The sequence below is a fragment of the Ureibacillus sp. MALMAid1270 genome, from assembly GCF_049202975.1.
In the GTDB taxonomy this organism is placed as follows: Bacteria; Bacillota; Bacilli; order Bacillales_A; family Planococcaceae; genus Ureibacillus.
This window is the reverse complement of record NZ_JBMIRP010000078.1, coordinates 1-57,671: the sequence shown is the minus strand read 5'-3', so window position 1 is coordinate 57,671 and position 57,671 is coordinate 1. Positions and strand designations below refer to the sequence as shown.

The 57,671-nt window shown below is 33.2% G+C and carries 48 protein-coding genes, 1 pseudogene and 1 riboswitch (1 of these 50 running past the window's edge); of the genes and pseudogenes, 12 read left to right on the top strand and 37 right to left on the bottom strand.

Annotated elements, in window-relative coordinates; translation table 11 throughout:
- Positions 1-1,279, bottom strand: partial view of a DNA topoisomerase IV subunit A gene (gene parC, locus ACOQFO_RS10185; RefSeq protein WP_421689559.1) — the 5' portion only. The gene continues 1,154 nt to the left of window position 1, outside the view; only the first 1,279 of its 2,433 coding nucleotides appear in the window; it begins with the start codon at positions 1,277-1,279; the stop codon falls past the left edge of the window.
- Positions 1,276-3,252, bottom strand: coding sequence for a DNA topoisomerase IV subunit B (parE, locus tag ACOQFO_RS10180; RefSeq protein WP_421689558.1), 1,977 nt, complete (start codon positions 3,250-3,252; stop codon positions 1,276-1,278). The genes parC and parE overlap by 4 nt, the downstream gene beginning before the upstream one ends.
- Before the next feature lie 457 nt (positions 3,253-3,709).
- Here parE and plsY point away from each other — a divergent pair, with 457 nt between their 5' ends.
- Positions 3,710-4,312 carry a glycerol-3-phosphate 1-O-acyltransferase PlsY gene (gene plsY, locus ACOQFO_RS10175; RefSeq protein ID WP_421689557.1) on the top strand — a complete coding sequence of 201 codons (603 nt, stop codon included), beginning with the start codon at positions 3,710-3,712 and terminating at the stop codon, positions 4,310-4,312.
- Positions 4,313-4,337: 25 nt separating this feature from the next.
- Entirely contained in the window at positions 4,338-4,634 is a 297-nt protein-coding gene (locus ACOQFO_RS10170; RefSeq protein ID WP_421689556.1) for a HesB/YadR/YfhF family protein, read from the top strand.
- Positions 4,635-4,690: 56 nt separating this feature from the next.
- Here the strand turns inward: ACOQFO_RS10170 and ACOQFO_RS10165 are convergent, their stop codons facing one another.
- The gene (locus tag ACOQFO_RS10165; RefSeq protein WP_421689555.1) at positions 4,691-5,071 is read right to left on the bottom strand and encodes a hypothetical protein; all 381 of its coding nucleotides are present in this window, start codon (positions 5,069-5,071) and stop codon (positions 4,691-4,693) included.
- A 311-nt stretch (positions 5,072-5,382) separates the two neighbouring features.
- Between ACOQFO_RS10165 and ACOQFO_RS10160 the strand changes: the two genes are divergently transcribed.
- Positions 5,383-6,303: an SDR family NAD(P)-dependent oxidoreductase gene (locus tag ACOQFO_RS10160; protein WP_421689554.1), complete on the top strand. Its 921-nt coding sequence runs from the start codon at positions 5,383-5,385 to the stop codon at positions 6,301-6,303.
- Between the two features lie 62 nt (positions 6,304-6,365).
- On the opposite strand, the gene ACOQFO_RS10155 is transcribed toward ACOQFO_RS10160, so the two are convergent.
- The 19 genes and pseudogenes from ACOQFO_RS10155 to ACOQFO_RS10065 form a co-directional block, all read right to left on the bottom strand.
- Positions 6,366-7,946 carry an amidohydrolase gene (locus tag ACOQFO_RS10155; protein ID WP_421689553.1) on the bottom strand — a complete coding sequence of 527 codons (1,581 nt, stop codon included), beginning with the start codon at positions 7,944-7,946 and terminating at the stop codon, positions 6,366-6,368.
- A gap of 191 nt (positions 7,947-8,137) precedes the next feature.
- The gene (locus ACOQFO_RS10150) at positions 8,138-10,144 is read right to left on the bottom strand and encodes a methyl-accepting chemotaxis protein (protein WP_421689552.1); all 2,007 of its coding nucleotides are present in this window, start codon (positions 10,142-10,144) and stop codon (positions 8,138-8,140) included.
- Positions 10,145-10,363: 219 nt separating this feature from the next.
- Complete coding sequence (locus ACOQFO_RS10145) at positions 10,364-11,308, bottom strand: VanW family protein (protein WP_421689551.1); 945 nt, start codon at positions 11,306-11,308, stop codon at positions 10,364-10,366.
- Positions 11,309-11,477: 169 nt separating this feature from the next.
- Positions 11,478-12,599, bottom strand: coding sequence for a Ger(x)C family spore germination protein (locus ACOQFO_RS10140; RefSeq protein ID WP_421689550.1), 1,122 nt, complete (start codon positions 12,597-12,599; stop codon positions 11,478-11,480).
- Positions 12,596-13,711: a GerAB/ArcD/ProY family transporter gene (locus ACOQFO_RS10135; protein ID WP_421689549.1), complete on the bottom strand. Its 1,116-nt coding sequence runs from the start codon at positions 13,709-13,711 to the stop codon at positions 12,596-12,598. Before ACOQFO_RS10135 ends, ACOQFO_RS10140 begins: the two co-directional genes overlap by 4 nt.
- The gene (locus tag ACOQFO_RS10130) at positions 13,708-15,261 is read right to left on the bottom strand and encodes a spore germination protein (RefSeq protein ID WP_421689548.1); all 1,554 of its coding nucleotides are present in this window, start codon (positions 15,259-15,261) and stop codon (positions 13,708-13,710) included. The genes ACOQFO_RS10135 and ACOQFO_RS10130 overlap by 4 nt, the downstream gene beginning before the upstream one ends.
- Positions 15,262-15,389: 128 nt before the next feature.
- Positions 15,390-16,233: pseudogene (locus tag ACOQFO_RS10125) on the bottom strand (CheR family methyltransferase).
- A gap of 25 nt (positions 16,234-16,258) precedes the next feature.
- The gene (locus tag ACOQFO_RS10120) at positions 16,259-17,275 is read right to left on the bottom strand and encodes a response regulator (protein WP_421689547.1); all 1,017 of its coding nucleotides are present in this window, start codon (positions 17,273-17,275) and stop codon (positions 16,259-16,261) included.
- A gap of 263 nt (positions 17,276-17,538) precedes the next feature.
- Entirely contained in the window at positions 17,539-20,328 is a 2,790-nt protein-coding gene (locus ACOQFO_RS10115) for a PAS domain S-box protein (RefSeq protein WP_421689546.1), read from the bottom strand.
- Between the two features lie 359 nt (positions 20,329-20,687).
- A complete protein-coding gene (locus ACOQFO_RS10110; RefSeq protein WP_421689545.1) occupies positions 20,688-21,581 on the bottom strand; it encodes an alpha/beta hydrolase fold domain-containing protein in 894 nt (297 codons plus the stop codon).
- Positions 21,582-21,687: 106 nt separating this feature from the next.
- Positions 21,688-21,873, bottom strand: a complete 186-nt coding sequence (locus tag ACOQFO_RS10105; protein ID WP_421689544.1) for a gamma-type small acid-soluble spore protein — start codon at positions 21,871-21,873, stop codon at positions 21,688-21,690.
- Positions 21,874-22,044: 171 nt separating this feature from the next.
- The gene (locus tag ACOQFO_RS10100) at positions 22,045-23,055 is read right to left on the bottom strand and encodes a CapA family protein (RefSeq protein WP_421689608.1); all 1,011 of its coding nucleotides are present in this window, start codon (positions 23,053-23,055) and stop codon (positions 22,045-22,047) included.
- Between the two features lie 456 nt (positions 23,056-23,511).
- Positions 23,512-24,288, bottom strand: coding sequence for a sulfite exporter TauE/SafE family protein (locus ACOQFO_RS10095; RefSeq protein ID WP_421689543.1), 777 nt, complete (start codon positions 24,286-24,288; stop codon positions 23,512-23,514).
- Between the two features lie 170 nt (positions 24,289-24,458).
- A complete protein-coding gene (locus ACOQFO_RS10090; protein ID WP_421689607.1) occupies positions 24,459-25,571 on the bottom strand; it encodes an MBL fold metallo-hydrolase in 1,113 nt (370 codons plus the stop codon).
- Positions 25,572-25,663: 92 nt separating this feature from the next.
- The gene (locus tag ACOQFO_RS10085; protein ID WP_421689542.1) at positions 25,664-26,059 is read right to left on the bottom strand and encodes a DsrE/DsrF/DrsH-like family protein; all 396 of its coding nucleotides are present in this window, start codon (positions 26,057-26,059) and stop codon (positions 25,664-25,666) included.
- A 20-nt stretch (positions 26,060-26,079) separates the two neighbouring features.
- A complete protein-coding gene (locus ACOQFO_RS10080) occupies positions 26,080-26,646 on the bottom strand; it encodes a sulfurtransferase TusA family protein (RefSeq protein ID WP_421689541.1) in 567 nt (188 codons plus the stop codon).
- Between the two features lie 51 nt (positions 26,647-26,697).
- Positions 26,698-26,994, bottom strand: a complete 297-nt coding sequence (locus tag ACOQFO_RS10075) for a rhodanese-like domain-containing protein (RefSeq protein ID WP_421689540.1) — start codon at positions 26,992-26,994, stop codon at positions 26,698-26,700.
- Between the two features lie 22 nt (positions 26,995-27,016).
- On the bottom strand, positions 27,017-27,364 hold the full coding sequence (locus tag ACOQFO_RS10070; RefSeq protein WP_421689539.1) for a rhodanese-like domain-containing protein: 348 nt from the start codon (positions 27,362-27,364) through the stop codon (positions 27,017-27,019).
- Positions 27,365-27,424: 60 nt separating this feature from the next.
- Entirely contained in the window at positions 27,425-27,703 is a 279-nt protein-coding gene (locus tag ACOQFO_RS10065; RefSeq protein ID WP_421689538.1) for a metal-sensitive transcriptional regulator, read from the bottom strand.
- Positions 27,704-27,906: 203 nt separating this feature from the next.
- Here ACOQFO_RS10065 and ACOQFO_RS10060 point away from each other — a divergent pair, with 203 nt between their 5' ends.
- On the top strand, positions 27,907-29,295 hold the full coding sequence (locus tag ACOQFO_RS10060; RefSeq protein ID WP_421689537.1) for a hypothetical protein: 1,389 nt from the start codon (positions 27,907-27,909) through the stop codon (positions 29,293-29,295).
- A gap of 46 nt (positions 29,296-29,341) precedes the next feature.
- Here ACOQFO_RS10060 and ACOQFO_RS10055 read toward each other — a convergent pair whose 3' ends face one another.
- From ACOQFO_RS10055 to ACOQFO_RS10035, 5 genes are all read right to left on the bottom strand, one after another.
- Entirely contained in the window at positions 29,342-30,076 is a 735-nt protein-coding gene (locus tag ACOQFO_RS10055; protein WP_421689536.1) for an RNA polymerase sigma factor, read from the bottom strand.
- Positions 30,077-30,247: 171 nt separating this feature from the next.
- Positions 30,248-31,426: a thiolase family protein gene (locus tag ACOQFO_RS10050; RefSeq protein ID WP_421689535.1), complete on the bottom strand. Its 1,179-nt coding sequence runs from the start codon at positions 31,424-31,426 to the stop codon at positions 30,248-30,250.
- Between the two features lie 145 nt (positions 31,427-31,571).
- Complete coding sequence (locus ACOQFO_RS10045) at positions 31,572-32,411, bottom strand: MBL fold metallo-hydrolase (protein WP_421689534.1); 840 nt, start codon at positions 32,409-32,411, stop codon at positions 31,572-31,574.
- 129 nt (positions 32,412-32,540) lie between these two features.
- Positions 32,541-33,824, bottom strand: a complete 1,284-nt coding sequence (locus ACOQFO_RS10040) for a DUF4179 domain-containing protein (protein WP_421689533.1) — start codon at positions 33,822-33,824, stop codon at positions 32,541-32,543.
- A gap of 2 nt (positions 33,825-33,826) precedes the next feature.
- Entirely contained in the window at positions 33,827-34,330 is a 504-nt protein-coding gene (locus tag ACOQFO_RS10035) for a sigma-70 family RNA polymerase sigma factor (protein ID WP_421689532.1), read from the bottom strand.
- 159 nt (positions 34,331-34,489) lie between these two features.
- On the opposite strand from ACOQFO_RS10035, the gene ACOQFO_RS10030 reads away from it, so the two are divergent.
- On the top strand, positions 34,490-34,669 hold the full coding sequence (locus tag ACOQFO_RS10030) for a hypothetical protein (RefSeq protein ID WP_421689531.1): 180 nt from the start codon (positions 34,490-34,492) through the stop codon (positions 34,667-34,669).
- Positions 34,670-34,713: 44 nt separating this feature from the next.
- Here the strand turns inward: ACOQFO_RS10030 and metA are convergent, their stop codons facing one another.
- The 4 genes from metA to ACOQFO_RS10010 form a co-directional block, all read right to left on the bottom strand.
- A complete protein-coding gene (gene metA, locus ACOQFO_RS10025) occupies positions 34,714-35,664 on the bottom strand; it encodes a homoserine O-acetyltransferase MetA (protein ID WP_421689530.1) in 951 nt (316 codons plus the stop codon).
- A 118-nt stretch (positions 35,665-35,782) separates the two neighbouring features.
- Positions 35,783-35,890, bottom strand: a riboswitch (SAM riboswitch).
- A 55-nt stretch (positions 35,891-35,945) separates the two neighbouring features.
- Entirely contained in the window at positions 35,946-36,716 is a 771-nt protein-coding gene (locus ACOQFO_RS10020; RefSeq protein WP_421689529.1) for a hypothetical protein, read from the bottom strand.
- An 18-nt stretch (positions 36,717-36,734) separates the two neighbouring features.
- Positions 36,735-40,499 (bottom strand): AAA domain-containing protein, encoded by a 3,765-nt coding sequence (locus tag ACOQFO_RS10015; RefSeq protein ID WP_421689528.1) that lies wholly within the window; start codon positions 40,497-40,499, stop codon positions 36,735-36,737.
- Between the two features lie 114 nt (positions 40,500-40,613).
- Positions 40,614-41,036: an acyl-CoA thioesterase gene (locus ACOQFO_RS10010; protein WP_421689527.1), complete on the bottom strand. Its 423-nt coding sequence runs from the start codon at positions 41,034-41,036 to the stop codon at positions 40,614-40,616.
- Between the two features lie 181 nt (positions 41,037-41,217).
- Between ACOQFO_RS10010 and ACOQFO_RS10005 the strand changes: the two genes are divergently transcribed.
- From ACOQFO_RS10005 to ACOQFO_RS09995, 3 genes are all read left to right on the top strand, one after another.
- A complete protein-coding gene (locus ACOQFO_RS10005; protein WP_421689526.1) occupies positions 41,218-41,592 on the top strand; it encodes a nucleotide excision repair endonuclease in 375 nt (124 codons plus the stop codon).
- Positions 41,593-41,825: 233 nt separating this feature from the next.
- Entirely contained in the window at positions 41,826-42,290 is a 465-nt protein-coding gene (locus ACOQFO_RS10000; RefSeq protein ID WP_421689525.1) for a hypothetical protein, read from the top strand.
- The gene (locus tag ACOQFO_RS09995) at positions 42,278-42,571 is read left to right on the top strand and encodes a DUF2653 family protein (protein WP_421689524.1); all 294 of its coding nucleotides are present in this window, start codon (positions 42,278-42,280) and stop codon (positions 42,569-42,571) included. Before ACOQFO_RS10000 ends, ACOQFO_RS09995 begins: the two co-directional genes overlap by 13 nt.
- Before the next feature lie 39 nt (positions 42,572-42,610).
- Here the strand turns inward: ACOQFO_RS09995 and ACOQFO_RS09990 are convergent, their stop codons facing one another.
- From ACOQFO_RS09990 to ACOQFO_RS09970, 5 genes are all read right to left on the bottom strand, one after another.
- The gene (locus tag ACOQFO_RS09990; RefSeq protein WP_421689523.1) at positions 42,611-42,883 is read right to left on the bottom strand and encodes a hypothetical protein; all 273 of its coding nucleotides are present in this window, start codon (positions 42,881-42,883) and stop codon (positions 42,611-42,613) included.
- Positions 42,884-43,083: 200 nt separating this feature from the next.
- Complete coding sequence (locus ACOQFO_RS09985; RefSeq protein WP_421689522.1) at positions 43,084-45,291, bottom strand: 5'-nucleotidase C-terminal domain-containing protein; 2,208 nt, start codon at positions 45,289-45,291, stop codon at positions 43,084-43,086.
- A gap of 212 nt (positions 45,292-45,503) precedes the next feature.
- Positions 45,504-48,206: an aconitate hydratase AcnA gene (gene acnA / locus ACOQFO_RS09980; protein WP_421689521.1), complete on the bottom strand. Its 2,703-nt coding sequence runs from the start codon at positions 48,204-48,206 to the stop codon at positions 45,504-45,506.
- 189 nt (positions 48,207-48,395) lie between these two features.
- Positions 48,396-48,950: a hypothetical protein gene (locus ACOQFO_RS09975; protein WP_421689520.1), complete on the bottom strand. Its 555-nt coding sequence runs from the start codon at positions 48,948-48,950 to the stop codon at positions 48,396-48,398.
- Between the two features lie 26 nt (positions 48,951-48,976).
- Positions 48,977-49,807, bottom strand: a complete 831-nt coding sequence (locus tag ACOQFO_RS09970; RefSeq protein ID WP_421689519.1) for a DUF2785 domain-containing protein — start codon at positions 49,805-49,807, stop codon at positions 48,977-48,979.
- A gap of 372 nt (positions 49,808-50,179) precedes the next feature.
- On the opposite strand from ACOQFO_RS09970, the gene ACOQFO_RS09965 reads away from it, so the two are divergent.
- The 3 genes from ACOQFO_RS09965 (at position 50,180) to ACOQFO_RS09955 (ending at position 54,719) form a co-directional block, all read left to right on the top strand.
- Positions 50,180-52,114, top strand: coding sequence for a right-handed parallel beta-helix repeat-containing protein (locus ACOQFO_RS09965; RefSeq protein ID WP_421689518.1), 1,935 nt, complete (start codon positions 50,180-50,182; stop codon positions 52,112-52,114).
- Positions 52,115-52,378: 264 nt separating this feature from the next.
- Positions 52,379-53,488 carry a radical SAM/CxCxxxxC motif protein YfkAB gene (gene yfkAB, locus ACOQFO_RS09960; protein ID WP_421689517.1) on the top strand — a complete coding sequence of 370 codons (1,110 nt, stop codon included), beginning with the start codon at positions 52,379-52,381 and terminating at the stop codon, positions 53,486-53,488.
- A gap of 271 nt (positions 53,489-53,759) precedes the next feature.
- Positions 53,760-54,719 carry a C39 family peptidase gene (locus ACOQFO_RS09955; protein WP_421689516.1) on the top strand — a complete coding sequence of 320 codons (960 nt, stop codon included), beginning with the start codon at positions 53,760-53,762 and terminating at the stop codon, positions 54,717-54,719.
- A 57-nt stretch (positions 54,720-54,776) separates the two neighbouring features.
- Here the strand turns inward: ACOQFO_RS09955 and ACOQFO_RS09950 are convergent, their stop codons facing one another.
- Positions 54,777-56,033, bottom strand: a complete 1,257-nt coding sequence (locus tag ACOQFO_RS09950; protein WP_421689515.1) for a helix-turn-helix domain-containing protein — start codon at positions 56,031-56,033, stop codon at positions 54,777-54,779.
- A gap of 206 nt (positions 56,034-56,239) precedes the next feature.
- Between ACOQFO_RS09950 and ACOQFO_RS09945 the strand changes: the two genes are divergently transcribed.
- On the top strand, positions 56,240-57,535 hold the full coding sequence (locus ACOQFO_RS09945) for an MFS transporter (RefSeq protein WP_421689514.1): 1,296 nt from the start codon (positions 56,240-56,242) through the stop codon (positions 57,533-57,535).
- The last annotated feature ends 136 nt before the right edge of the window (positions 57,536-57,671 follow it).

The following is a 57,671-nucleotide window of genomic DNA, read 5'->3' as shown; positions in this document are numbered from 1 at the left end:
ATTGTAAGCTTACAATTGCTTCAGCTTGAACTTCTGTAAAAGCAAATTGTGAGATTAAATTGTCTTTTGCATCTCTTTTATCTTTAGAAGCACGGATCGTTTTAATAACTTCATCTAAAATCGATAGAGCCTTCATTAAACCGTCGACAATATGTAATCGATCTTTCGCTCTTTGTAAATCAAACTCAGATCGCTTCGTGACAACTTCTTTTTGGTGAGAGATATAAGCATCTAACATTAAAGGTAAAGTCATCATTGTAGGACGGCGATTATGGATCGCAATCATATTAAAGTTGTAATTGATTTGTAGTTCACTATTTTTATATAAGTAATTAAGAATACCTTGCCCATCCACATCTTTCTTCAGTTCAACAACGATTCGTAACCCTGTTCTGTCGGACTCATCACGAATATCTGCAATGCCCTCTAGCTTTTTATCTACACGCATTTCGTCAATTTTCTTTACTAGATGTGCTTTATTTACATCATAGGGAAGTTCAGTAATGACGATTTGTTCTTTTCCACCTTTAATAGGCTCGATAATTGCTTTAGATCGAACAATGATTTTACCTTTTCCTGTTTCGTATGCTTTTCTAATACCATCTAATCCTTGGATGATTCCGCCTGTTGGGAAGTCAGGGCCTTTAATAACGGTCATTAAGTCGTCAATCGTACAGTTAGGATTCTCTAAGCGCATTAATGCCGCATCAATAGCTTCAGCTAAATTATGAGGCGGTATATCTGTTGCATAACCAGCTGATATACCAGTTGCTCCATTCACTAATAGATTTGGGAAACGCGCAGGTAAAACAGTCGGTTCCATGTCTTGATCATCAAAGTTCGGTACAAATTCAACCGTTCTTTTCGTAATATCACGTAACATTTCAGCTGCAATTGCAGATAGTCTAGCTTCTGTATAACGCATTGCTGCTGGCGGGTCACCATCAACTGAACCATTGTTACCGTGCATTTCTATTAACATATGGCGAGCTTTCCAATCTTGACTTAGACGAACCATCGCATCATATACAGAGGAATCTCCATGTGGATGGAAATTACCAATAACATGTCCAACTGTTTTAGCTGATTTTCTAAATGGTTTATCATTTGTATTTCCAGCTTCAAACATTGCATAAAGAATACGACGTTGAACTGGTTTTAGACCGTCTCTCGCATCGGGAATGGCACGATCTTGAATAATATATTTACTGTAACGACCAAAGCGATCGCCCATCACTTCTTCTAAAGGTAATTCTTGAAATCGTTCGGCAGTGGTCATACTTCATTTCCCTCCTCATGATGGATGAAGTCACTTACCAATGTAGTTGTTTCTTCTTCCATACCAAAATCAACATTTGCCTCGATCCATTTTCGACGTGGCTCTACTTTATCACCCATTAATGTTGTTACTCGACGTTCTGCTCTTGCTCCGTCTTCAATCGTAACGCGAATAAGTGTTCTTGTTTCAGGGTTCATTGTAGTATCCCATAATTGGTCAGCATTCATCTCACCGAGACCTTTATAGCGTTGAAGTATATAACCTTTTCCAACTTTTTTGATGGCTGATTGTAATTCTTTTTCTGTCCATGCATACTCTACAACTTCTTTTTTACCGAAACCTTTAGAGATTTTGTAGAGTGGTGGCATAGCTATATATACTTTGCCCGCGTCAATTAATGGTCGCATATATTTGTAGAAGAATGTTAGTAATAAAACTTGAATATGTGCACCATCTGTATCGGCATCGGTCATAATGATGATTTTATCATAAGCTGCATCTTCAATTGCAAAGTCTGGTCCAACACCTGCGCCAATTGTATGGATTATTGTTGCAATTTCTTCGTTTTTCATAATATCAGAAAGCTTTGCTTTTTCTGTATTAATAACTTTACCGCGCAATGGTAAAATTGCTTGGAACGTACGATCACGCCCTTGCTTAGCAGAACCACCAGCGGAGTCACCTTCCACCAGATATAACTCATTTTTAGCTGCATTACGTGATTGTGCAGGTGTTAGTTTACCTGATAACAACGTACTCGCTTTCTTTTTCTTACCATTTCGAGCATCTTCTCGTGCTTTTCTAGCTGCTTCCCTCGCTTGTTGTGCACGAATCGCTTTACGAACAAGAGAAGAAGACAGTTCTGCATTTTCTTCTAATACGTAAAGAAGTTGTTCAGAAACTACAGATTCAACTGCAGAACGTGCTTCAGTAGTTCCTAACTTACTTTTTGTTTGACCTTCAAATTGCAGTAAGCTTTCTGGTATACGTACAGAAACAACAGCTGATAAACCTTCGCGAATATCTGAACCTTCTAAGTTTTTATCTTTTTCTTTAAGTAGACCTGTTCTACGTGCGTATTCATTAAAGACACGAGTTAAAGCTGATTTTGCCCCTGTTTCATGGGTACCACCATCTCGGGTACGAACATTGTTAACGAAAGATAAAATCGTTTCCGTATAACCATCATTAAATTGAAAGGCGAATTCAACTTCAATTTCTTCTTTTGCCCCTTCAACATATTTCACTGGGTGTAATACATCTTTTTCTTCATTTAAATATTGAACAAAGGCTTCAATTCCGTTTTCATAATGGAAAACTTCATGTTGACCTTCACCACGTTCGTCAATAATTTCAATTTTTAACCCTTTTAACAAGAAAGCAGATTCACGTAATCTTTCTGCAAGCACTTCGTAATTATATTTTGTTGCAGAAAAGATTGTATGATCTGGAAGAAAGTGAACAAGTGTTCCTGTCTCTTTTGTTGTACCAATTACTTCAAGCGTTGTAACAGGTTTTCCTCCATTTTCAAAACGTTGACGGAAAATTTGTCCGTCACGATAAATGGTTACTTCTAAAAATTCCGATAAAGCGTTTACAACAGAAGAACCAACACCGTGTAAACCACCACTTGTTTTATAGCCACCTTGTCCAAATTTACCTCCTGCATGAAGGATGGTAAAGATAATTTCAGGAGTTGGTTTTCCAAGTTTATGCATACCTGTTGGCATACCGCGACCATAGTCACGAACACTAATTGAATTGTTTTCATGAATTTTAACGATGATATGTGATCCAAATCCAGCAAGAGCTTCATCCACCGCATTATCTACTATTTCATAAACTAGGTGATGAAGGCCTCGGCTATCTGTAGATCCAATATACATCCCTGGTCTTTTACGAACAGCTTCTAAACCTTCTAGTACTTGTATTGCATCGTCATCATATGCGATTCCTGGCTGATTAACTGCCAAATCAAATCCCCTCCAAAAACAAACATCCGTTCTATATAATCGTATTGACTTTTAAATTCACTGTCAATAATTAGTATGTAAGAGCAATTATAATTGTAGCAAATATTAATTATAATGCACAAACAGAACTTTATTCTAAGCTTTAATTGTAACGGATAATACAAAATAGTAAACATGAATATTGGATATAAAGAAATTCTGTTAAATAATCAATATTTCCTTCACGAGAATTGCAATAAATAATAATAAGATTTTACTTAATGATTCTATACTACATTCAAAGATAATTTTAACTTTTACCTCCTAGTTCATTCATTAATTGTTAAGAGATAAGTGTCTATAATATTAAGTTAATAAATCTATGTAAATGCACTTCCTTAGGTGAAAAAAAAAGTGTAAAATAGTTATTGCTACATACTAGTACCAACTAATAAATAAATCATGAGAGGAAATAACTATGGTTACTGCAATTATTATAATTTGTGCTTATTTACTAGGGTCAATCCCATCCGGTTTATGGATAGGAAAGATTTTTTATAAAAAAGATATAAGAGAACATGGTAGTGGAAATTTAGGTGGTACAAATTCATTTCGTGTTTTAGGTAAAAAAGCAGGTATTATTGTTACTTTAATTGATATTTTAAAAGGAACAGCTGCTGTACAATTGCCACTAATCCCATATTTTTCAGATTCAACGATTCATCCATTAATCCTAGGAGGAATTGCTGTTATCGGACATATGTTCCCGATTTTTGCAGGATTCCGAGGTGGAAAAGCTGTTGCCACTTCTGGTGGTGTATTATTAGGATATACATGGCCATTCTTTATTGTGTTAATTGTCGGTTTCTTAATTTCGTTAAAAGTAACAAAAATGGTGAGCTTATCTTCAATGGTAGCTGCAGTAATAGGACTTATATATAGTTCTGTTTACTGGATTGTAACAGGAGATTATGCATTATTTATAGTAGTATTGATATTAGCAACGTTTATTTTCTATCGTCACCGCGCTAATATTAAACGTATAAGAGAAGGTACTGAACCGAAAGTTAAATGGATTTAGTTCTCTCTTGAAAGGAATGGACTAGATGAATATAGTTGTTACAGACGAAGCATTTAATTGGTTTAAAAAAGAAATGGAAGTCGAGCCTGGAGATTTTATACGTTTTTACGCAAGATATGGTGGGTCATCACCATTTCATGAAGGATTCTCACTTGGAATGAATCGTGAAACGCCACATGATATCGGAGTAGAATCAATCGTTAATGGTGTCCATTTTTATATTGAAAAAGACGATGAATGGTTTTTCAATCAACATGACTTACACGTCGTAGTGAATAAAAAAATTGATGAAATTGCCTATGAATATAAAATAGCTGAATAGAAAATCATCATTAAAGGGTTGTCTAAATACTAGGCAACCCCTTTTCATTGTTTTATTTAGAATCGTTTTGGATTTACAATTTCTTTATCATAACCTAGTGCAATTACCATTTCATTATAAGCGGTTAATACTTCTTCATATAAATCTTGTACACGATCTTCATCGACTTCACCATCTAAATCAAATCGAGCAGCATTAAACTCTTTAGAGAACAATCCGATTTTTTCTTTAAATGTTTGAACTTCTGAACTTTGTTTTACATCTTCATTTGAATAGGTATATACGTTGAATGAATGCGCATTGGCTGTAAATCGTGTAATTAATGCACCACGATCCTTCCCCTTTTTACCTGCAACCCATTTTAAGTCCTTCATCGTTGTTAAAATATTTCGCGCTTGGCTAACAAGCATTTCATGAAAACTATTGGTACTTAACATAAAAACACCCTTTCAATAAAGCTACTAATATAAAGAGATTTTTTATCCATCTGTATTTTATCACGAATTTAAAATGATTACATAAAGCGAAACTTTCTTCATGAATTTAGGAGACAGCATTTCAAAATCTGTAACTTTAATAACGTGATTGTTTCTTAAAATCGCGGTTTTACAACAATTTACTTAGCAATTTTACAAAAAAATTGGTTTTTCTATAATTCTTCGCTTTTCGACGCATATAGTTTAAGTGAGAAAGATGTTTGTTAATTGTAGCGATTAAGTTTAACTACAGATGAAAAGGAGTGCATAGATTGGCTTGGACTAAAGATGACATCCAACAACAATCCGGTAAGAATGTAATTATTACAGGTGTTTATAAAGGGGTTGGTTTTGATACAGCGATAGCATTTGCTGAAAAAGAGGCAACGGTTATTTTAGCAGTTTCAGATTTACATAAAGGATCATCCGTGAAAGAAAGGATTTTAACAAAGATTCCAAATGCAAAAGTTGAAGTCATGTACTTAGATTTAAATGAACTCCCTTCCATTCATGAATTTGCTAAAACATTTAAGAACCGATTCACAAATCTTTCTGTATTAATATTAAATGAAACTATTCAATCACCAATTTTACGCACGACAAAAGATGGTTTTGAATCGCAATTTGGTGTAAATTATCTTGGTCATTTTGCATTAACTGGCCTTTTACTCGATTTGCTTAAAAAGACACCGAACTCTAGAGTGATCACATTGGGCAATAAATTTTCAAATAAAACGAAGTTATCATTTGGCCATTTCCAAGGTTCAAAGCAATATAAAGGTGATAAATTTTACACACAAAGTAAGCTTGCAAATATGCTATTTGCAAAACATCTTGATGAAAAGTTCAAGAAGCATAATATCCAAACATTAAGTATTTGTTGCCAGGAGTTTACGGAAAATAATAACGAAGAATCAAAAAAGAAAAGTATCAATGTACGAAGAGTACCAAAAATTTTAGCTAGGAAAAAGCCAGAAGATGACCACAATGTTGGGAAAAATGTCGGTTCGTTACCTATCTTGTTTGCAGCAACAAATAGCACCTTATCTGGAGGAGAAATGATTGGTCTTTCTAGGAATAAAAAGCATTCACCGACAGAGCTACAAACGTTAAATCAACTATATGATGAAAATGTTGCTCACAATCTATGGGAAATTTCAGAGAAGTTATGTGGAGTGAGCTATACATTTTAATAATTGAATGAAATGTTAAGAGAGCCCTAGGAAGTATGGTGACTTCTCAGGGCTCTTATTATTTACTCGTTACTATAGACAACATTACCTGCAACTACTGTTTTGACGACCTTAGCGTTTAACATATCTTCTGATGTACCGTCAAATAAATCCCGATCAACAATAGTGAAATCAGCGTCATATCCTGGTTTAATGAGACCTCTTTCATCCTCTTTACAAATAGCTTTTGCACTTCCAAAAGTATATAGTTGCACAGCTTCAAATCGAGTTAATTTTTCGCTTGGTAAATAACCTTCATGATCTTCACCTGGTTTTTTACGTTCGACAGCAGCATAGATCGTTTTAATAGGGTCTACATCTTCAATTGGGGTATCAGTTCCATTTGCACAGATTAAACCGTTGTCCATTAGTTTACGCCATGCATATGCCCATTCTAATCTTTTTTCTCCTAGACGTTCCATTACCCATGGAAAATCAGAGGTAACGAAAGCGGGTTGTATATCTAGTATTACTGGAAGCTTCTTTAAACGATTTACTAAATCTTCTCTTAGTACACATGCATGAATGAGACGGTCTCTTTGTCCTTCTGGTACTGGATACTTTTCTATTGCTTGGATCATTTGTTCTGCTGCAGCATCTCCAATTGTATGTATTGCAACAGCCGACTGATATTTCCGCGCAAGTTGAACAAAATCTTCTAGTTGCTGATCTGTATAACTAAACATCCCTTTATTATTTTGGTTATCTGAATACGGTTCTGACAATGCAGCAGTCGAACCGCCTAATGCCCCATCAGCAAACATTTTCATTGCACCAGGTTCGATAAATGGCTCGTCGAAAACAACACCATCATTCATCATTTCCTCGAACACCTTCACATGACGTAATAAATTTGCGCGGAAGTGACGTTTCTTTCCGATAACACGACGATATGCAGTTAAAGGATTTGTATAATGGCCGAAATAACTCATATCCTCAGAGTGCCCTCCGGTTAAGCCTTTTGAGTGCATATCTTGAATGGCTAGGTCCATAGCATTTTCCAAATAATCAATATAGGCTTCTCCCTCTTTTGGAATAGATGTATCTAACAATTCCTTTGCCTTTTCAAAAAGTCTTCCATTTAGTTTACCAATTTGGTCTTTACCAATTTTACCGCCAAATGGATCTTCAGTTTGTTCTGTAATACCCGCATGCTCTAAAGCACTACTGTTCACTAGTGATTGGTGTAGACAAACTCTATTTAAAACAATCGGTTCTTTCCTGATTGCATCTAATTCTTGAATGGTTGGTATTCTACGATCTGGGAAGTTGTTTTCATTCCAACCTTCGCCGAAAAGCCATTGGTCACAAGGTGTTCGCTTGGCTGCCTCTTTCACCATTTCAAGCATTTCCTCACAAGAGGTTGCTTTTGATAAATCTAAACGTATAAGCTTTTCTCCATGCCAAATGATATGAAGATGGCTATCTACAAAACCAGGGTACATTGTAGCACCATGTAAATTCACTTTTTCATCAGCTTGGCTTTCAAGCTCTTGTATATCTCCAACAGCAATTATCTTATCGTCTTGAACTAGGACGGATTCTACTGTTTCATTTTCTTTTTCCATAGTGTAAATTTTTCCACCATACCATAATTGCTTCATGTCAACCATTTCCCCCTTTTTTTCTATTATATAGAAAGATCATCCAAGTTCACTAACTTTTGTTGTAATAAAAAAACTATAACAAACCAATTATTACTTGGTTTGTTATAGTCGAAAAGGTGTATATGAATTTATTTCCTACACTGAATTCTATTTCAAATAATTTAATAGGAATTTAGGCTGCCATTTAACTATAGTTTGAAAGCTTGCGCGGCTTGTTTTAGTTCGTCTGCCATTAATGCTAATGTATTTGCAGATGCTGCGATTTCTTCCATTGTTCCTATTTGTTCTGCAGAAGCATAAGCAATTTCTTGAGTATTACGTTTTGCTTCATTTGTGATATTGGTGATGTAGGACATATCATCAACCATTTTAATGGAATGATCATTGATTTTCTTGCTTTCTTCTAATATATTATGAGTTTGAATGGATACATTGCTAATGGCATTAGCAATTTTTTCAAATTCAATGCCTGCCTTTTCAACGAATGCTTTTCCATCATTTACTGCAAAGCTTCCTTCATTGATAGCATTGATTGAAGCATCTATTTCAGATTGGATTTCATTAATCAATTCTCTAATTTGGCCAGAAGCTTGGCTAGATTGTTCTGCAAGCTTTCTTACTTCTTCAGCTACGACAGCAAATCCCTTACCATACTCTCCTGCACGTGCTGCTTCAATAGCAGCATTTAAAGCTAATAAGTTTGTTTGATCTGCAATGTTTGTAATGACTGAAATGATATCACCGATTTCAGTTGATTTCTTCCCTAACGCATGAATTGTATTCGATGCTTTAGATGTTTTTTCGTCTACGAATTTCATCTGGTTAATAGAGTTATCAATTACTAGTGAACCGTTTTTTGCAGCAATTACAGCTTCTTCAGCTATCGAATTTGTTTCTTGAATGTTAGAAGATATTCTTGCAATCCCTTGTGAAATTTCAGTTACTACTTGTTTAGTATCTTCTGTAATATTTGCCTGTGATTCTGTGTTAGAAGCAATCGATTGAATTGAAGCTGAAACTTGCTCTGTTGACTGAGCGGTTTCTTCTGAACTTGCTGTTAATTGTTCTGATGAACTAGCAACTTGTTCTGAAGCTGTTCTTATTTCAGTAACAAGATGTTTTATGTTTTCAACCATTATATTAAAATTATTCGATAACTCTCCTAATTCGTCTCGTGACTTGATTGCTAACGGTTCAATCGACAAATCACCACTTGCAACCACATTCATACGGTCTGTTACTGTAAGAATAGGTTTTGTTATAGAACGAACGACGACAAATGAAATAATAACAATTAAAATTGCTGTAATTGCTATGATCAAATAAGTTGTAAATTGAATCGAATTCGTTTCCGAAAGAATAACACTTTCAGGAACTTGGACACTTAATCCAAACCCGACAGATGCTATAGGTGTGGAAGCTATTAAATAATTATCTTGTTTTTCTTTAACATGATAGATCCCACTTTGTTGATTACTATTATTTAAAATCGTTGCAAATTGTTCATTCATTTCTGATTCATTTACGTTGACCCCAATCAGCTCATCATTTGCTGAAACTTGAATGGTACCTTGCCCATCTATTAATGTTAACTGAAGATCACTTTTACTCTCATCCGTTAATAAAGAATCAACTAAAATCTCAAAGTTCGCAGATCCTGCGAGAACTCCGATGATCTTACCATTTTCATCTTCAATTGGAGTAGCAGCAACAACGATTCGGTTTCCGGTTGCTTTCGAAACAAGTACATCTGAATAATTAGAAACACCATCTAATGCAATTGGAACATAATTTCGGTCGCTATAGTCTGATCCAATACTTTCAGGTTTGGAGTGCGCAATAACTGTTCCTTTTGTATTAATTGCAAACATCGTTTCAAAAACATCTGAACGTTCTTCTAACATTTGTAAATATGGAACAATTTTTTCTACATCCAATGATTTTACAATGTCACTTTTAGAAGCAACTTCCATCTCAGACAACTGTGCATTAAACCATTGATCGACTGATTTTGCTTTCGAGTCTATATAACTTTGCATGGAAAGTTCTTCTTTTTCAACGATAATGTCACTATTAATCTTTTGAATGACAAAAGCGACTATTAGGATGGGTATAATCGAAACTATTAGAAACCAACTAGTTAATCGCGTTCGAATACTATTTTTTCTTTTTCTATCTTTAGATTTTTTTACCATTATGTAATCCCCCTGTGTTCGCGCAGATTTTGTCGAAAATTTGCAGAATATGTTAATAATATAGCATAGGGAACTTACTTGTGATAGAAGGTCTATAGAAATATTTTAATAAATTAAAAAATAGGATTTTTCGAAAAAGTCGTCAAAAAATCCTATTTTTTAAATTTTATTTTGTAGAATTTCAAGAATTCCTAGAAATTTTATTAATCATGTCATCATTCAATCTTCTAAGTTTCTCAACATATATTCATTTTCTTTGGATGTTCTTATTTGGACCGTAATAGAGCCATACATACTGTAATAGGCTTTGATCAATACTGGGATTCCAAGGGTATTTTGAAAGGAAAAATCTAAACCACCAAAGGAAACTGTGGCATCTCTACCCTTTGGTACATAACCAATATCCCTTGTGTGTCTATGTCTTTCCAATATTTTAACCTCTAATTGATCAATTGCATTGAAAAGTGTTGAGGAAGTCTGACAAATCCCACCCCCTATGCCAACTACAATCTTCCCTTGTAAGAACTCAGGAGCTTCTTGATAGCCTGCAGCAATATCACGTGGTCCAACAGTATCGTTAAATGAAAAAATGTCACCACTTCCTACAATGACGTTATTAATCGAGGAAGCTGAGAGTTCTATATTTTTACTTCTACCTATCCGATTGGGGTTAAAGCGTGTCGTATACGAAGCCAATACGACTTCACTTAATGAGGCTGCCTCTTTTTCGTCATATCCACTTTTGGTTAGTTTAATGGGTAGATTTACTTTCCCTCCTGTGAAGGAAAGTTCCATTATTTTTCCGACTAACACTTTTTCATCTAATATCATTTTTGGTCTACCTTTAATAATGTTACCTGTTGTTGGATCTATTCGATCTAATATCATTTTTTGAGAGTAACCACTTTTTGTAGCAGAGCCCTTTGCAATTTTTTTGACGATTAGTTCTACCTGACTTTTATAATAGGGTAAATCGAGCTCTAAATGATATGGTTGTGGAATAATTGTCGTGATAACTTTATTATCATTAGGATCAATGATATGTACTGCATTTACATTATTTTCACTCGTTTCATCTGCATTAGCCACAATAAAATTATTCACTAAAACAATCATAGGAATAATAAAAATTATGAAGCTAATTTTAGTTAAAATTTTATTCATTGTATTACCTCAATTAGTAAAACTGTTATATCCTTAGTGTTCTTTGTACTAGAAAAATTATGTATGGATATAAATGTACAAAAAAAGAATGATTCACTAAACATAATTATTGAATCATTCTTGCAGAGTTATTACGTTATTGAAAATACGACGAAAAAATCACTTGAATTTAATCAAATACACCATTTCTTAACAATTCAATTTTAACATATACATTCACTTTCATTTTAGGATATAACTCTTTCCACTTCTTCTCATCTATATTTTTTGTCCCGACATTTGCCTTATAAACCTCGCCAAAACCAAATATATCCGAATTTAATTCTTGTGTTTTTTTAATAATTCGCATAATCTCTTTGCTAAATTCTTTTTCAATTTCTTCTTCTAATTTCGACACAACTTCTTGCTCTTCTGTCGTAATACTTGAGTGAATTTCGAATATTCGAGCACTAACTTTTATGTTTAAATCAAATTCTGGAGTATCCTCATTTACTAACTGAATCTTCCTATTTGAAAAAATGGAATGAAGTGCAATGTGTAAATCATCTGGTACATCCTGGGATATATATTTAAATGGAGCACCAGGTATTGTAGTTTGGATGATACCTGCATCAAATTTTTCACGTATTAACACAACGTAAAAGCTATCATCTCCTTTAAGTTTTCCAACCATTTTGTCATCGTTAAAAAGCGCAAGCCCAATAATTTGAACATCATCTTTGTCTTGTTCTAGCAATGGTAAGACCATATCAGTAAAAGGTGAGTAACAATCTCGGACCGTTTCATGTAGTGTTGGTGATAAAGTGAGTTGTTCATCAATGTTATGGTCCAATAAATAATAAATATGTTGACCGATATCTGATATAGTTTCATATTTTCTTTCTAACAGCGGTCGAGTCTCTCCATCTACAACTGCAATATAAAGTCCACTACTCACTTCGGAATTCATATTTAAAGAATGAAGCGTCTCATTAATACCTTTTTCAGCGAGTTTACTACCTATCAATACAACACGAAGTTGTCCAGCTCCTATTTTTTTTGTACTATCAAGACTAATTTTAATTCTTGTTCCTTTACTTGTTGAATCTGTTTCGGACGCGACACTCACAACACTTTGCAAATCCTGGTTAACCGATCTAAGAGCTACAGTAGATCTTATTTTATTGGAATCTTCTATATCATAACCAATTAGGATTGCTAAACTTATTCGTTCAAGAATTTTTGGATCAGCACAACCAAAGAGTAAAAGAATTGCACTACAAAAACATAAAAGGACTCGTTGTTTTATCATGTTGGCTCACCCGTCCCTTTTTTACGTCGTTTCTTAATTAAAGCGAATAAATATAACAAAAATGGATAGACAAATACGACGTAAAATGAAATTTGTCCTAAATAATTATTCATTGAATTAATTTGAGTCCTTGACTTGATAAAGAAAGAGAGAATCAACATTAAACATGCAAATACCCAAATAAACGGTTTCAGTTTAATGTTGAAAACGGAGTGCACTCCACGAAATGCAGCCCACAAATATAAACATAGATTCGGCAAAATAATGATTAACCATAAGCATATGGTAATGATTTCAATTCTTTCAACAAAGGGAAGTTCAATTAAATTAAAAATAGTTAATGTTGCCCATATTACTCTTTCTAATTGAGGTCCACTAAAATATGTTAGAGTAACTAACATAATGCTAATGTATATAAAAAAAGTAAATAGCAATCCAAGGTGAGCGTACTTATGTGCAGCTTTTTTTTCTTTTTCTTTTATATAAGGGTAAACGATATTCAAAATTTCAAATCCAATAATCGTAAAACTCATTGAATATGCACCTTTTACAATTCCCATCAGATCTTCCATAATAGGTAATAAATAGTTAAATTTCGTGTAATATAAAGGGAATATTAATATTGGAGGAATCCATAGTAAGAAAAAGAAACTAAAAAAACTGATTCCAACAATTACTCTAAATCCTGAATTGACAGCGTATAAGACTAATAATAATACTGCTGTACTTATATATTGTGGCTCAACATATGGAAATACCCATGTATTAACTACTTCTATATAGTTTTTCAATACAGCAAAAAATGCATAAGAACAATAAATAACATAAATTAAATTTAGAAAACTTCCGAAAATTTTACCAAAAATCTCCTTATGAATCCCATATATATCAAGATTTTCAAACTTTTCAAGTGTTTTAAACATAATAAAAATAACGATATGTGAAAGAATGAAACTTAGTATAACTGACAACCAAGCATCTTGTTTAGCATCTTTATAAATTACTCGTTGAAAACCATGGATTCCCACCCCAATTTGGGTAGAAGAAATGATATAAAATATAAGAAATGCATTGATTTTTTCGTATTGTTTTGAAGGTGCGGCTTTACTCATTCACTCACCTTCTTACTGTCCTCTTGAATAGCAGTTGTATCATCACCTTTTCTTGTGTTCACAGCTTGTCTGCTAATAATATTTAATGGTGCTCTGATCAAGCTGTTCGGAATATCCTTTAATCGAAATGGATATAAAGGTGCCAAATAAGGAGCGCCTAAACTCGTTAATCGTAAAAGGTGAATTATTATAAAGCATACAGCAAGCATGATTCCTAAAAAGCCCCATAATCCTGCCATTAAGATCATTGGAAATCTTAAAAAACGAATGATATTAGCCATCACATAATTTGGGGTTGTAAATGAAGCAAGTGCACTTAAAGCAACAAAGATAATTAAAATATTACTAGTGATCCCTGCATCAACCGCTGCAGTTCCTATTACGATACCCCCAACAATCCCAACAGTTTGCCCAACTTTGGTTGGTAACCGTGAACCGGCTTCCCTAAGCAATTCAATAATTAGTTCTAATAACAAAGCCTCGAAAATTGGTGGAAAAGGTACAATGGCTCTACTTTCACTTAAAGGAACGATTAAAGTTTGCGAAATAATTTCATAATGATAAGTTAAAGCAGCAACGTAGATTGGTGTTAAAAGAATTGAGAAAATCATCGCAGAGAATCTTAATAATCTTAACAGCGTTCCAATTTGCCATCGCAGATTTTGGTCTTCTTTACTGTGGAAAAACTCAATAAATGCGACGGGTGTCACAATTCCCATGGAACTACCGTTCATCATGATGCCGATCTTCCCAGATAATAATCCATCGCAAAATCGATCGGGTCTTTCTGTTAGCATCATTTGCGGGAAAATAGTTTTTGTACTATCGTCTATCAATTCAGCTAATATAGCACTATCAATTAATCCGGAGATTTTTAAACCTTCGATTCTTTGACGAATAGTATTTACCTGTTCTTCAGAAGCAAGACCTTTAATATAGAGCATTCTTATGGAAGTTAAAGTATCTTCGCCGACTTCGAATTTTTCATTACATAAATTAGGACTTGTAATAAATCGTCGAACAAGTGAAACATTAGTAGCTAAATTCTCATTAAATCCTACTTGGGAACCGACTACTTGAGATTCATTTTCAGGTGCAGATAATCCTCTCGATTGATAGGATGAGATTTTAGCAATTACGACCTCTGCATGATCTTTCGTATGAATTAGTGCTGCACCAATAAGTAATTCATAGACGATAACGTCTAATTGATCTGAAATGTCAATTTGCGATACTGGTAATTCATTTTTAATTGATTGTGGTGTTGGTTCTGAGATATTTTGTAGGGTTGGTATAATTAAATCAGTTAAAGCTTGTGCCTCAACTAAGTTTTCTACATAAATAAGGGTTAGATTTTCGTCTATATTTTTAACTGCATAATCAGATGGATTATTAATTTTTTCTCTAATTAGATTAGTAAACTCTTCTTTAGGTAATGTATTTAAAGTTTCTTTTAATTCCTTTTTAGTATTATGTTTCGTAGGCTCTTGTAGTTTGTTATTTGCACTTGTGGTCTCATCATTTTTGTTGCCTTTTTTGAAGTTAAACATGACTCCTCCCCATTTCCACTGTTAAGTATAGAATTGACATTTGAAATGTTATTTATTCAAGTAAACATGAGGTAAAACTAGTTCTATATAAAAAACAACACCAAACAAGTTGGTGTTGTTTCAAGAGTTTATCTAACTTTTTGGTATAACTTTTGCTTCGTATTAATCGTTTCATAGTGGTTTTCATAGTTAGTAAAACTGATTGTTTCTTTGTCTCCCAATCCTAGGAAGCCAAACATACTTAAGCTTTCAAAAAACAATCCATGTACTTTTTGTTGCAGTGACTTGTTGAAATAAATCATCACATTTCGACACAAAATGACTTGAAACTCATTAAAGGAACGGTCAGAAACTAAATTATGTTGGGCGAAAATGACATTTTTCATTAAAGTAGAATCGAATTTAACTCCTGAATTCGTCACTTTATAATAATGAGAGAATTCTTGTTCACCACCAGATTGTAAGTAATTTTGTGTACTTTTTCATTTTTTCTAGTGGATAGTAGCCATTTTTAGCTACCTTTAAAATTTCTTGATTAAAATCTGTTGCGTAAATTTTTGTTTTATCATATAGACCTTCTTCTTTTAAAAGAATCGCCATCGTGTATACTTCTTCACCAGATGCACAACCTGCAAGCCATATTCGAATGGAAGGATATGTGTGTAAATGTGGGACAATTTTTTCACGAAATTCTTTCCAAAAAAGTGGATCGCGAAACATTTCAGTTACATTAATCGATAAATCATTAAATAACCGATTTAAACAATCCCCATCATGTAATGTTTTGTTTAATAATTCCGTTATAGTTGAGAGCTTTTCTGTATGTACACGGTGTAAAATACGTCTTCTTAGAGATGGAAACGCATAATCACGAAAATCGTATCCACACCATTCATATAACCCATTGACTAATAATTTGATTTCTAGCTTTTCTAATTCATCGATAATTTCTTGATTCAAATTTTCGTTCATTTCCATATAACTCATTCCTTAAACACTAATATACCCATACTTTTATTAAAGAAATAAGCTGATCTGGCTCTACTGGTTTTGCTATATAATCTGAAGCACCAATCATCAAACATTTTTCACGGTCCTCTTTCATAGCTTTTGATGTTAGAGCAATAATTGGTAATTCTTTAAATTGGGACTTAGCTCGAATTTGTTGGATTGCTTCATAGCCATCCATTTCTGGCATCATGATGTCCATTAGTACAAGGTCAATTTCATCATTTTCATCTAACATTTTTAAGCTTTCTAGACCATTTTCAGCATATAAAACTTCACAACCTGCCAATTCTAAAAAGCTAGTTAGTGAAAAAACATTTCGTACATCATCGTCTACTAACAAGATTCTCTTACCTGTAAGATCCATTGCAACATTTGAAGGAAAATCTAATTGTGTATTTGAACTAGATTCCATTATGTTTTCATGTAAAAATAGTTCAAGTTCATTTTTCAATCGTTCTGGAGAATATTCATTTTTTATAATGATTGTATGTGCAAATTTACTTAGATACAGTTCTTCTTTATTTGTTAGCTCTCGACCAGTATAGATGATGACCTTAATTTTATTTTGATGATCGTACTGAACGTAATTTGTTATATCCTTTGCAATTCCGCAAATTGCATTAACATGATTTTCATTATTGAATATTGGAACAATCGTGACATAAAAATTACGACTTCGTTTATGAGTATCAATATACTCAAATTGGAAATTCTGAGACTCACCAGCAAAAGCGCTATTTACATGTTTTTTCACATTTCCCATATTTAATAGTTTCTGATTAATAATAAATCGTAATTTATCATCGTTGAAATTAAATAGACTACTTAGGGTTTGGTTAAAAAATTGGATTTCTCTATCGGGATCTATTGTGAATACCAAATCCGGATGATTTTCAAACAATGTGTTAAAGGTCTTGTAATCTAGTATTTTATTACTGGTATAAATATTTTCGGTACTCGTTTCATCAGATTTGAAAAACTTTGGAAATAATGAAAAAGCCATTTTAAAACCTCTCTAATTTATAATGAATGTATTCTTATTAAATTTTTGATGAATATTCTGAGATATCTGATTGTTAACTTTAGTGTATAGATAGGGGTTCTAAAAATGTATCACCGCTACTTCTCAATTCATTAGGAATCAGTTCCTAGTTCGGTAATTTGGTAGGAACATATGGTAGGACTCCTATTAGAAAATCAGCAGAATAATGTTGGAAATAGAAAAAAACTATTAAGAATCATCGTGATTCCTAATAGTTTTTTTAATTAATTTAAGGTAAATGTATTACCGCCCAATTCTTTAGAACGATATAAACTTTGGTCTGCTTTTTTAAATAGTTCATTCATTGTACTAGAGTTTGCTGAGTAAATGGCAATTCCTATACTAGCAGTTAGTTGTATTTCATGGCCTTGGATATACATTGTTTCATTCATTTTTTTCAAAAGTCTCTCAGCAACATTCGTTACCTCTTCAATATTATTCATTTCTGGCGTTACAACGGTAAATTCGTCTCCACCTATTCTTGAAATAGTATCATTATTGCGAAGTGATAATTTTAGTCGATTCGCGAATTCTTTAATGACATCATCGCCTATATCATGTCCTAATGTATCATTTATAGTTTTGAATTTGTCACAATCAACAATCATTAAGGAGGATATTTTACCTGTTTTGTCTGTAGTTAACATTGCCTGTTCTAATTGTTTATTAAACAAACGACGATTCGGTAAATTCGTTAAATAATCATAAAAGGCCATTTGTGTAAGGGTAGTCTCTTTTTGTTTTAAATCGGTAATATCATTTGAAATGAGCATGATTTTTTCTATTTCTTCGTTTTCATTCATAATTGGTGTAATATGCGAATTTAGCCACATTGCATAACCGTCTCGATGAATATGTCTCAGTTCAATTGAAATTGATTTTTTCGATTCGATACAATCTTCAACTGCTGCTTCAAACAGAGGTAAATCTTCAAAATGGATATGACTTTTAATGTATCTGCCGATTTCATTCCAAACAGGGAATCCTAGTACTTCTTCGATCGAAGGTGAACAATAAGTAATTTTCCCAGTAGGAGTTAGTATTTTGATAATACTCTTTGTATTTTCTGCAATAATACGGAAACGTTCTTCACTTTCTTTCAAGGACTTCTCAGCTCTTAGTCTTTGAGTAACATCTCTAAGCATAACTATTGCATAATTCTGTCCATGTTCTTGGAATACGGCTGTGGAAGCTTCTGCATAAATAGTATCACCTTCAACCGTTAAGAACTTTTCTATAACTGGTTCTGCAATAAAGTCTCTTTGAGTAGAGATTTTAATTCTATTTAGGATTTCTTCTTTATGATCTGTATGAACAAAATCCGATATAGGTCTTCCAACAACAAAACAAACATTATTTGCCTTTGCAAGTTTAAGTGCTGCTTTATTTAAATAAGTTATCAATTCTCCATTATGAATTAATAATGGTTCAGGAGAAGAATCAAGAACTTTCCGATATTTTTCTTCGCTTTTTGCTAAATCTAACAGTATTTGTTTTTCTTTCGTTATATCTTTGTAAGTCGCAATGGCAAATGTCTTCCCATTTGCAACTTTCCTATAAGTTGCTTGTACATCAATTGTTGAACCATCTTTTCGAATACGTTTTGTTTCAAATTGAAGGCATGGATTGTCTTCTTGTAAAATTCGAATCATTTCTTGTAATTGCATTTTTTGATGATTGAAGTAAATATCTGTTAGATAACGGATTTCTTGTTCCTCAAACTGAAACATATTCGAAAATGTTGGGTTGAATTTAATAATTTCACCATATGAATCAAATAAACATATAGCATCCGTTGAATAGTTCCAGATTAGTTCATATTCATGGTTTTCGCTTTGAATAGCTAGTTCCCTTTTCTTATATGCAGAAATATTTCTCACTACACTTGCAATACCGCTAATAACACCTGAGGAATCATAGATAGGCGAAAATGTCACACTAACATCTAAAAGTTCTCCGTCTGATTTTTGTCTAATAACATGTTGATCAGGCATGCTAAAGCCTTTAAGAGCCTTTTGATATAATTCTTTCGTCTCTTCTGCAAGCCAATCTGGAATCGTAGGATTGTGCTTTAGAAGTAATTCTTCTTTTTCATAACCAAATGTGTTTACAAATGCATTGTTTACAAATTCAATTTTCCCTTCTAAATCTGTTATGTAGATCGGGTCAGCATTGTGATTAAGGAAGGAAATAAACTGGTTATTAAATTTTTGAAGTTCGTCATATTCACTTTTTTGTTGTGAGATATCTTCTATTACCCCATATACCCCACGTACAGTACCTTTGATTGTAAGAGGAATTAACTTTACATTACAAAAAAGTGTAGAGCCATTTTTATGGTATAATCTCGTTACAAAATGAACTGATTTTTGTTCGAGTGCTAATTTTAGATTATCGTTAAATTTTTCGAGTTCTTGAGTATGAAAGAATTTAGATATATTTAGCCCGACAATCTCCAATTCTGTATAGCCAATTATATTTTTAGATGATTTATTGGAATATAAAATATATCCTTCCGAATCTAGAGTCAATACAGCATCGGCATTATTATTAATAAGTGAAGAAAGTCGTTCCTCATTTGTTTCAATCGATTCTTTTATGTGATTTAACTCCATAATTTTTCTATTATATTCCGTCACATCGCGAACTACTGATACAATAAAAAATTGATCTTTATATGATAATGGAGTTAGAACCGATTCTTTTATATATATTTGATTATCCACGAGGACTTCGTCACTATAGACAACAACTTTGTTTTGTTTTACACATTTTAAATATTGTCTTGTTAGAAAATCTGCTTTTTCCTTTGGCAATACTTCGTGAAATGTTTTTCCCAACATATCGCTTTCATATTCTAAATGGCCTTTCCCTACTTGGTTTGCAAAATAATAGTAGAACTCATCGCCTTTAGCTTCCATTATGTAGATTATATCTTGGACAGTATTGAAAGCGCTTTTTAAAATTTGTGCGAACTGTGAGATATCAATACTTGATTTTACATCTTGGTTCATATGATTAACTCCATTCTAAAAATAGACGGTTTTAATATCTATATCTCAAAATAATTTATATTAAAAATAATATATATTTAATATATTATTTTAATAGTTTGGTAGTCTTATTTCCACCAAAAAAAGAGAAATTCTATAAATAGAACTTCTCCATGAGTGTAAAATGTTATAGTACTTTCACCTGAAGCTTTTGACTTATATAGATTAGTATCCGCAATTTTGAATAGTTCTTCAAAGTCTAATGGTATCATTTGGATAAATTGCTCCACCGACACTTGCAGTTAACTGAATATCTTGACCTTTAAAGTGTATTTTTTGATTAATTAATTACACATTCCAAATAAAAAAGAAGCGCACTTTTACATGTGCACTTCTTTTTCTTCTTTAACGAGAAATTCGGATGTAACTTCAAAACCTCTCATATAATCTGGTGAACCTGGGAAACTTTGCATAAACCCATGTATATTCCCATCAAATCGTACAAGTTTTACTTGCCCACCAGCTTTTTGTATTTTTTCGGCATAAGCTTCCCCTTCATCGCTAAAGGGATCATATTCCGCGGTATAAATAAGTGTATCTGGTAATTTCACTAAAATCGTTTCATTTGTAGATAATGGAGAATGTAGAGTTGAATGGAATAATTCCGTTAAATGATTCAAATCAATCCCGTATTTTCCGTTGTACATTTTTCTAGAGAGGAAGTCGCTATCTTCTATTTTGTCACTAAAATCAACAATTGGATAAAACAGTATCTGCTTTTGAAGTGTAAAATCTTGTTTCTTCAATGCATTAATGGTGATGGATGTTGCAATCGCGCCTCCAATACTACCTCCACATATTGATATGTCCGATATAGTACCGTTAAATTGCTCTGCGTGTTGGGTAATCCATTTAGTCACTTCATAGCAAGTGTTAAATGTTTCGGCAATATGCTCTAATGCAGATAGATAATCAATTGCAATTAGCTTGTAACCTGTAAAGGATGATATCATTCTACATGCTACATCCGATGCCTCTAAATTACCATTCATAAATCTTCCTTCATGGAAAAATACTAATAATGAATAATGTTCTTGTAAATCAGGTGTATAAATCCGAATTGGTAATTCAAATTGATCAAATTGAATTGTTTGGTCTTCAATCTGATGAATGGAAGGTCTCCGTTCATTTGGAGGGTTTTCTTGCTGAACTCCATTAGTTCTTTCATTCGGATGTTCTTCAAAGTATTTCAAAATATATGAATGAATTGGCATACAATTCTCCTTTCTAAATATAATGGGATTAAAAAATGCATCTCAAAATGAATGTGAGATGCAGTCTAAGTCAATTTGTTATTTTTGAGGAAGGCTAATGTAAAAATTATTGATTTAATCCGTTCTTATTTTTTTCTCGATTGGAAACACTATAAACCGATGTGCCTCTACCTCCAGTTTTTGCAAGTAATGCATAAACTTCATTATAAGAAAGACCAGACTCCGCATTTAGTTTCTTGACCTCATCAATATTCGTTCCTGCAACTGTAAATTTATTTTCTTGTTGTGTCACTTTGGAACCTCCAAATGAATTTGATATTATTTTGTGACAATACAAAGGAATTATTATTGGTACTTGTCTTTAGCATTCACAACATTTCCCAACCTCACTATGAATAAAAGGTTTGATAAAGCAAAAATTAAAAAGGATGGTTGAATAAAATCATTCAACACATCCTTACGTTTATTTTGTTACTTCATCTATAAATTGCATTTCCGGAACAAATTGCGACATATGTGATTTTATTTCATTGTAAATGGATTGGTGATCTTTTAAATCGTTGTCTGCTAACTGCACCATCGGGATAATTTCGTAATTTTTCCAGTTAGCGAACTTAACATATGTTGGTAACAGTTTTGGATTTGTAATTTCAATTTGGACAGTTTCATTTTCTTGTTCATCGAATGTTACGGTCTTAGTTACATCCAATTCCATGATTGCGCCGATTTGACGATACAATTTATCTTGCGCGGAGATAAAATTACCTAATGAATGAATCACGAAAGTTTTATTACCATTAACACCTGTATACCATTTTGCTGGTTGCAAGACATGAGGATGATGTCCAAAAATAATATCAGCTCCGTGATCAGCAGCTAACTGAACAACATGTTCTTGCTGTTCGTTAAACATACGTGCATATTCATTTCCATTATGTAGATTTACAATTACTACATCTGAAATATCTTTTGCTTTTTGGATATCCTTAATCATTTTTTCTTCATCAATATAATTTACTAAGTACTCTTTTCCTTCAGGTACCTTAATTCCGTTTGTACCGTAAGTATATCCTAAGAATGAAAAGACGATATTGTTTACGGTCATCGTTTTTATTTTTTCAGCATCTTCTTGGCTAGTGGCTGCCCCTACATAAGTAATCCCTAATCTATCCCAATAATTAGTAGCGTTAATTATCGCTTTTTCTCCACGATCTAATGTATGGTTATTTGCCATTGTGACAACATCAACGCCAACATCTTTCAGTATATCCCCTACTTCATAAGGACTATTAAATGCAGGATAACTCGATAATCCAAGCTCTTGTCCACCGATTATGCTTTCAGAATTTGCGATGGTAAGATCTGATTTTTCTAAATAAGGTTTCACCCGTTCAAACATTTTAGAAAAGTCATATTGGTTCGGTGCTATTTCTGCATCTTCATAAACTGAGTTATGAATTAATATATCCCCTATTGCTGAAACAGATGCTGTATATATCTCAGGTTCTTTTGGAACAGGATTTTCAATTTTCTCTACTACTTCCGTTTCATTTACTTGCTGTATTGGTACTGCGATTTCATTTTCCTTATTGTCTGTTGAGTTACAAGAAGTTAAAAGTAGAAGCAGAAAAATTAAAGATAAACATGCTTTTTTAATATGGATACACTCCTTTTACTTTGAGACCATTTTACTACTCGCTATTATAACAAATTATGACACTATTTAACATAAAGAATACATTTTTGGTTAATTTTGATAATATTTTTTTCTTAGGTTTATAGAAATTTCATCAGTAAACCATTACCAAAAGAAGAATTCGAAGCTCAATTCCTTAATTGAACGGATAATAATAAATAATACAAGCTAAAATGTCGTTTAGACATAGCTTGTATTTTTTGTAAGTTTACTAGTCCAGAAGATTAGGTAAACCTATAGAATATCTATCCAAACTTTTATTGCTGTTACTAGTATAAGAACTGCTAATATCGATTGTAATATCTTTGTGTTCATTTTTTTGCTTACTTTAGCCCCTAAAGGAGCTGCGATTAATCCTGCAATAATCACAATAATAGCCGTAAAGTATTCTACTTGCCCTGTTGAAATTTTACCGATTGATCCAGCTATGGATGAAATAAGGGTAATCGCAAGACTTGATGCAATAGCCATTCTTGTAGGAATACGTAAGATTAGTAGCATGATAGGAATTAATAAAAATCCACCACCAGCACCAACGATACCTGAACCAATACCTACTAAAAATGATAAACTAGCAGCGTGTGTTTTATTATAGTTGACTTGTTCTAAAGGGATATCATCTATCTTCTTTTTTGGAATGAACATCATAATGGCAGCTAATAATGCTAAAATTCCGTAGACGAGGTTAATTTGCGATTCAGTAAGATACTGTGAGCTAAAACTTCCTATAAATGTACCAATTAGAATGGATATACCCATTACGGTAATTAAAGATTTATTTAAATATCCACCATTTCTAAAACCAATAACCCCTGCAATGGATACAAATAATACGTCTAGTGCACTAATTCCAGAAACTTGATGAGCTGTTAGGGCATTAAATCCAAAAAGTGGTGGAATCATGAGTAACATTGGGTATTTAACAATTGCTCCTCCGATTCCGAGCATTCCAGAAAAAAATGACCCTATAAAACCTAATATGAAAAGGAGAATCACAAAATTAATATCCAATATGTTTCCTTCTTTCTATATTCATGATAAAGATAATAATTCCCTTACATTAATCCCCTAACTAAGTAGAAAAGTGAGTCGGATCACAACTCACTTTTCTAAAAAGATGAATATTGTCACTCTTTTATGGTGATGTGTAAAAAGTAATTGTGCATTTATTCTTCAATTGATTATCGCACTGCACAACGATTTGGACCGATTTCCATCTCAGTTTGTTCATCATTGTCTGGAGTAATTTTACCCATATTTACTTGTCGAATTTGTTGATAAGCGTTTGGTTGTGGTGGTAAGTTATCTGTTACGGTTTTACGGAATTCGTCTTCATTATCAATATTTAAACCGTGGTTTTCCGCAAACAAATCGCCTAAACGTTTTGCTACAGTTCCATCTTCATTTAACTCTTCTATAACCATGAAGTGTGCAGGTAATACAATTAAATCCTCTGCTAATTCACGGTAACGACGATATAGAGTTTCACGTAGATCTCCAACCCAATCTTCTGCAAGGCCTGCTAAATCTGGGCGACCAATTGAATCGATAAATAGAATATCACCTGTTAATAAATACTTGTGATCAATGATAAACGACGTTGAGCCAATTGTGTGACCAGGTGAGTAAAGTGCACCCACTTCAATTTTAGAGGCACCTACTTGTACTGTTAAACCATCTTCAAGTGGTGTGTAGTCAAATACAACCTCTTCTGCATCTTTTGGTGGTAAGTAATAAGTAGCACCAGTAGCTTCTGCGATATGACGACCACCAGAAATATGATCAGCATGTAAGTGTGTATCAAAGACATGTTTAATTTCAACGTTTTTTTCTTTCGCAAAACTTGTAAATACTTCAGTGAAACGAACTGCATCAATAATAGCTGCTTCCCTTTCTGAAATGACCATATAAGATAGACAGCCTTTACCTAAACGAACGAATTGATAAAGTTCGCCACCACCTGTTAAATCCCCTACTTTAATGGGTTCAATGTATGAACTCCAAGATTTCATTCCTCCTTCAAGATAGAACACGTCAAGTCCAGTGTCAGAAATCATATCAGCGATCATTACAGATGATCCTTCTTTTGCACATACAACCAAGATATCTTTATCAGTTGGAAGTTTCGGTAAAATTTCATCTACGCCATCTAACAAATCAAAATAAGGTATATTTAAATAATCAAAGTTACGCCCTTCAATTTTCCAATCCTCAAAAGCCTCATTGTTACGAACATCCAGGATAAATAATGATTGATTTTCAATTACTTTACGTGCAACTTCTCTTGCTGTCATTTTATTAACTGTCACGATTAATTACCCCCATAGGTATTATTTTTGTGATTTTTAATGGAAGGGAATGGTCCCTTCCAGAAAGTAGTTTAATATTAGAAAGTTAACGTTGGCGTAGCATCTTTAGCAAACTCAAGAAATGTAACTGCTCCTCCAACTTCAATTCCATCGATAAAATCTTCTTTTGTTAAACCCATTACGTCCATTGTCATCTGACAACCGATGAATTTAACGCCCATCTCTTTTGCTAACTCTACTAGTTCAGAAATGCTTGGTATATTAGCTTTTGCGAATCCTTCAGCAAAATGTTCACGACCTTCAGGCATCGGTAACTGTTGCATAGCCTGTTTATGGATTAAGTTTAATCCATCAAATGTGAAGAAAATTGCAACCTCTTTATCTGTTGCGGCTGCAGCTGTTGCGATATTAAATACTTTATAAGCGTCAAATAACCCACCGTTACTTGCGATAATTGCTACTTTGTTAGACATAATAAATTCCTCCAATTAATTTAATTATATTTTTTTGTTAAATCGCCGCTCCAAGAACTCATTCCTGGTAAGACGTTATACACTTTAGTAAATCCTTTTTCAGCTAATTTCTGTGCTGCTAAATCACTGCGCGTACCTGTACGACAGATCACATAAATTTCTTGATCTTTGTCTAGCTCATCTAAACGATTCTCTAACTCACCCATTGGGATTGATCTGGAACCTTCAATATGGCCAAATGCGTATTCTGCTTCTTCACGAACATCTAGAATAATTCCACCATTAGCAGCACGATCAATTACTTCTTCATTGGTAATTGTCTGTTCAAATTTCTTTTCCGCTTCTTGATCATCGCCACTTTTACGAATGTAATGTAGCAAAACTCCATCCTCTTCTTTAGTGCCAATATACTGGTGACCTACACTTTCAGACCAAGCTTTTAAGTCTGCAAGTGAACCTTTATCAGTTGCTTGAACTTCTAATACTTTTCCATTTTCCACTTCATTCATTGCCTTTTTTGTTTTAACAATCGGCATTGGACATGCAAGACCTTTGCAGTCTACTTTTACATCTGCTTTAATAGACATTTACTAAAAATCCTCCTTATACCTAATAGGGTATTAATTTGATTAAAAAAATTATACAACTTTTCCTTCCCAAGAAAGCATTCCACCGGTCATATTTGTAACATTAAATCCGTAGCTTTCTAAAAGTTGAGTTGCTTGAGCACTTCGTCCACCTGAACGACAAACCATAATATAAGATTTATTTTTATCAAGTTCATGAATTCGGAATTCTAGTAGACCAAGTGGTATATTCGTAATACCAGGAATATGACCAGATTTTACTTCTTCTATTTCACGAACATCAATGAGATTTAAGTTTTCACCATTTTCTATACGTTGTTGAACTTCTTTTGCAGTAATTTCCTTCATTTTATCTTCCTCCGAATTATTTTTAACCTCTCCAAGAACTCATACCACCACGAACATTTGTGACGTTTATATAACCCAATTTCTTTAGCTGTTTACATGCTTGAGAACTTCTCATTCCACTTTGACAAATCACAACTATTTCTTTATCTTTTGGGAGTTTAGAAAAATCAGATCCTAAAGGTATATTTTTAAATTGTCTAATATTACGAGCTTTATATTCACCTGGTGTTCTAACATCAACAAACACTATGTCTTTGTTGTTTAAGATCCCTTTTAATTCTTCTAATGTTATGGACTTTATACCTTTGGATGGCATCATACGGTAAATGATAAAGACTATAAAAATTATGATTATTAACCAAGCTTCCATTAATTTCACCTCCTATACCGGTGTGGGTATATTTTGTAATAAAATAAAAAGTCGATTTAGTTAACGACTTTTTACAAATAGATTTACAGCTTCTTGAATGGATTCATTCATAGCTTGCTCGTCCCCTTGTGTGGCTTGGATACATTCGACAAGGTTCTGACTTACAATTAATCCGATAGCTCGGTCGATACCTGATCGTGCAGCCGATAATTGAGTGATAACAGCTTTACAATCTTTTCCTTCTTCCATCATTTTCAAAATACCGCGAAGCTGACCTTCTGCTCGTTTAATTCGGTTTTTGACTTTATCGTCATATGAATTCAACAGTATTGCCTCCATTCAAAGTGTGTTTTTTGCTTGTAACTACATAATATACCCCTATAGGTATAATGTCAACCTATTATATAAAATTTATTTATGCCCATACCAGTATCAAAAGTAAATACTTTTGAAAAAAACAATATTAAGATACAAAATTGTGCTCTCACCCATTAGATGATAGCCTCATATTCTAGTGCAAATGGACTTAGGGGGAGATTGGGTTGATTGGGTTAAGTGCGCTTCATTGGATATATGTCGTCTTTATTGTCTTGATTATTGGGTTTATGGTTAGACGTCGAGATACTTCCCTTATTAGTATTCTTGGGATATTTTTAATTGCAATTGTTGCTACGGGTGATTTAACTGCTTCGGTAAGTGGTGTGTTTAAAAGTTTTGTTTATGCCACAACAGAATTATTGTCTACCATTTTAATCATCTGTATTATCGTTGCCATGAGTAAGATTTTGCAGAAGACAGGTATCAATGAAGTAATGGTCGCTCCATTTACAAAAATTATTAAAACTCCTGCCCTTGCCTACTGGACGATTGGTATATTAATGATGCTTATTTCGTGGTTCTTCTGGCCATCACCAGCTGTTGCCTTATTAGGGGCTGTTATGTTACCTGTGGCAATCCGTGCGGGTCTTCCAGCATTGGGTGTAGCAATGGCAATGAACTTGTTTGGTCATGGGATCGCCCTTTCAGGTGACTTTATCATTCAAGGTGCTCCAAAATTAACTGCTGATGCAGCGGGTATACCTGTTACAGATGTTGTTTATGCGAGTGTACCATTAGTCATTACAATGGGGATCGTTACGACGATTGTTGCCTTTTTCTTACTACGTCGCGATATGAAACGTGGAGCTCTTGAGATGGTAGGTACTTTCGATGGAGAGAAAGAAATTGAAACAGCAGAAGATGGTTTATTAACGAAAGGACAAAAACAGTTTTTTGCGATTTTTATCCCAATAGCATTCATACTAGATGTTGTAGCCATGTCTGTATTTAAATTATCTGGTGGAGATGCAACGGCAATTGTTGGAGGTACAGCGATCTTCATATTACTGTTACTTTCAATGTTTGCTCACAAAAATGCAGGATTAGAAAAAACGACAAGTTATTTAATTGAAGGATTCCAATTTGGATTTAAAGTATTTGGTCCTGTTATTCCAATTGCAGCTTTCTTCTACCTAGGTGATTCAGGTTATTTAACGATAATTGGTGATTTACCAGCAGGCTCACAAGGAATTGTGAACGATCTAGGTATGGCTTTAGCTGCTGTAGTTCCTTTAACTAAAGAAATTGCTGTCATTACATTAACAGGTGTTGGTGCGATTACAGGGTTAGACGGTTCAGGATTCTCTGGAATTACACTTGCTGGGTCCATTGCAAACTTATTTGGAACAGCCATTGAAAGTGGTACTGCAACATTAACTGCAATGGGGCAAATTGCTGCTATTTGGGTTGGTGGTGGTACTTTAGTGCCGTGGGCGTTAATTCCTGCAGCTGCGATTTGTAATGTCAGTCCATTCGAATTAGCACGGAAAAACTTTATCCCTGTAGTAGTTGGTTTGGTTGTCACAACAATTGTGGCAATGTTCTTAATCTAATAGAAAAAATGCATGACGAATCAATTTCGCCATGCATTTTTTTATGTTAATCATAGAGTATGATTTCATTTGTTGATTTGAAATCATAAAATCCACTTTTCGATCCATTTGCATCTAAATATGTCACAGTTGCGATAGGACCTATTAGTTCAACTGAAATATAACCTCTAATCCACTCTCTAATCCACTCTGGTTCTCTAATGTTGTTAGCAATATTCGTTGCCTTCATTAATCCGTCCTCTATTTTAACGATGGATCCGATACCGTCATCAAATATGATTTCAAATTGTCCATCTTCATCTAAATCAATGCGAAGATCTGCAATGGTATTTGTTGATTCGTAATATTGGTAGTTATCATTTGTTTCACTATAGTAAAAGAACATTCTCTTTTCATAAGTTGAATTGTTTCTAGCTTCTACAAGCCCAATATTTCCAGTCGTACTGTCTTCTTGTAAAGGTAGTTCATAGATTACATACTGAGGATCTTCATTAACATAGTAATCAAAATAAGGAATGTAATGATACTTACCATCTTTTTCAATAATAAAATAGATTATTTCATCACGCTGATAGATTGTAGCTACACCGCCATCTGAAAGTGTAAGTGGTTCCGATATTGGTTTTAATTCCTTACTTAGTGGGGTTAATTGTATTTCTGTTTCCCCATCTTGTACGATGTCCTCGGCAGTTTGTTTATTTTTTACATAGGTGAAAGCTAATCGCAATAACTCTTCACCATGGGTTCGAATAAATTCCTCAAAACTTGTTTGTTCAATCAAAAGCCCCTCCTCCTTTTAAATTTCCTATTGGACGGAGCCCTCAAGAAAATAGTTTCATTTATTAATTATGTATTTATGAAATCTTTTTTATTATTTCAAAGATTTTAAGAATTTCCAATGAAAAAAGGATATATACGCTTCTTATTGAAACGAATATATCCTTTATCCAAATTAATTTACATTTTCTAATAGAACTGCGATACCTTGCCCGCCACCTATGCAAAGTGAAGCAATTCCATACTTTTTATTTTGTAATTGTAATTCTTTTGCTAAAGAATAAGTGATTCGTGCACCGCTTGCTCCTACAGGATGACCTAAAGCAATTGCCCCACCGTTTACGTTTACTTTTTCTTGATCTAATTGTAATTCTTTGATGACCGCTATGCTTTGAGCAGCAAAAGCTTCATTTAGTTCAAATACATCGATATCTTGAACTGTGAGATTTGCTTTATTTAAAACTTTCTGAATTGCAGGTACAGGTCCAATTCCCATAATGTTTGGATCTACCCCAGCAACAGCCCAAGCGACAATACGGCTAAGTGGTTTTAAATTGTTTTCCTTTACAGCTTGTTCTGAGGCGATTACTACCGCTGCAGCTCCGTCATTGATTCCACTTGCATTTCCTGCTGTGACAGTCCCATCTTTTAAGAACGCTGGTTTTAATGTGCTCATTTTTTCTACGCTAATGTTTGTACGAACGTGTTCATCCTGATCGATAATTACTTCTTGTCCTTTGGCGTTTTTCGCCTTAACTGGTACGATTTCTTTTGCAAAACGTCCCGTTTCTATAGCGTGAGCGGCTTTCTGATGGGATTGAACAGAAAATGCATCTTGTTCTTCTCTACTAATCTCATATTTTTTTGCTAGATTTTCAGCAGTCATCCCCATACCGCAACCGATATATTCATCTGTTAACGTACCCCAAAGCATATCATCAATGACTGGCGCTTTGTTTGGATTACTAAAACGTGTGCCCTTAAGTATATGTGGAGCACGAGACATATTTTCTGTTCCACCTGCTACAACAATTTGAGCATCACCTAAAAGAATGGATTGTGTGCCACTAACAATGGCTTGTAAACCAGAACCACATAAACGGTTAAGAGTAAGAGCTGATGAAGTGATTGGTAATCCACTTTTTAACCCAATATGGCGAGCTAAATAAGCTGAATTTTTATGAGTGTGAATGATATTACCAAATACGATCTCATCAATTTTCCCTGCATCTACACCACTACGTGTTAATGCTTCTTTTGTTACTGCAACTCCTAAATCGACATCCTCTGTGTTTAAAAAAGCTCCTCCGTAACCACCAAATGCAGTACGGCTACCTTCAATAATATACACCATACAAATATTGTTCCCCCTTTTTTGAACGTAAAATTAACTCTACTAACAAAAATGCTCCTTGCTCATAATATTCGATAGAATAAGATATATTCCTTTTATATGCATACAAAAAACAGGCTCCATAAATGAAACCTGTTTAAGCAATTTAGTTTAAATATTTTCCATAATCCGGTTTTGCCATATCGTCAAAATTCTTAGCTAATTTTTCTAGTTGATTTTTAAATTCTTGACCTTTTACTGGAACACCATGACCTGTTACAGCTATTGTTGGATTTAAACAAGCGATTTTTATAACAGATTCTCTTGCTAAATCCCAATCTGTTGTAAAGTATCTTGGCGGACCTGTTATTTCTTTCTCTTGGACAAGTACTTTAAATAGTTCATCCTGCCTAACTGTAATAAACGCATCACCAGCAATAAGTGCACGATCCTCTTCTCTGAAGAATGAAACATGGCCAGGTGAATGACCTGGTGTATGAATCCATTTCCAACCAGCTAATGAAGGCACAGTGTGGTCACTTGGAAGTGGTTGTACAAGAGAACCTAATTGTATTGGCTCATTTGGAAAATAAGGAGACATTCTTGCAACAAGTCCACCATCTACTGTTGAATCTGGTTCTGGATAATTTTTTTGCCCAGTTAAATAAGGTATTTCAAACTCATGTGCATAAACAGGAACATTCCAATGTTGAATTAATTCAATAATCGCTCCAACATGATCAAAGTGTCCATGGGTAAGAACAATCGCTTCTGGTCGTGCATTTGGACCAAAACGATTTTCTGCTTCTTCAATAATTTTATCTGCTGATTTTGGCATACCCGCATCAATTAAAGACCATTTGTTCTCATTACCAACATAACAAATGTTAACAATTTGAATTGTATAAACATAAATATCTTCTGTAACTGTTTGCCCAACTCCGCTTAAAATGGATGTAACGGGAATGTATTTATAGTCATCACCATAATTTAATTGTTCGTTCATTATTTCAAAACCCTCCTTATTATCGTATTTTTTCTATAAATAAAGTCTTTATACAAAATAAAAGGAGAAAAAGAAAACTCGACCGAAACTGTGGTCGAGTTGAACATTATAATGGAATAATATTTAATTTTAATTCATTGGAATTTCTACTTTTGCTGAGCCATTTAAGTAATTGGAATAGCTGCTTATATAAATTTTTACAGGATTCACAGCATTATTCAAATCAAAGTAATAAGATGATTCATTGTTATTAATAATTCCTGTTATCATTGAATGAGTATAATAATGAAATTCTTCTCCATTTGCATCGATTACATTATACAGCTGTAGCCTGCTACCTTCTGGATAGGTAACATCTAAAGAACTATCACCGATGGATTGTATAGTAACTTCATTTTCAATAGGGTTTTTTAATACTTCTTTTTTAAGGAAATCGATTTCAATATAATCTTCTCCCTTTGGTAATGCTTCAATTTTATCAATAACAAGAGTCAACTTTTCTGGTTCTCTAAAATAATTGCTTTGGATGAATATACTGTTCGTTTCATCTTTAAATCCTCCAAAACCAATTACTCCACTTGTAATCTTTCCCCAATCTTCCCCGTTTTCATCTACAAGACTTAAATATTCAATATTTAAAATTTGCATTGTATTATTTGGATCTGCTTTAACTTTAATATGTGCTCTTATCGGTGAAATCTTTAATGATTCAATCAATAACTTTTGACCATCGATTTCAACGGTTTGATTTAATTCAAAATATTTAGATTCAGCAATGGGTTTTGTTAATGTAAATGGTACTTCAAAAGTAGTTTCAATCTCATTACTGAAAGTGATAACAAGTTCGAAGTTTGGATTTGAATAATCTAAAGGATCTTGAGAAACAACTTCTAACTGATTTTGAATAATTTTCGATTTACCTTTAGGTGACCAAGAATAGGTTGTTGGAAGTTCTTTGTTGTTTTGTTTTATTCTAAAACTTTTAGTTACAAGTTCAGATATATCTTCAGTAGACTCTAACTGATAAAATATAATCATTCCAGACTCATCTGCAATTGTACCTAAAATGGTGAATTTTAAATTATTCTTTTCTTGAACTATTCCTAATTCCTCATAATAATTATTATCGACAATATCTTTTACCCCTTTATCGTACGTAATAAGCGATACAAGAGGAGCGAATCCAGGAATTTTGGCAATTGTTTGTGCAAATGCTGGAGAGACACGTATAGTAGTTACAAAGGCTAGTAAAAATATGGCTGCGAGTGCTACACGTAAAATTATTTTTCTCTTTTTGATCAACTTATTTTTATATTTTGTATACCCTTGATTACGGGCTATGGCTAACCTCTCTTTTGGAATTTCAATTTGATTCAATTCTGTCTTAAGCTGTTCTAAGTCTTTCTCGTTCATGTTCAGTTCCCTCCCTCACTAAATAAAACTCTTAACTTTTTAATTGCAGCATGTAGTCGGGACTTCACAGTACCCTCGGGAACATTTATTTCGTTTGCGATTTCCTCATTTTTCAAATCTTTGTAGTATTTCAAATAAATTAATTGCTGTTGATTCAATGGAAGTTTAGCAATTGCTTCAGATAGTTCCAAATTGATAGATTCGAAATACTCGCCTTCCTCAATAGTTTCTTTCAACTCAACTCTTATTTTTTTCTTCTTTATATCATGACAAACATTTAATAATACTCTGATTAGCCATGTGGAAAGATACTCAGGATTTTTCACTGTATGTACTTTGGTTAAACTTTTGAATGTAAATTCTTGAATGGCATCAAGTGCATCATGTTCATTTCTAAAAAAACTATAAGCAATTCGGTAATGTATGTCTTCGTTCATTTTTAATATTTGAAGAAATGATTCAGGATCGCCCTTAATGGCTTGTTTATATAAATCAATTGAGTTCATTTTCACACCCCTTTACTTATTAGACATATTAGATGGTAAAATCGTTCACTAGAATTTATTTTTTAAAAATTCAAATAATTGTAATTCCTTTCTCCCTATGAATAGTTTAAACTATTTAATATAACAAGTGTGCGAAGTTAAGAAATAGGAAGTGACGCCTTGAAATTTAAATATGTAACAGGAATACTAGCAATTGTAGTGGGATTAATTTTTTTCGGATTTAATTATGAACCACTTGGTAACATTGGAAACATAATTATTCATGTGATTGGGATTCTATTTGTTCTAAAAGGGATTAATATTTTGTTCCATAAGGATAGACAAACAAACCCAAAATAGTTAAAAGCGAATGTTTCAATTAGATCGAAACATTCGCTTTACTATTAAATATGATATTCAATTGAATCATCTTCATTTTCATCAACATAATGCCAATCATATGGTGTTTCTTGGTATACGTAGTAGTTTAGCCAGTTATAGAATAATAAATGAGAATGTGCTCTCCAAGTGTTTTTCGGAGCTTTAGTCGGATCATCATTTGGGAAGTAGTTTACTGGTATATCAACTGGTTCACCTTTTGCAACATCTCGGTGGTACTCATCTGCTAAAGTTGTAGCATCGTATTCTAAATGTCCTGTAATCATAATATGTTTTGTATCTTTTGATTGGATGATAAATGCCCCAGCATCATCAGAGTAACTAAGTAAACGTAAATCTGGATGATTGCGAATTTCATTTAGCGACACATCAGTATGTCTTGAATGTGGTGCTAGGAATTCATCACTAAATCCGCGCACTAAATCAACTGTTAGATCAGTAATTACGTGTGCATAGATCCCCGAACATTTTTTAGGTAATTCAAATTTTCCAATTCCAAATAGATGGTACAAGGCTGCTTGAGCTCCCCAGCAAATATACATATTCGATGTAACATTTACTTTTGCCCAATCCATCACGCGTGTTATTTCATTCCAATAATTCACATCTTCAAATTCCATACGTTCAACTGGTGCACCTGTAATAATCATACCGTCGAAACGTCGATGTTTGATTTCATCGAATGTTTTATAAAACATTTCTAGATGAGATTTTGAAACATTTTTTGATGTATATGTAGCGGTATTTAAGAATGTTACATTTGTCTGTAAAGGAGTGTTCCCTAACAGTCGTAAAAGTTGTAATTCTGTTTTCTCTTTTTCTGGCATTAAGTTGAAAACTAGTATGTTTAATGGACGTATTTCTTGTGAACTTGCTCGATCTTCTTCCATGACGAAAATCTTTTCTTCTCTTAAAATCTCGCCAGCAGGTAGATTTTTAGGTATATTAATTGGCAATTGTATTCCCCCACTTCTTAAATTTTGGTCGGATTTCACCATGGTTCAAATATTTGTATATAAAAAAACCCCCTCATTCCAGCAAGAGAATGAGAGGGTATGTTTCCATTATCGCGCTCTCTTATCTCTCAAGACATACGTCTTGCTGGAAGTAGCACCTTTCTAACAAAGTTAGAGGTTGCTGAAGCTTCATAGGGCCATTTCCCTCTGCTTCTCTTGATAAGATTTGATGAAATTAAAGTAATAGTATCATGAATTGAAAATGTTTGCAATATTCTATATTATTTTCCTTCTAATATCTTTTCTTTCCAAGTTGCACTTTCATTTTGAATTATTTCTTTTTCAATTACGGAATCCCATTTATTTAATAATGTATTCCAAATACGAGGATAGATTTTATCAGTTTGTTCATTGTAAATTAACAACTCAATACAAGGGATATCGTTAATTTGTTCATATTGGATTTCTTCAAAACTTGTAATAAATATCGGATCTGATTTTCCTTCATCTTCTTCATCTGTATAGTCCAAGGATTGAATTTCTTTTATTAATAATTCACTTGAAATAGAAGGTTGCTCACTTTGTTGATAATAACGATATATTTGTTCTGGAAAATCCTCAAACTCGAGTACTTCTTCCAAATCACCAGTTAAAAAGTGTTCATGGGTTGAACTATATATAAGTTCAACTGAGGTAATATCTTGTTCCTCCTCATACACTCCACTTTCTAACTGAGCCTTTCCCTTTTCCGTAATTTCGTAACCTTGTTCGTTTCGTTCAATCAGTTTCATCTTTTCCATCTTCGATAATAAATCTTGAACAAACAGTTGCTCGACTAATAATATTTCACTAATTTGTGAGGCATTATGGAAATGAGCTTTTTGAACCGTAATTAGCAACATTTTCATTAAAATATCCATCTGCCTACGGAGCACTGGTTTATACGAAACTTGGATTGTATGAACAGGTAAACACCATATAGTTGATTCGAAGCATTTTTCGTTTGGTTGTAATTGAGCTGTAAATTTTTCTAGTAATGATTGTAGTTTCATAAGACCGTATTACCCCAGTTAATTATTAATAAAATAGCGGTACCCTTTTTGCTCTTTAACGGTTTCTAATAGATTACGATACATCTCTTGTGTTTCTTTCTTTTTCGGTCGATTTGTAAACATATCTGTACTACCGATTAAGATTAATAGTTCCCTCGCTCGTGATAAGGCAACGTTTAATCGTCTGTAATCTTTCGCGAATCCAATATCTCCGTGTTTGTTGTCGTTATTACGAACCATACTTACTAAAATAACATCCATTTCCATCCCTTGGAACTTATCGACAGAACCTGTACGAATATGTAGATGTTCTAGATTTAGCTGATCTATCAATTGGTTAATTCGTTTCACTTGTTCCGCATAGAAACTGATGACACCGACAGATTTCAAGGAATCCAGTTCGAATTCACCTTCAGATTTTGCCTTTTCTGTCGCTTCATTTAAATCGATGAGTAGCTTACGAATTGTTATTAACTCAGTTTCGTTAAATAAACTTGAGCCTTCCTTCATTCTTTCTTCAAAGTAGGAAGATTCGTTTGGAATATCAAACCATAGTAAATGGTCATTTCGATTAATAAACTTGCTAACGAGCTTATGGTCACGAGCAGCGTCTGAATCAGGAAGCCCACATTTTAATGAATCATTTTCATGTTTATAAAATGGCGCTATTGTTTGCATAATGTTTTCATGCATACGGTATTGAATAGCAAGCATTTGTTTGTTTGAACGAGGTAGGTTTTTGTACATTCGTTCAAATAAAGATTCTTCCAACAGCTTTTCAAGCTCGCGTTTTTCTTCAAAAGTATTACTCTCTTTAATAACTTCCTCTAATGTTTCCTCAAATGTGTCATCACCAATTAATGGCGGTAGCTGGTGATGGTCCCCTACTAAAACAATTTTCTTACCCTTAAGCATTGGTAATAATAGCTCAGGTGGTGTTGCTTTAGACACCTCATCGATAATTACAACATCAAAAATTGGATAGTTGTCCATAAATTCTTTGTTGGCAGAGGCAACACAAGTTGTACCAATTACATTAGCATGTTTTACATAAAGTTTTCGAATTTCTTCTAAGTCATGTTCAGTTGATTGGTCAAGTAATGTTTTCCACTCATTTTGTAGTGATTGTGTAATAGGAAGCATTTCAATCTTTGTTAAAAGTAGTTCAATTTCATCTTCTTGATCCTTGATCTGTTTTGTAGTTTTCTCTAATTCTGCTTCAGGATTTTGTTTTATAATTTGTTCGATTTCACTATATTTTTTTTCTAGTTGAATTCCTGACGCATTAAGTTGTTTTAGTTCTTCGATCATTTCAGCTAGAACGTTTTGACCATTTGAAATTTCACTTGTAACTTGCTCTTCCTCATCTTTTTTAGCAGCTAGTTTTGTTTGAAGCTCTGTTACTTTATCTTTATTTCTCTGTAATGTTTCAATTTCTTTTGTAAGATTACTCATAGTGGATTGTAGTTCTTCTATGGATAATCTACTTTCATCTTGTATTGGAAGTTTGTCACGTTCGTTTTTCGTTTGCGAAACAAGATTTGTTAGTTGAAGCTTTTTCTTTTTTAGATTTTGGATAGTTAACTCATTGGAGCCTTCTTGTTTCGAAAGTTGATCAATTATTTCTTCTTTTATTTTCGTAAAAACAAGTTTCGATTCCTGAATTAAGGCATTATATTTTTCGGTCATTTGATATAAGTAATGTCTTCGTAAATATAACCCTTGTACGGAACGGGCTCCATTTTCTTTATTGATTTTCTTTTGTGCAAAAGCGTAACTAAGTTTAGTTAGAAATTCATTGATTTCTTGTAATGAATAAACATGATTAGCAGGAACATAATCAATTTGAACATTTATTCCTAATGTTTGATTGGCATATTCAATTGCTTTATTTAATCGATTCGAAATATCTTTTAATGATTCAAATTGAAGTAATTGTTGATGTATTTTCTGAATATCAGCAAATAACTGATTTAAGACAAACCCTCTACGAATTTCATATCGCTCTATAAATTGTTCCACATCATAAATTTTCTTCATTGCTTCCACTTCATTAATGGTAGAACTTAAGCTTGAAGAACTCGAATCATACTGGTTTAGCTTATTTGTAACATCAAATAGTTGCGATTCATATTGGTGTAATTGTTTCGTAAGCTTTGTAAATTCAATAGTTTGGTTTAATAAGGCGATTTGGTCTTTATGCTGCTGTATCGTTGTATCAATCTCATTTATTGTGCCGAGTGTTGAAATTTGTTGGTGCAATTCGTCAAGTTTCGCCGTTATTTTTTGTTTGGAATCCTTTAATTTTTCAATCGCTTCTTCTGTTTTCTCACGTTGCTTTTTTAATGGAATAATTTTCTTTTTCAGCTCTTGAATTTCTGTAGTGATTTTAGCTAGTTCTTTTTCTGCTTCTTGTTTTGCAATAACTGCTTTTTGAAGTTCAATTTCTTTATCTTTAAATATATTAATTTGACTTTTACAGCTTTTAATCTGATCTTGTAATTGCTGTTCTTTGCTTTGATGTTCACTAATTTCATGGGTAACAGCTTCTAATGTTTGAGCTTTCCAATAATCAGCAACATTTTCTTCAATAAACTTTTTACCTTCTTCTTCAATGCTTTCAGTTCGTCCGTAACGCAAAATTCGAATATCTTTGTTCGATAAAAGACGCCCAAGTGCATTATCAACTGCTAGGTTCGATTGAGAAGCAATTAATGTTTTTAATCCTGCTTTTGAATTTTGGTAACAAATTTCAGAAATAACGGTCGTTTTCCCTGTTCCTGGAGGACCTTGAATGACATATAAATCTTCTGCACTGATTGCGCCAATAACGGCTTCCCGTTGGTACTTATTTAAATTATTATGGAATTCAATATCAACATCTTTTTTTCTCTCAATAATATTGGGCTTGTCTTCAAAAAGGATATTCTCAAGATTTGCATTTGCAGCTAAACCATCCTTTAGCCTCTCGAAGCCTTTTAATAGACGATTTAGTTGGGATTTTGTTGAAGCATTACTGAAGGTAATCATTTCTGAGGTAAAATCAAATTCATTGTTTTTCGCTAATTTAGAAACCATTGGACTTAAAGTAATCTCAACTTGTCGATTTCCTCGATTAACTTTTGAAACCTCACCAATTTCCTTTTTAAAACCTTTTACGTAAGCACTTAATCCTTTTAGTTGTTTCCATTGTTTATCGTCTAAATCGTTAAGGCGAAGCGATACTACTGAGTAATCCGCTTGATACTGAACTGAATGAAAAGTGGCATCAATATCCTCAATATCAGCATTTTTATTGAGTACTTTTAAATAACCTTCCCAGCTTGTAATGCGCTTGTTCACATAATCGTATCTTTCTTGTGCAACCGGTAAATCAGCAAGTAATTGAATAAATTCTTTCGGATACGTATGTCCGTTAATACGCGATGCAACAAAGTGAATGCGAATCGGTTTTCTACGGTTCGTTTCTATAGCTGTATTGCCGCTACGTGTACGGAAACTTTTCGCTACAAGACCATTTTTCAAGTCAAAAATGCAATCCATTATAACTACTCGGCCAGCAAATTTTTTTGAAAGTAAATTGTTTCGTTTTTGATCAAAATATATAGATAATGAAATCGATGATTGATCTAACGTTTGTTTTTCTATGTATACAAGGAATGATTGTTGCAATTTAAAAAAGGCATGTTCATCTTGGAAATGTTTTTTTATAGCTTCACGGGCAGTATTCGTTAAGACAATAAAACATTTAACTGTATCCACTTCGGCTAATTTTAATACCATGAACATACCTCCTCTCTTTTTCCACAAACGTCATTATAACAAGTTTCTTTTGATGTTTGTAGTTTAGTTCAAATTAAAAATGAAAATGACTAGCAATTGAGCTAGTCAAAAGGTTTATTGAATATGTGCGATTTCTGTATATTTTGCATCCCAATCAGAATCTACCTTACTTAATGGGTATGGTCTAAAGTTTTCTTTCTTAACTAATGTATGTAAAGAAGTCGCCGTAGCAGCAACCGAACCATCTTCGTGAAGAATTTCATAGCCATATGTAGTCTTAAGTTTAGAATGGGACTCAACCCAAGTTCGTACAGTTGCAATTTGACCATAACGCATTGCTTTTTTATATTGAATTGATAAATCGATCACTGGAGAAATATAACCTTTCTCTTCTAGACCTGCATAGTTAAAACCAAGTTCAGTTATAAGTGCTGTACGACCGATTTCCATCCAAACAAGATAGTTGGCATGGTATACAACACCCATTTGGTCCGTTTCAGCATATCGAATTTCTATCTTTTTTTCACTAACAAACATCTCATTCACCTCTATGTTTCATTATACATGAATAAAATTTAGCTGCAAAAGGATAGTTTTTTCTCTGTGGTAAATCCTATTTTGATGATTTGCTTCATATTATCCTGTACATCATATATAATGAGGAATGGCCTTAATAAGCAGATATACCAAAATAATGAGTAGTAGGGTGTGACCATCAATGATAAAAATAGAACTACCAAAACCAGATGTAGTCATTTATCAACGTAAACAAGAGTTAAAAGAAGGAGAAGTACCGATTACACCAATTAATGGGTTTATCGATTTTCATAAAATCACTCGTGAAAAAGGCGGATTCTTCTTATTTTATAATAAGGATAATGAAGTGTTGTTTGTTGGGAAAGCAAGAAAACTTCGCCAACGTATTAAAAAACACTTTGAAGATAATGTATCACCAATCAAAAAATATCGTGATGAAGTATACAAAATCGAAGTTTATGAAGTTGAAGATCCAATGGAACGTGAAATTTACGAAACATATGCGATCAACTTCTTACGTGCAAAATATAATGTAGAAAAAGTGTTTTACAAATAATGAATTGGCCGTTCCCTTTGATTGGAGCGGTCTTTTTTACAAAAGTTTAATGTTTAATTAATAGGAATAAATATCCTTCTTATTTTTTGAAACTTTTTTGTTAAATGAAACGTAGAACAAATAGAATAATGAAATTCTATGAAAGGTGGTATTGATAACTATTTTTCATATGAATTTTTGTTATAATGAAAGATAGTACATATAAATGTGCTCAAAAAGGATGGAGGATTAGAATGAAGAAATTATTAGTATTACTTTCAGCAACTTTCCTTGCCTTCACATTAGTATTTTCAAGTGTAGGTACTGCATTATTTTTTGGTGATGATGTTCAAACTGCTGAAGCAAAATCTTACAAGTCAGGTAAAAAAGGATTTTCGAACACACCTGGAAGTAATAATACAAACATTCAAAACAAAGATACAAACACATCGAATGTTAATAAAACAAACAATACAAACACAACAACTAAAGGCGGATTCTCTGCTGGTGGCTTTATGAAAGGCATGATGGTTGGGGGTCTTGCTGGATTATTATTTGGTAGCTTGTTTGCAGATATGGGCTTAGGCATGCTAGGAAATATTTTAGGTTTTGCTATTAATGCAATTGCCATCGTTGTAATTATCGCTCTTTGCGTGAAAATTTTCCAAATGATTACTCGCAGAAAAGATAAAGAGGTTACAGAAAATTGGAGAAAATAGTATTAAACGAACAACAATTAGTAGATGCGATTTGTTTATTCCAAGCAAAATTTAGACAAGTAAGCCCTCAAGAGGTTGAAGTTGAGTTAATGTACGATGATGAAGAAGGTTTTTCTGCTGAAGCATCTGTTCATGGACAAAGTGATGTGTACTCAACAGCAAATTTCATCGCTGCTATTCGTCTATATATTGAAGAACAATTAAATCGAGATTCCATGTCTGCTCGTATCATGTTAAATCTACATGATGAAGAAGGAATTATCGCGAATATTGAATGGTAAAATAAACGTGCAATCCACTTTAGTGTGATTGCACGTTTTTTATGGTCCTAATTCTTTTTTATCAAGAACGATTACTTCTCTCGAATTGTATTTTCGATCGATTAAATGATAGTAGGAAACGTTATCATTAATTAACTCCACGAAGAATTCAATCTCAACTGGCTCGTAAATTGGCCAATTTGCTAATGTTAACAAACCATTCGTTTGTGGAATTTGATCCAAATAACTTAAGATAAGTTGATTTTCAAAATTTAATAAAAAGTATCGTTCATCACGTAGTTTCGCTAATATACTATATCTCTTCTTATTCATATCTATTCCCAACCTTTTTAATAAAGTAGGTGATTTAGAAACTAGTATCTCCCCTATTTTATTATATATTACTAACAGTACCAAATCTTTACTAGATAGATAGCAAAATTCATAAAATCTTTACAAAAAGTTAAAAGACAGTGATGGAGAAAATATCCAACAATGTCTTTTAAAGTTTAATAGATTAATAGATTAATAGATTACTTTGAAGAAATATCTACAATTCTTCCTTCAATTTCTGTTGGAATTTCTTTTAAAGATTGTAAGTGTTCACGGAAGTTTTCCCAGTCAGATAAACCTAAATCTAATACACGACCAGCTGCGTAAATTTTTTCGAATACATCATAGCTATCTCCACCTTTTGCAGTGAAAGCATTTGTTGCAACAGTGTATGTTTCATCAGCTTTAATTTCAACGTAATTTCCGTTTTCATCTTTATAAGAAATGCTTACAATTCGTTCGCCAGCAGGTTTTGATGAATCATATTCAATTTTAGCTCCAGAAACATGTAAGAACCCACCATTTTCAGCAGGATATTTACTTACGCTTAACTCAAATGCTTCTTTTAATTCTGCTCCAGTAATGTCCATTAACGCAAGTGTATTTCCGAAAGGTAATACTGTAATAACTTCTCCAACTGTGATTGGTCCAGCATCAATACCAGCACGAATTCCCCCACCGTTTTGTAATGCCATGATTACAGGTGTTTTAGAATATTGTTTAGCTATAGCTAACATACCATCAGTAATTAAGTTACCTAATATAGTTTCATTTTTTCTTACACTTAACTCATCAGAATTTCCTGGATCAGTAACACGTGGATTTGTTAAGGCTACTTTACTAGATTTGCCAATTTCCTGTTTGGATACTAAATCAACTTTTTCTTTATATTGTGTTAATAATTCTAACGCTTTTGGATCTTCAGCATATTTTGCAAGAGTAATCAATTCACCGTCATATGCAATGATTACACCTTTATCATTAAAAGTAACATCTAAAGTACCTAAGTAATCACTATTATTTCCAGTTTGTACAATTAACGTTGTATCTTTTTCATTTCCATTTTCATCTTTAGTAACAACAACAGCTTGATCAAGTTTAGTATGACTATGTCCACCTACGATAATATCAATACCATCAACTGCAACTGCAAGTGATAAATCGTCTTCACCACCTGGGTTGTCATCATAGCCAAGGTGAGATAAAAGTATAATTTTATCTACCCCCATATTTTCAAAGGCTTTAACGGCTTTTTCAGCCTCTTCTTTATAGTTTTCAAATTTAATAGCCTCAGGAGAAGAGATACCTTCAGTTTCTTGAGTAGTTAAACCAAAAATACCAACTTTCTCTCCGTTAACCTCTTTAATAATACCGTTATATATTTTACCGTTCTCTGGTTCACTTGAGATTAAGTCTGTAAATAAACCTGTAAACTTGGCATCTTGTGAGAAATCAATATTTGATGAAACAAATGGGAATTCCGCACCTTTAATAAAATCAACCAAAGCTTGGTGACCTTCGTCTGTCGCACCTTGGTCAAATTCATGGTTTCCAAATGTCATCGCATCATAACCCATATAGTTTAAGAAAGCTAAATCAGCTTGTCCTTTAAATACATTATAGTAAAGTGTTCCAGTGTTAGCATCTCCAGCATCTACTAACAATGCATCTGGTCGTAAAGCACGAACGTCTTTTACTGCTTGTGCACGTTTTGGTGCGTTTTCAACCCAAGAGTGTGTATCGTTACTGTGCATAAGTGTAAGTTCGAATGATGTAGATTCAACATTCAATGCTTTATAGATAAATGTAGCTGCTTGTCCTCTAGTTACATATTGATCTGGAGAGAAAGTTGTTTTTGATGTACCAGCAGTTACTTTATTATCGTATAGTCGTTTAATGTTGTCGGCGTGAATCACGTCTGCTGTTACGTCTTCAAACGGAATAGCTTCATTATTCTCTCTGTTAAGATCAAATGCTCTAGCAATCAATGTTGCCATTTCAGCACGTGTAATAAATTCATTTGGTTTGAAAGTGTCCTCGTCTGGAGTGAATAAAATACCTTCAGCTTTTAATGTAGCGATTGCAGCATAGTGAGCATGTGTTTCAGGAACATCAGTAAATCCTGGGTTAACAACGTTTTTTATATCTAGTTTTAATGCTTTTGCTACAATTGTAGCTGCTTGTCCACGAGTAATCATAGCATTTGGTTTAAAAGTGCCATCAGGATAACCGTTAATAGCACCTAATTTAGCTAACTCCGTGATAGGATTGAAGTAATAGGCGTTTTCATTCACATCATTAAATGACTTAGATTCAGCATGAGCAGGAGTTACTAAAAATGCAGATCCAACTACTGCCGTTGTTGCTAGTGTTGCATTGAATACTTTAGACATTGTTTTTTTCTTCAAAATACTAACCTCCAAATACAAAATTTACTAACACAAACATACTATAATAAAAAATTGTTTAATAGAATATGTATTTATGTAAAAGTTATGTAAATATTCTATTAAATTGGTACACTACCAATTTTATAGTAAAAGTATAAGTTTGCAAATAAAAAAACGGTAAAAATCTCAATTAAGAGAAATTTACCGTTTTAATATTTTTAAAAATTCAATTACTCTGCTGCTTTTTGACGAAGAACCATTTGTAGGATACCACCATGACGGTAGTAGTCTACTTCTACTTCTGAGTCGAAACGAGCAAGAGCTTGGAATGTTTTAACTGTGCCATCTTCAGCTTTAGCAGTTACAGTTAAGATATCACGTGGTTTTACATCGTCTGTTAAGTTAACAGAGATTTCTTCTTTACCAGTTAATCCTAAAGAATCTGCGCTTTCACCTGGCATGAATTGAAGTGGTAATACACCCATCATTACTAGGTTAGAACGGTGAATACGTTCGTAGCTTTGTGCAATTACAGTTTTAATTCCTAATAGGAATGTACCTTTTGCCGCCCAGTCACGAGAAGATCCCATACCGTAATCATTACCAGCTAATACTACTAAACCAGTACCGTTAGCTTGGTATTTCATTGCTGCATCATAGATATATTCTACTTCACCAGTTGGCCAGTAAGTAGTGAATCCACCTTCTGTACCAGGAGCAATTTGGTTACGGATACGGATGTTAGCAAATGTACCACGCATCATTACTTCATGGTTACCACGACGAGAACCATAAGAGTTGAAGTCACGGATTGCAACACCTTTTTCTTGTAAATATTTACCTGCAGGTGTATCTTTACCGATTGCACCAGCTGGAGAAATATGGTCAGTTGTAATTGAGTCACCAAACTTAGCAATTACACGTAAACCTTCAAGGCCTTTAATTGCCTCTGGCTCTTTAGAAAGACCAGTGAAGAATGGTGGGTTTTGAATGTAAGTTGATTTTTCATCAAATGTATATAAAGAATCAGTTGATGTTTCAATTGCATTCCATTTTTCGTTAGCAGTAAACACTGTTTCATATTCTTTTTGGAATAGTTCACGAGTTACTACTTTGTTTAATACTTCGTTTACTTCTTCAGTTGAAGGCCAGATGTCAGCGAAGAATACATCGTTACCATCTTTATCTTTACCTAAAGAATCTTTTTGTAGATCGATATCCACAGTACCAGCTAATGCGTAAGCAACAACTAATGGTGGTGATGCTAAGTAGTTAGCTTTTACTAATGGGTGTACACGACCTTCGAAGTTACGGTTACCAGAAAGTACTGAAGTTACGAATAAGTCTTTAGCTTTAATTGCTTCTTCGATTTCAGGAAGTAATGGACCTGAGTTACCGATACATGTTGTACAACCGTAACCAACTGTGTTGAAACCGATTTGGTCTAGGTAGCTTTGTAAACCTGAATCTTCTAAGTAACCAGTTACTACTTTAGATCCTGGTGCTAATGAAGTTTTAACCCATTTTGGTGGTTGAATACCTTTTTCTACAGCTTTTTTAGCAACTAAACCAGCAGCTAAAAGAACGTAAGGGTTAGATGTATTTGTACAAGATGTAATAGCAGCGATTGCTACAGCACCTGTAGGCATTTCTACATCGCCATCAGCAAATTTAATTGTTGATGTTTTAGAGAACTCATCTTCAGTTAAACCGAAACCTTGTACGCCCATTGGAGCAGTTACTGCTTCGTGGTAACGAGCTTTCATTTCTGAAAGAGGAATTAAATCTTGTGGACGTTTAGGACCAGAAAGATTTGGTTCGATCTCTTCTAATTTAATTTCTAATACGTCTGTGTAAACAGGTTCTAATGTTGGGTCAAAGAACATGCTGTTAGCTTTTAAGTAGTTTTCTACTACTGCGATATGTTCTTCGTCACGACCTGTTAAACGCATATAGTTTAATGATTCTTCATCAATTGCGAAGAAACCACAAGTAGCACCATATTCTGGAGCCATGTTTGAAATTGTTGCACGGTCAGCTAATGGTAATTTAGATACCCCAGGACCGAAGAACTCAACGAATTTACCTACTACGCCGCGTTTACGTAATACTTGAGTTACTTTTAACGCTAAGTCAGTAGCAGTTGCACCGTTTGGAAGTTCACCAGTTAATTTAACACCGATTACTTCTGGAATAGTGAAGTAAGATGGTTGTCCTAGCATTCCTGCTTCAGCTTCGATACCACCAACACCCCATCCAAGTACACCAAGACCGTTGATCATTGTTGTATGTGAGTCAGTACCTACTACTGAATCTGGGAATGTTTCGAATGTGCCATCAGCATTTTCTTGTACGTGTACAACAGGAGCTAAGTACTCTAAGTTAACTTGGTGTACGATACCTGTTGCAGGTGGTACAGCACGGAAGTTATCATAAGCAGTTTGAGCCCATTTTAAGAAGTTGTAACGTTCTGCGTTACGTTCGAATTCTAAATCCATGTTTGCTTGTAATGCAGAAGCATTACCGTATTTGTCAACTTGTACTGAGTGGTCAATTACAAGGTCAACAGGAATTGCTGGGTTGATTTTGTTAGGGTCTCCACCTAACTCTTTCATAGCTGAACGTAAAGAAGCTAAGTCAACTACTACTGGAACCCCAGTAAAGTCTTGTAATACAACGCGAGATGGTTTGAATGGTACTTCACCTTCTGGATCTGCGCCATTACCGAATTTCGCTAAGTTGTTTACGTGTTCTTCTTTAATTACGTAGTTGTCATATTGGCGTAATACTGATTCTAGTAATACTTTAATTGAGTATGGAAGGCGTGATACGTTTGCGATACCAGCTTCTTCAATAGCAGTTAAACGGTAATAGTTATAAGTTTTACCATTTACTTCAAATGAAGCGCGGCTATTGTGTAAATTGCTTGCCATTTGTACTCCCCCTATTAATCATATTGAAAAGGCAGTTAGTAAGCGTCTTTTCTTCAATGTTCATAATACATTAATTACATTCATAAGTAAATTACATTAAAATTATCTTTTGTAATAAGTTAAATTTATGACCGATTTTTTTAATTAAGTGAGAAAAATAAGTCATTTTTTAATTAACTAATACACTTTCTAGATAATCAGTTCATGGAGAAGCTTGTTGTTTGAATCCATAATTTTGATGTGAAACTCCTTTGTATTTTCTAATTTTGAATAATCGACATACCAAATTACGTAGTCTTTTACTTTATATAATTGAAGAATATCCTCTGGAAGCTGATTTAAATCAATAAATTCTGCTTTTTCTCCATTTACCGTAACTATTACTTCCCCACTCGGTTTGAAAATGCCATAAATGATTTGTTGATCGGAATATGCCTGTTTGATGACATTGTCCGATAATGGAGTGGGTAATTTTGCATATACTCCATCATTAGAGCTCCATCCTGAGAAATTTTTCGTAACAGTACCTGTACCAAAATACTCTTTATTAGATAGAAAGAAATAACGCTGTTCGTTTTCAGTTTTTGGACCTTCAATCCATTCATACTGTTGATCAGTCGGTAATGCTTCTTCTGGTGTCTTTTTCCCATCTCCATCGAAATGAGTAAAATACAAATTAAATAAAAATGCTAGTCCAATTACAACTAGTGCAAATAATACAATTCTAATAGGGCCTTTCCTCAAAATACCACCTACTTACTTTCCCTCTGTTAGCTTTTCAACCATTTTCCGATAAAGATTGATACGACACCTTTTAATTCGTCCATTTTATGAGTGAACTTTAAAATGAAATAAAGATTTTTCATAAAGTGGAGTGTGTTCGTTCTTGCCGAAAAATATTGTGGTGTATAGCCATTTGTTATTAAATAAAACTCTAACTTATCAAACACTTGTTCAATCCATTCGATTAACAAAGCTTCAGGGACATCTTTATTAATGAGCTTTTCTATAATAGCTGTAAACTTTTCTTCTTCATCAGCTGTATAAACAGTACCCTTCCATAAACTATCTTTAATCCCTTCAAGGATTTTAGGTGTAAGGTTTAGTTCATATGATGGATGGGAAACAATAGAAGTTAATAGGTCTGCCCCATTCGTAATTGCTAATGCCCATCCTTTTTCATCAAGAAAACCTCTTGTGTCTTGTTCCTTACTTAAATAGGAAGTACATTCACGAATGATTGTTGTAGCTTGTTGCTCTGTTAGAAAATGTAGTTGTGCATCTACATTAATAAGGTTTGAAAGCCATAATGCGGAATAAGAACGTAAAAATACAGAATCTGTATCTTTGTCACCGATAGAACTATACAAATAATCATTACTTGCCAATTTTTCAGTCATATCGTTCATCTGCTGTCTAGTGATTAATTGAGTAGATAATAGTTCGATAAATAATCGATAATTTAATTTGTCGCGTAATTCATCATCTGGAATACCGATCCACTCAACCATTTGTTCCAATAAATGTTGCCCTTGGGAAGACATATAGTGTTCTCTTTCCATTTGATTCATTTGTAAGACGTTTTCTAGTAACTCTTTCATCTTGTCCCCCTTATGTAAATAAAGCATTCGTTTTACATTTTAACCTTCAATATAAACAAAATCTAATGAATATCTAAATTAGTAATGATTAAAATGACGTAATGTTTATTAAACTTACAAATAGCTTCAATATTTCCTCTAATTCACTCCATTTTTTACCTAAAACTTCGTATTTCGAACGTTCTTTCGAGCAGCCCTTTTTGCATAAGTTCAATTAGGAGATGCGGTTTAATTACTGAATTATTAATATTCAAAACCTTTTACGGTAACCGCACTTTAGTAAATTAAAATAATTATTCAATTTAGGATTAAATCTTGATTATTTTAGCAAAAATATAAATATCAACCAGATTGACGTGAAGGAGGGATTCTATGGCCATCTTGAAACTGTTTTCAGCGTTTTTTTCAAACGTGAAAACAATGAAGCGTGCCATACAAAAATCAAAAAAAGGTGATCAAGTTAAATTATCACCTAAAGTATATAGAGAATCGATTCAATTTGATAAAGATGTGCTCATATCTGCTAACGGTGAAGAAGAAACTGTAATGGAAGGTATTTTCATAATACCGAAATCTGTTCAAGTAACACTTCAAAATGTAACAATCTCTCCTACTTCTCAAATTTTTGTTGAAGGCAATTTAAAATTAGATAATTGCCGTCTCATTGGAAATAAAACAGAAGTTCTATTATCAGTAAATGAAGGCGTAATCCATTTAGAAAAATGTGAATTAAGCAATGCTCGAGAAGTAGCTGTAGCATTAATGAATCGTTCAAAGGCCGTTTTCAAAAATTGTATTTTTCATTCCAATGGAAAAATGCAGCTTCTCATCGATCAGTCTGAAGCTATTATTGAAAAATGTGAATTAACTAATGCTAAGCACGGAATATGGCTGAAAAATGAATCGAAATTATATTCAGACAAAAACCATTTGCACCAGCATAAAGGAACTCAAATTATCGTAGATCAATCTGTTTTTGAGGATTTTGGAAGTGTTATAGAACGTGGTAATGGAAATGGGGTTTATGGTTTAAATCATGCCGAAATTACCCTTCAAAGTAGTACGTTACGTTTTCAACAATTACCACAAATATGGATTGAAGAAAGTGTATTTAATGGCCACCACTGTTTAATTCAAAACGGAAAAGAATCTGGAGTTTATTTAGCTGATTTTTCTGAAGCAACTATTACCTACTGCGAAATTTCTCATCATTCGAAAGAAAATGTAGTTATTTCAAATAAAACAAGGGTGAACATTGAACATAGCCATATCCATTCAAGCAATGGAATTGGCATTAAATTGATAAAAGAATCAATCGCGAACTTTAATGAAACGATTATTAAATACCATAAATTATCGCAAGTCTATATTACCGATCAATCTATTTGTTCGATGAATCAATGTATCATTAAAGAAGGTTACTATATTGGAATATTTGTTGATAAAAAATCAAACGCCTCACTTGTTCGAAGTGAAGTTTCTAAACATGAAAATTCAGGGTTTACTTTAATTGAAGCCCAATTAAATCTTTATGAAAGTGAAGTTTTAGACAACAAAGGAAATGGTATTTTAGCAATTGAACATTCAACGGTTGATATTGAACATTCAAGAATGTTTGATAATTACATGCCCCATATTGCTTGTAAAACGAACGTAATTATTACAATGTCACAATGTGAATTGTTTAATGGTAAAAGTATCTTTGCTGTAAATAAAAGCGAGATTTTTATATTTAATAGTAGTTTTTATAATTGTGATCAAGTACAAATCGAAGTAAGTGATCATTCTACAGCTGTATTTGAACATTGCCAGATTACTAATGGTGGTTCGTATGGAATAAAAATTACACGTAATTCAATTTCCAATTTCATCAACAGTCAAATAAGTCACCACGATTTAGCTCAAATTGTTGTAAATGATAGTTCACTAATCATCCATAAAAGTGAATTATCTGAAGGAAAACGAAATGCCCTACTCATTCAAAATCAAAGTGAAGTCTTCATACGAGATAGTTATATTGCCAAACATATGAAACCTCAGATTTGGATTGATTTTGAATCAACTGTCGATTTAGATGGTGTTCAAATGTCTGACGGACACCAATCCGACCTACTCGCACAAAATCGTTCTGCTATTTATGTTTCAGACAGTATCATTCGAAACGACAAATTCCGATATAATGTTCAAGCAATGAATTATTCAAAAATAAATTTGAAAAAAACAATTATTGAAAATAAATTAGGTGAAGTTTTTTATAGTGAAAATAATAGTTTAATTACAACGACGATGGATGAAGTGGATTCATAATTCGATTATGAACCATTTCATTTTTTATATTTAGTTTACATAATAATATTATGTAACTTCAATTCTTATTAAAATTGTATTATTTATCCCCAATTTGAATAAAATGTTCTGAATATGCTATTTTTAGTTTTCGAAACTTAAATTCTATGAGAAAATGATTCTTTGGTATAAGGAAACTTTCTCTATCTGTAAAGGGCAAATAAAGATTAATTGCCAAGGACATGGTAATTAGTGAAGTTTTCTATGAAAGGAAGATCGAAAACTATGAATACTTTAGAAAAGATTACAACTCAATTTGACCCTTGGGAAGCCTATTTAGATATGGAACAACACGGGAAGTTAACTCTTTCTAATGTGGAATTTACAACAACCAATTTATGTAATATGAGATGTGCTCACTGCGCAGTTGGATATACATTACAAACAAAAGATCCAAATGCCCTACCTTTAGAAATATTTATTAAACGTCTGGAAGAAATTCCTCATCTAAGATCTCTTAGTATTACTGGTGGCGAACCAATGCTAAGTAAAAAATCAGTTCAAAATTATGTGAAGCCCATTTTGAAATATGCTCATGAGCGCGGAGTACGTACTCAAATGAACTCTAATTTAACATTACATAGTGAACGTTACTTAGAAATAGCTCCCTATTTAGATGTATTACATATTTCCCATAACTGGGGTACAGTTGAGGAGTTTGTCGAAACAGGTTTTGCAATGATGGAACGAAAACCTACATTCGATCAACGCGCTGCTCTTTTTAATCGAATGATTGAAAATTCAAGATTGCTTTCAGAACATGGTGTTATGGTTTCTGCAGAAACAATGCTTAATAAAAATACCATTCCATATATTGAACATATTCATCATCAAATCGTTCATGAGATGAAGTGCGCAAGGCATGAAATACACCCTATGTATCCATCCGATTTCGCTTCTTCTTTAACTTCACTATCACTTGATGAAATACGCAATGCTATCCATCACCTTCTTGATATTCGAGACGAAAATACTTGGATGTTATTTGGTACACTTCCCTTCTATCCTTGCAGTATGAAGGAAGAAGATCAAGTGTTATTAAATCGTTTGCGTGATGCAAAAAATGTAACTTTACGTAATGATCCAGATGGACGTTCTCGTTTAAATATCAACATATTTACTGGTGATGTAATTGTGACAGATTTTGGTGATACGCCTGCTTTAGGAAATGTTCAAACTGATACATTACCAAGCATTTTTGACAAATGGTTACAAAGTGATCTTGCTAAGTCACTAAATTGTCACTGTTCTGCAGTAAAATGTTTAGGTCCAAATGTGTTAGTAAAAAATATGTATTATAAAGACGAGCAATTTGTTAGTGGCAGTGTGAAATAAATCATAAATTCTTCAAGACTAATTAGAAAAAATTCTAATTGGTCTTTTTTGTCGGTTTATTACTTTGTTTCTATCTTCTAAAAGTATTAAACTAGTATATGAAATATTTGCTAAGAGATTCTTTTGTATATTTTGGAACTCAAAGCAAATAATATGTTCGACTACGAACGTTTTAAAAGGATGTGCATTTCTTATGTTAGGTAAACAAACTACATTAAAACTAACATTACCTATAGTTTGTCTGGCTATTCTTTTGGGATGTAATTCAAAAATGACGAATGAGCAACACGAAATGACTACAAATGAGAAAAAAGTTTACAGTAAAAACTTTTCAGCATTAAGTAGTGATTCTAACTCGTTAACCATTCATACGATAGAATTCTCAAGTGATACAAGTGTAAAAGGTGTTTCAGTAGGTCTTTTCGATTTTGAAACAGGCGAAAAAATTGCAACTACTGAAGTAAATGCTGAAGGTAAAGCTATTTTTGATATGGTTCAACCCGATCATCCATATGAAGTGGTCATTTATAAAATTGAACAAACGGGTGAATTATCCGAGCAAACGAAGCAATTTGTCGTATTTGACCCTGAAAATCCTTTAGTAACGATTGAGACATTCAACGCGAATACAACAGAAAGTCTCGCAGTACCTATCGTAAAACAAAATCCTGAATTACCTAATGGATGCGAAATCACTTCATTAACGGCGATTTTAAATTATTATGGAATTGTTATAGATAAAATAACTTTATCAAAAGAATATTTACCAACAGCGCCTGTAACAAAAAAAGGAAATCAAATTTATGGACCGGATCCATATAAAGCTTATGCTGGCGATCCAACAAAAAAAGATGATGGATATTATGTGTTTGCAGACCCAATTGTTGAAGTAGCAAACCAAGTTCTTTTTGAAAATAATAGTAATTATAAAGCATTAAATTTAAGTGATGTTTCCCGTGAAGAAATACTTTCCTATGTGAATTCTGGTGTACCTGTGTTAACTTGGAATACAATTGACTGGAGTGCACCAAGAACAAATGGATATTGGATTATTGATGGTACAAATAAAAAACATCCAATATACATGAATTTACATGCGGTAGTTTTAACAGGCTATAAAGACGGTAAAGTAACGATAATGAATCCTCTTTCTGGGTATGAAACAATTGATGAGAAAGTATTCTTTAATACTTTTAAAGCACTTGGATCACACGCAGTTGTTATTTTATAATTCCAATGTATAAATATTATGCCCAACTTCATATAGATGGAGTTGGGCATAAAAACTTTATTTATTTATGATTTTTTCATACGCACTAGTGATAAATTGTTTATCCATCGTATTTGGGAAATCCTTTACCCCATTTTCTGCATATAAAATATCTCGTTTAGCTGATTCTAAATCCCCTATTTCCAAATAACATAATGCTCTAACTGCAAAACACTTATACATCGCTGTGATGTCATAAGGATGATTAATAGCCGGTGAAATACTAAAGTTTAAACTACAATTAATCGCCTCTTCATATAAACCAAGCGCCCATAAAGCATAAGTTTCTTCGACTACGATAAAATCAAATAGATACTCCAGATATTCGAATTCACTTGGAGGTGTATTTCTCACTTTTTTAGCAATTTCAAGTGTCTTTTTATAATCTTTTTCTACTAAATTTGTATAATTAGCCTCACAGAAAATATAAGCGTAATTAGAAATTGCTTCTTCTGTAAACTCTGCATGTTGTTTTAACTTTGTAATATAATATTTACTTTTCTCATAATCATTTCGTCCAATGGATTGTACTAACATAAATCGATAAAAATCATCTACTCGATAGTAAATTTTATTATCATGCGCAATTTCTAATGCTGCATGTAAATGTTTTTCTGTATTAGGTACATCATCGACTGCAGCATATAATACCGTTAATAAATAATGTAAGTCTAATTTTGATAAATGATCAATAAGATGTACATATGGCTTAATTCGAGCTTCTGCTTGTTCTAAAATACTTAGTGACTTTTCATAATTATGTTTAATAAATTCAATTGAACTTAAAAAGGAATAACAATTTACCATTCGACTGTAAGCGTGAATTTTCTCATACAAATTAATAACGTGATTTATCTCTTCAATAGGATTTTCCTTTTGTTCAATCAGAAATTGTAATCTAAACTTTAGATCTAGAAGACGTACTTCTTCATAATTATTTCCTTTTAGTTTGTCTTGAACTTCATTAATTTTATTTAATAAGTTTAATTTACGCTTAGATTCAATTTCATCTAATGGCCCATGGAAAATTTTATTCTCTTTCTCTACCTCAAGTAATAATTTCCGAATTTCCTCAATATGACTTTCATTTAATAATACTGAAACATCTACATTCAGTTGATCGGCTAAATAATGTAAGCTTTCCATAGATGGTTGGGCTTTACCATTTTCAATGAGACTTAACATCCCTTTTGATAATCGATCTCCTGCAAGTTCTGCAAGAGTCATGTTTTTTTCTTTCCTTAATTTTTTAATCCGGGTTCCTAATTCATTCAATACAAACACCTCAATTTTTACGACCATAATTCCAATATATCACTTATATAAGTATAATAAAATTTAATGTCATTAAACATATTATAGCACAAGTTAACAATTATTATCCATATTAGTTTAATTTAATTAAACTTTTGTCTTGCAATTTATTCCAATATGGCATATTATGAGTTTAATCAAATTAAACTTTTTATGGAGTGGATAAAATGAGTGAATCATTAAAGCTTAAAAAAGCAACATATCATTTGTACACATTTTTAGTTAGTAAAATGATTTCATCACTTGGGGCAAATGTATATTCCTTTGGGATGAGTATGTTTATTTTATCGATTACAGGCTCAGCATTCAGTTTTGCGGCAAATTTAATTTTTAGTATTTTACCAAGAACAATTCTTTCTCCTATCGTAGGTATTATTGTCGATCGATTTGATAGAAAAACTATTGTATTAACAGGTCAAGCTGGAACAGTAATTACGATCAGTGGTTTACTTGTTTATAGTTTAATATTCGGTTTATCGTTACCTGCCATTTATGTCACAACAGTTTTCTACTCGATTTGTAGTACGTTTACAGGAATTGCATTTTCTGCTTCTATTGCTAATCTAGTTGATGAAGAGCGTTTACAAAAGGCAATGTCATTTAATCAACTTTCACTTTCTATCGCAGGGATTGGTGGTCCAATTGTTGGTGGTATGTTATTTGGGTTTTTATCGATCGAACTATTTTTAGTGATTAATATTGTTGCCTATGTACTTGCATTCGTTCTAGAATCTACAATGAATTTCAAATTATATTCTAAAGAACAACCAACTGAAGAAAAGAATGAAAATATGATGAATAGCTTTAAGGAAGGTTTTGCTTATTTAAAAACAAAACCAGTTATTTCTAGCTTGCTTTGGGTTTTGTTATTACTAAATATGTTCTTTACATCTGTAAATGTCGGTATTCAATTCATATTAGTTGAAAAGTTAAAGATGGATTATTCGTTAATTGGATTTGTTGAAGCCGGTGCTGCAATTGGTATGTTAGTTTTATCTCTATATTTTGCTGCACGTTCAAATGTAAAATATCCATTATTATTCTCAAAACGATCAATACTTGGTATGTCTGGATTAGTGAGTGCCATTGCAATCCCACTACTAGTAACATTTTCTAGTGGATTGAACTTTATTTACTTTTTTATAGTGATGTTCCTGTTTGGTAGTTTAGGTGTGTTAACAAATACGCCAATTGGAGTACTATTACAAAAATCAGTGGATGAAAATTATCGTGGTCGTATCTTTGGAATTATTGAAATGATGGCAATGGGTATGATGCCACTTGGTACACTAATTTTTGGAGTTTTATATGATTTGATTCCAGCACAATATATTTTAATTGCCTCAAGTATCATCTTAATCGTCATTGTACTTGTTTTCCTACGTCGATCTGTACTCGAAATAGCACATCCTGAGTTAAAAGAAATACGTACCGAAAAGTTAAAAACTGCTGAAGTGTTGTAAGCCCGTAATCAAATAACGCATATTTTCCGACGGCACCTCCCGGTACTATAAAAGTATCAATTTATGGGAGGTGTTTTCTAATGTCAAAAAATAATGTGTCGATCGTTCCAGTTAAATTGGAACCCACTCCAACATC

Excerpts from the sequence above, each read along its gene's own strand:
- ACOQFO_RS09990 (WP_421689523.1), bottom strand. The coding sequence starts at position 42,883 with ATGAATAAGAAGAGATATAGTATATTAGCGAAACTACGTGATGAACGA.
- ACOQFO_RS10120 (WP_421689547.1), bottom strand. The coding sequence starts at position 17,275 with ATGGCTTTTTCATTATTTCCAAAGTTTTTCAAATCTGATGAAACGAGT.
- ACOQFO_RS10010 (WP_421689527.1), bottom strand. The coding sequence starts at position 41,036 with ATGTTTGTTAGTGAAAAAAAGATAGAAATTCGATATGCTGAAACGGAC.
- ACOQFO_RS10070 (WP_421689539.1), bottom strand. The coding sequence starts at position 27,364 with ATGGAAGCTTGGTTAATAATCATAATTTTTATAGTCTTTATCATTTAC.
- ACOQFO_RS09955 (WP_421689516.1), top strand. The coding sequence starts at position 53,760 with ATGACGAATGAGCAACACGAAATGACTACAAATGAGAAAAAAGTTTAC.
- ACOQFO_RS10145 (WP_421689551.1), bottom strand. The coding sequence starts at position 11,308 with ATGAATAAAATTTTAACTAAAATTAGCTTCATAATTTTTATTATTCCT.
- ACOQFO_RS10020 (WP_421689529.1), bottom strand. The coding sequence starts at position 36,716 with ATGAAACTACAATCATTACTAGAAAAATTTACAGCTCAATTACAACCA.
- acnA (WP_421689521.1), bottom strand. The coding sequence starts at position 48,206 with ATGGCAAGCAATTTACACAATAGCCGCGCTTCATTTGAAGTAAATGGT.
- ACOQFO_RS10050 (WP_421689535.1), bottom strand. The coding sequence starts at position 31,426 with ATGGTGTATATTATTGAAGGTAGCCGTACTGCATTTGGTGGTTACGGA.
- ACOQFO_RS10140 (WP_421689550.1), bottom strand. The coding sequence starts at position 12,599 with ATGATAAAACAACGAGTCCTTTTATGTTTTTGTAGTGCAATTCTTTTA.
- ACOQFO_RS10000 (WP_421689525.1), top strand. The coding sequence starts at position 41,826 with ATGAAGAAATTATTAGTATTACTTTCAGCAACTTTCCTTGCCTTCACA.
- ACOQFO_RS10170 (WP_421689556.1), top strand. The coding sequence starts at position 4,338 with ATGAATATAGTTGTTACAGACGAAGCATTTAATTGGTTTAAAAAAGAA.
- ACOQFO_RS10165 (WP_421689555.1), bottom strand. The coding sequence starts at position 5,071 with ATGTTAAGTACCAATAGTTTTCATGAAATGCTTGTTAGCCAAGCGCGA.
- ACOQFO_RS09965 (WP_421689518.1), top strand. The coding sequence starts at position 50,180 with ATGGCCATCTTGAAACTGTTTTCAGCGTTTTTTTCAAACGTGAAAACA.
- ACOQFO_RS10035 (WP_421689532.1), bottom strand. The coding sequence starts at position 34,330 with ATGAACTCAATTGATTTATATAAACAAGCCATTAAGGGCGATCCTGAA.
- ACOQFO_RS10150 (WP_421689552.1), bottom strand. The coding sequence starts at position 10,144 with ATGGTAAAAAAATCTAAAGATAGAAAAAGAAAAAATAGTATTCGAACG.
- ACOQFO_RS10090 (WP_421689607.1), bottom strand. The coding sequence starts at position 25,571 with ATGACAGCAAGAGAAGTTGCACGTAAAGTAATTGAAAATCAATCATTA.
- ACOQFO_RS10155 (WP_421689553.1), bottom strand. The coding sequence starts at position 7,946 with ATGAAGCAATTATGGTATGGTGGAAAAATTTACACTATGGAAAAAGAA.
- ACOQFO_RS10075 (WP_421689540.1), bottom strand. The coding sequence starts at position 26,994 with ATGAAGGAAATTACTGCAAAAGAAGTTCAACAACGTATAGAAAATGGT.
- ACOQFO_RS10015 (WP_421689528.1), bottom strand. The coding sequence starts at position 40,499 with ATGGTATTAAAATTAGCCGAAGTGGATACAGTTAAATGTTTTATTGTC.
- ACOQFO_RS10080 (WP_421689541.1), bottom strand. The coding sequence starts at position 26,646 with ATGTCTATTAAAGCAGATGTAAAAGTAGACTGCAAAGGTCTTGCATGT.
- yfkAB (WP_421689517.1), top strand. The coding sequence starts at position 52,379 with ATGAATACTTTAGAAAAGATTACAACTCAATTTGACCCTTGGGAAGCC.
- plsY (WP_421689557.1), top strand. The coding sequence starts at position 3,710 with ATGGTTACTGCAATTATTATAATTTGTGCTTATTTACTAGGGTCAATC.
- ACOQFO_RS09970 (WP_421689519.1), bottom strand. The coding sequence starts at position 49,807 with ATGAAAGAGTTACTAGAAAACGTCTTACAAATGAATCAAATGGAAAGA.
- ACOQFO_RS10040 (WP_421689533.1), bottom strand. The coding sequence starts at position 33,824 with ATGAACGAGAAAGACTTAGAACAGCTTAAGACAGAATTGAATCAAATT.
- ACOQFO_RS10130 (WP_421689548.1), bottom strand. The coding sequence starts at position 15,261 with ATGTTTAACTTCAAAAAAGGCAACAAAAATGATGAGACCACAAGTGCA.
- ACOQFO_RS09945 (WP_421689514.1), top strand. The coding sequence starts at position 56,240 with ATGAGTGAATCATTAAAGCTTAAAAAAGCAACATATCATTTGTACACA.
- ACOQFO_RS10045 (WP_421689534.1), bottom strand. The coding sequence starts at position 32,411 with ATGAACGAACAATTAAATTATGGTGATGACTATAAATACATTCCCGTT.
- ACOQFO_RS10135 (WP_421689549.1), bottom strand. The coding sequence starts at position 13,711 with ATGAGTAAAGCCGCACCTTCAAAACAATACGAAAAAATCAATGCATTT.
- ACOQFO_RS10115 (WP_421689546.1), bottom strand. The coding sequence starts at position 20,328 with ATGAACCAAGATGTAAAATCAAGTATTGATATCTCACAGTTCGCACAA.
- ACOQFO_RS10065 (WP_421689538.1), bottom strand. The coding sequence starts at position 27,703 with ATGGAGGCAATACTGTTGAATTCATATGACGATAAAGTCAAAAACCGA.
- ACOQFO_RS10110 (WP_421689545.1), bottom strand. The coding sequence starts at position 21,581 with ATGCCAATTCATTCATATATTTTGAAATACTTTGAAGAACATCCGAAT.
- ACOQFO_RS10005 (WP_421689526.1), top strand. The coding sequence starts at position 41,218 with ATGATAAAAATAGAACTACCAAAACCAGATGTAGTCATTTATCAACGT.
- ACOQFO_RS10085 (WP_421689542.1), bottom strand. The coding sequence starts at position 26,059 with ATGTCTAACAAAGTAGCAATTATCGCAAGTAACGGTGGGTTATTTGAC.